Source organism: Planktothrix mougeotii LEGE 06226 (assembly GCF_015207485.1).
In the GTDB taxonomy this organism is placed as follows: domain Bacteria; phylum Cyanobacteriota; class Cyanobacteriia; order Cyanobacteriales; family Microcoleaceae; genus Planktothrix.
Genome location: NZ_JADEWU010000012.1, coordinates 1 through 57,671 on the forward strand (window position 1 = coordinate 1; position 57,671 = coordinate 57,671).

45 protein-coding genes (1 of these 45 running past the window's edge) are annotated in these 57,671 nt (G+C 38.1%); 24 read left to right on the plus strand and 21 right to left on the minus strand.

Annotated elements, in window-relative coordinates:
• Positions 1–23 precede the first annotated feature (23 nt).
• Positions 24–506, minus strand: coding sequence for a CRR6 family NdhI maturation factor (locus IQ236_RS07585; RefSeq protein ID WP_193868705.1), 483 nt, complete (start codon positions 504–506; stop codon positions 24–26).
• Positions 507–670: 164 nt separating this feature from the next.
• Here IQ236_RS07585 and IQ236_RS07590 point away from each other — a divergent pair, with 164 nt between their 5' ends.
• On the plus strand, positions 671–1,111 hold the full coding sequence (locus tag IQ236_RS07590) for a Fur family transcriptional regulator (RefSeq protein ID WP_322744101.1): 441 nt from the start codon (positions 671–673) through the stop codon (positions 1,109–1,111).
• Between the two features lie 92 nt (positions 1,112–1,203).
• Here IQ236_RS07590 and IQ236_RS07595 read toward each other — a convergent pair whose 3' ends face one another.
• Entirely contained in the window at positions 1,204–1,674 is a 471-nt protein-coding gene (locus IQ236_RS07595; protein WP_193868706.1) for a DUF4079 domain-containing protein, read from the minus strand.
• Between the two features lie 176 nt (positions 1,675–1,850).
• Between IQ236_RS07595 and IQ236_RS07600 the strand changes: the two genes are divergently transcribed.
• From IQ236_RS07600 to fdhD, 5 genes are all read left to right on the plus strand, one after another.
• Positions 1,851–3,263, plus strand: coding sequence for an ankyrin repeat domain-containing protein (locus IQ236_RS07600; protein WP_322744102.1), 1,413 nt, complete (start codon positions 1,851–1,853; stop codon positions 3,261–3,263).
• A gap of 48 nt (positions 3,264–3,311) precedes the next feature.
• The gene (locus IQ236_RS07605) at positions 3,312–3,839 is read left to right on the plus strand and encodes a cold shock domain-containing protein (RefSeq protein WP_193868707.1); all 528 of its coding nucleotides are present in this window, start codon (positions 3,312–3,314) and stop codon (positions 3,837–3,839) included.
• Positions 3,840–3,979: 140 nt separating this feature from the next.
• Positions 3,980–4,168, plus strand: a complete 189-nt coding sequence (locus IQ236_RS07610; RefSeq protein WP_193868708.1) for a CsbD family protein — start codon at positions 3,980–3,982, stop codon at positions 4,166–4,168.
• 185 nt (positions 4,169–4,353) lie between these two features.
• On the plus strand, positions 4,354–6,576 hold the full coding sequence (locus IQ236_RS07615; protein ID WP_193868709.1) for an FdhF/YdeP family oxidoreductase: 2,223 nt from the start codon (positions 4,354–4,356) through the stop codon (positions 6,574–6,576).
• A 209-nt stretch (positions 6,577–6,785) separates the two neighbouring features.
• Complete coding sequence (fdhD, locus tag IQ236_RS07620) at positions 6,786–7,619, plus strand: formate dehydrogenase accessory sulfurtransferase FdhD (protein ID WP_193868710.1); 834 nt, start codon at positions 6,786–6,788, stop codon at positions 7,617–7,619.
• On the opposite strand, the gene IQ236_RS07625 is transcribed toward fdhD, so the two are convergent.
• A complete protein-coding gene (locus IQ236_RS07625) occupies positions 7,582–10,866 on the minus strand; it encodes an EAL domain-containing protein (RefSeq protein ID WP_193868711.1) in 3,285 nt (1,094 codons plus the stop codon). The two genes, fdhD and IQ236_RS07625, sit on opposite strands and share 38 nt — an antisense overlap.
• 492 nt (positions 10,867–11,358) lie before the next feature.
• Here IQ236_RS07625 and IQ236_RS07630 point away from each other — a divergent pair, with 492 nt between their 5' ends.
• From IQ236_RS07630 to IQ236_RS07660, 7 genes are all read left to right on the plus strand, one after another.
• Positions 11,359–12,651 carry a glycosyltransferase family protein gene (locus tag IQ236_RS07630; protein WP_193868712.1) on the plus strand — a complete coding sequence of 431 codons (1,293 nt, stop codon included), beginning with the start codon at positions 11,359–11,361 and terminating at the stop codon, positions 12,649–12,651.
• 141 nt (positions 12,652–12,792) lie between these two features.
• A complete protein-coding gene (locus IQ236_RS07635) occupies positions 12,793–14,301 on the plus strand; it encodes a site-2 protease family protein (RefSeq protein WP_193868713.1) in 1,509 nt (502 codons plus the stop codon).
• A 21-nt stretch (positions 14,302–14,322) separates the two neighbouring features.
• Positions 14,323–14,640, plus strand: a complete 318-nt coding sequence (locus IQ236_RS07640; RefSeq protein WP_072718806.1) for a DUF3067 family protein — start codon at positions 14,323–14,325, stop codon at positions 14,638–14,640.
• A gap of 76 nt (positions 14,641–14,716) precedes the next feature.
• The gene (locus IQ236_RS07645) at positions 14,717–15,361 is read left to right on the plus strand and encodes an endonuclease NucS domain-containing protein (protein WP_193868714.1); all 645 of its coding nucleotides are present in this window, start codon (positions 14,717–14,719) and stop codon (positions 15,359–15,361) included.
• A gap of 23 nt (positions 15,362–15,384) precedes the next feature.
• On the plus strand, positions 15,385–15,732 hold the full coding sequence (locus tag IQ236_RS07650) for a hypothetical protein (protein ID WP_193868715.1): 348 nt from the start codon (positions 15,385–15,387) through the stop codon (positions 15,730–15,732).
• 75 nt (positions 15,733–15,807) lie between these two features.
• Positions 15,808–16,023: a SpoVT/AbrB domain-containing protein gene (locus tag IQ236_RS07655; RefSeq protein WP_193868716.1), complete on the plus strand. Its 216-nt coding sequence runs from the start codon at positions 15,808–15,810 to the stop codon at positions 16,021–16,023.
• A 122-nt stretch (positions 16,024–16,145) separates the two neighbouring features.
• Positions 16,146–16,382 (plus strand): hypothetical protein, encoded by a 237-nt coding sequence (locus IQ236_RS07660; protein WP_193868717.1) that lies wholly within the window; start codon positions 16,146–16,148, stop codon positions 16,380–16,382.
• Between the two features lie 6 nt (positions 16,383–16,388).
• Here IQ236_RS07660 and IQ236_RS07665 read toward each other — a convergent pair whose 3' ends face one another.
• Positions 16,389–17,369 carry an aldo/keto reductase gene (locus IQ236_RS07665; protein WP_193868718.1) on the minus strand — a complete coding sequence of 327 codons (981 nt, stop codon included), beginning with the start codon at positions 17,367–17,369 and terminating at the stop codon, positions 16,389–16,391.
• Positions 17,370–17,439: 70 nt separating this feature from the next.
• Here IQ236_RS07665 and IQ236_RS07670 point away from each other — a divergent pair, with 70 nt between their 5' ends.
• Positions 17,440–18,891, plus strand: a complete 1,452-nt coding sequence (locus tag IQ236_RS07670) for an aromatic ring-hydroxylating dioxygenase subunit alpha (protein ID WP_193868719.1) — start codon at positions 17,440–17,442, stop codon at positions 18,889–18,891.
• Between the two features lie 133 nt (positions 18,892–19,024).
• Here IQ236_RS07670 and IQ236_RS07675 read toward each other — a convergent pair whose 3' ends face one another.
• Positions 19,025–20,278 carry a Zn-dependent hydrolase gene (locus tag IQ236_RS07675; protein ID WP_193868720.1) on the minus strand — a complete coding sequence of 418 codons (1,254 nt, stop codon included), beginning with the start codon at positions 20,276–20,278 and terminating at the stop codon, positions 19,025–19,027.
• Positions 20,279–20,463: 185 nt separating this feature from the next.
• Here IQ236_RS07675 and IQ236_RS07680 point away from each other — a divergent pair, with 185 nt between their 5' ends.
• A complete protein-coding gene (locus tag IQ236_RS07680; RefSeq protein WP_193868721.1) occupies positions 20,464–21,288 on the plus strand; it encodes a PEP-CTERM sorting domain-containing protein in 825 nt (274 codons plus the stop codon).
• A 152-nt stretch (positions 21,289–21,440) separates the two neighbouring features.
• Here the strand turns inward: IQ236_RS07680 and IQ236_RS07685 are convergent, their stop codons facing one another.
• Positions 21,441–22,190, minus strand: coding sequence for a class I SAM-dependent methyltransferase (locus IQ236_RS07685; RefSeq protein ID WP_193868722.1), 750 nt, complete (start codon positions 22,188–22,190; stop codon positions 21,441–21,443).
• Between the two features lie 341 nt (positions 22,191–22,531).
• Between IQ236_RS07685 and IQ236_RS07690 the strand changes: the two genes are divergently transcribed.
• Both IQ236_RS07690 and IQ236_RS07695 read left to right on the plus strand, forming a co-directional pair.
• Positions 22,532–25,069, plus strand: coding sequence for a glycogen/starch/alpha-glucan phosphorylase (locus IQ236_RS07690; protein WP_193868723.1), 2,538 nt, complete (start codon positions 22,532–22,534; stop codon positions 25,067–25,069).
• A 230-nt stretch (positions 25,070–25,299) separates the two neighbouring features.
• Positions 25,300–26,376 (plus strand): S-layer homology domain-containing protein, encoded by a 1,077-nt coding sequence (locus IQ236_RS07695; protein WP_193868724.1) that lies wholly within the window; start codon positions 25,300–25,302, stop codon positions 26,374–26,376.
• A gap of 206 nt (positions 26,377–26,582) precedes the next feature.
• Here IQ236_RS07695 and IQ236_RS07700 read toward each other — a convergent pair whose 3' ends face one another.
• The 7 genes from IQ236_RS07700 to fraC form a co-directional block, all read right to left on the minus strand.
• A complete protein-coding gene (locus IQ236_RS07700) occupies positions 26,583–28,235 on the minus strand; it encodes a CocE/NonD family hydrolase (RefSeq protein ID WP_193868725.1) in 1,653 nt (550 codons plus the stop codon).
• A 25-nt stretch (positions 28,236–28,260) separates the two neighbouring features.
• Entirely contained in the window at positions 28,261–29,808 is a 1,548-nt protein-coding gene (locus IQ236_RS07705; protein WP_193868726.1) for a methyl-accepting chemotaxis protein, read from the minus strand.
• 273 nt (positions 29,809–30,081) lie between these two features.
• Entirely contained in the window at positions 30,082–30,279 is a 198-nt protein-coding gene (locus IQ236_RS07710; protein ID WP_228041481.1) for a cysteine hydrolase family protein, read from the minus strand.
• 164 nt (positions 30,280–30,443) lie between these two features.
• The gene (larE, locus tag IQ236_RS07715) at positions 30,444–31,277 is read right to left on the minus strand and encodes an ATP-dependent sacrificial sulfur transferase LarE (protein ID WP_193868727.1); all 834 of its coding nucleotides are present in this window, start codon (positions 31,275–31,277) and stop codon (positions 30,444–30,446) included.
• Positions 31,278–31,307: 30 nt separating this feature from the next.
• On the minus strand, positions 31,308–32,081 hold the full coding sequence (locus IQ236_RS07720; protein ID WP_193868728.1) for an ABC transporter permease: 774 nt from the start codon (positions 32,079–32,081) through the stop codon (positions 31,308–31,310).
• A gap of 40 nt (positions 32,082–32,121) precedes the next feature.
• A complete protein-coding gene (locus IQ236_RS07725) occupies positions 32,122–32,703 on the minus strand; it encodes a DUF5357 family protein (protein WP_193868729.1) in 582 nt (193 codons plus the stop codon).
• A gap of 35 nt (positions 32,704–32,738) precedes the next feature.
• On the minus strand, positions 32,739–33,245 hold the full coding sequence (gene fraC / locus IQ236_RS07730) for a filament integrity protein FraC (RefSeq protein ID WP_193868730.1): 507 nt from the start codon (positions 33,243–33,245) through the stop codon (positions 32,739–32,741).
• Between the two features lie 376 nt (positions 33,246–33,621).
• On the opposite strand from fraC, the gene IQ236_RS07735 reads away from it, so the two are divergent.
• Complete coding sequence (locus IQ236_RS07735; protein WP_193868731.1) at positions 33,622–34,854, plus strand: RNA-guided endonuclease InsQ/TnpB family protein; 1,233 nt, start codon at positions 33,622–33,624, stop codon at positions 34,852–34,854.
• Between the two features lie 117 nt (positions 34,855–34,971).
• On the plus strand, positions 34,972–35,205 hold the full coding sequence (locus tag IQ236_RS07740) for a hypothetical protein (protein WP_193868732.1): 234 nt from the start codon (positions 34,972–34,974) through the stop codon (positions 35,203–35,205).
• Positions 35,206–35,300: 95 nt separating this feature from the next.
• On the opposite strand, the gene IQ236_RS07745 is transcribed toward IQ236_RS07740, so the two are convergent.
• From IQ236_RS07745 to IQ236_RS07755, 3 genes are all read right to left on the minus strand, one after another.
• Entirely contained in the window at positions 35,301–37,103 is a 1,803-nt protein-coding gene (locus IQ236_RS07745; protein ID WP_193868733.1) for an EAL domain-containing response regulator, read from the minus strand.
• A gap of 71 nt (positions 37,104–37,174) precedes the next feature.
• Entirely contained in the window at positions 37,175–43,228 is a 6,054-nt protein-coding gene (locus tag IQ236_RS07750; protein WP_193868734.1) for a hybrid sensor histidine kinase/response regulator, read from the minus strand.
• A 376-nt stretch (positions 43,229–43,604) separates the two neighbouring features.
• Positions 43,605–44,489, minus strand: a complete 885-nt coding sequence (locus tag IQ236_RS07755; protein WP_193868772.1) for a fructosamine kinase family protein — start codon at positions 44,487–44,489, stop codon at positions 43,605–43,607.
• Between the two features lie 130 nt (positions 44,490–44,619).
• Between IQ236_RS07755 and IQ236_RS07760 the strand changes: the two genes are divergently transcribed.
• On the plus strand, positions 44,620–46,176 hold the full coding sequence (locus IQ236_RS07760; protein WP_193868735.1) for a hypothetical protein: 1,557 nt from the start codon (positions 44,620–44,622) through the stop codon (positions 46,174–46,176).
• Between the two features lie 85 nt (positions 46,177–46,261).
• Positions 46,262–46,918 (plus strand): peptide-methionine (S)-S-oxide reductase MsrA, encoded by a 657-nt coding sequence (gene msrA / locus IQ236_RS07765; RefSeq protein ID WP_193868736.1) that lies wholly within the window; start codon positions 46,262–46,264, stop codon positions 46,916–46,918.
• A 51-nt stretch (positions 46,919–46,969) separates the two neighbouring features.
• On the opposite strand, the gene IQ236_RS07770 is transcribed toward msrA, so the two are convergent.
• Both IQ236_RS07770 and queA read right to left on the minus strand, forming a co-directional pair.
• Positions 46,970–48,796, minus strand: a complete 1,827-nt coding sequence (locus IQ236_RS07770) for a caspase family protein (RefSeq protein ID WP_193868737.1) — start codon at positions 48,794–48,796, stop codon at positions 46,970–46,972.
• Between the two features lie 352 nt (positions 48,797–49,148).
• Positions 49,149–50,306, minus strand: coding sequence for a tRNA preQ1(34) S-adenosylmethionine ribosyltransferase-isomerase QueA (queA, locus tag IQ236_RS07775; RefSeq protein WP_193868738.1), 1,158 nt, complete (start codon positions 50,304–50,306; stop codon positions 49,149–49,151).
• 387 nt (positions 50,307–50,693) lie between these two features.
• Between queA and IQ236_RS07780 the strand changes: the two genes are divergently transcribed.
• The gene (locus tag IQ236_RS07780; protein ID WP_193868739.1) at positions 50,694–51,083 is read left to right on the plus strand and encodes a hypothetical protein; all 390 of its coding nucleotides are present in this window, start codon (positions 50,694–50,696) and stop codon (positions 51,081–51,083) included.
• 12 nt (positions 51,084–51,095) lie between these two features.
• Here the strand turns inward: IQ236_RS07780 and IQ236_RS07785 are convergent, their stop codons facing one another.
• Positions 51,096–51,554, minus strand: coding sequence for a YraN family protein (locus tag IQ236_RS07785; RefSeq protein ID WP_193868740.1), 459 nt, complete (start codon positions 51,552–51,554; stop codon positions 51,096–51,098).
• 375 nt (positions 51,555–51,929) lie between these two features.
• On the opposite strand from IQ236_RS07785, the gene IQ236_RS07790 reads away from it, so the two are divergent.
• Positions 51,930–52,982 carry a Fe(3+) ABC transporter substrate-binding protein gene (locus IQ236_RS07790; RefSeq protein ID WP_193868741.1) on the plus strand — a complete coding sequence of 351 codons (1,053 nt, stop codon included), beginning with the start codon at positions 51,930–51,932 and terminating at the stop codon, positions 52,980–52,982.
• 65 nt (positions 52,983–53,047) lie between these two features.
• Here the strand turns inward: IQ236_RS07790 and IQ236_RS07795 are convergent, their stop codons facing one another.
• Both IQ236_RS07795 and IQ236_RS07800 read right to left on the minus strand, forming a co-directional pair.
• Entirely contained in the window at positions 53,048–53,893 is an 846-nt protein-coding gene (locus IQ236_RS07795; protein ID WP_193868742.1) for an SWIM zinc finger family protein, read from the minus strand.
• Between the two features lie 40 nt (positions 53,894–53,933).
• Positions 53,934–57,095 carry a DEAD/DEAH box helicase gene (locus IQ236_RS07800; protein WP_193868743.1) on the minus strand — a complete coding sequence of 1,054 codons (3,162 nt, stop codon included), beginning with the start codon at positions 57,093–57,095 and terminating at the stop codon, positions 53,934–53,936.
• 256 nt (positions 57,096–57,351) lie between these two features.
• On the opposite strand from IQ236_RS07800, the gene IQ236_RS07805 reads away from it, so the two are divergent.
• Positions 57,352–57,671, plus strand: the 5' portion of a protein-coding gene (locus IQ236_RS07805; protein WP_193868744.1) for a glycine-rich domain-containing protein. It continues 172 nt past the right edge of the window; only the first 320 of its 492 coding nucleotides appear in the window; the start codon lies at positions 57,352–57,354; the stop codon falls past the right edge of the window.

The following is a 57,671-nucleotide window of genomic DNA, read 5'->3' on the forward strand; positions in this document are numbered from 1 at the left end:
GGGGAGAGGGGGAGGGTTAAGGGTTAAGGGTTAACGATATATTCAAAGAAGGAATCATCGAGGTCGTAGCCGAGCATTTGGGCCATTGCCATGAGGCGGGATTTGGGGGGGAGGTGGTGTTGGGTGAGCCAGTCGTTGAGGATAAAGATTTTTTGCATTAAAAAGATTTCCAGGGCTTCGGGGTTATATTGGATACCTTCGGTACGATGGAATTGATGGGGAACGAGCATCGCCACATAACGGGCGAGTTCACCGGATTTCCAGTCCAGAAAAAAGGGTAGCCAAGGATAACGAGTATCTAGGCGAATGAACCATAATCGGACTTCAGGAACTTCTGAAATTTCTCTGGGGTCTTCTGGGTCACGAGAATAGTCGATCACGAAGCTGATTTGCTGTTCATAAGGGCTAATCGCGGTATTTTTGAGGAGGGGTTCAATGACGGTTTGAACAGGGGACAAATCTAAATGATTTACTTGCTCAGAATTTAGCGTTATTGTAATTGCCATTCAATGTCAACCTTAGATTGCAGTCGATTTTAGATTAATTTTAGATGGGACGAGGATAACGGAAGTTCGTTAAAATCCCTAAGATACAATGGAAGCATAGTGTGAGCGTTTAATCTGTTATCTCAAAACTATTGAAATTCGATAAATAAACTGAGGCGAGAGTAGTGAAACCGATTCGTTCTTTAGAAGATGCCATAAATTCTTGTCAAGCTAGAGGAATGCGGCTGAGTCGTCAGAGGCGTTTAATTTTAGAGTTGCTTTGGCAAGCTCAAGAACATTTATCAGCACGGGAGATTTATGATCGATTAAATCAACAGGGGAAAGCCATTGGTCATACATCGGTTTATCAAAATTTAGAGGCTTTATCCCGTGAAAATATTATTGAGTGTGTGGAACGCTCTGATGGTCGTTTATATGGACATATTAGTGATTCCCATTCCCATGTCAATTGTTTGGATACGGATCAGATTTTAGATGTCCATATCGAATTACCCCCGGAATTATTAACCTTAGTTGAACAACAAACCGGAGTCAAAATTACGGATTATCAAATTAATTTTTACGGTTATCGGGTTAATTCTGGGAATATCGATGAATTGAATTAGGAAAGGGGACAATTTAGGATATTCTCAAGGCTTAATCCAGCTAAAATTTAACTCGAAAAAACGGTTAACTGTTAACAGTTAACCGTGAACTCTTACAGATTGCTAATAATTTTCTGCACAATTTCCATTCCAGTGACAGCTTGCCAAGCAAAGAGTCCTAGAATTAAGGTATTGAGAGCAATGTGGCTGACTCTAGCCCAATCTGCTCCTTTTTGCATATAAGGGGTTAAAGACGCAGAAATGGCTATCATTCCGGTCATTCCCAGTCCTGCTAAGAGGTGGGGGCCAACGAAGAGTTTACCGTTGTTAATATAAGTGACACCCATCCCGCCAATTGTTCCCAAAACCATCAAAGCCAACAGCAGGGAACCGATTTGGTGATGTTTAAGATTAAATTTTCCTTTAATTAATTCTTTTTTGGTGTCGCCTTGGGCTTCACGGGTGCGACGAATTTGGACACCCAAATACATCGCATAAACGGATAATCCTAATAAAATCCACATCAGGAGGGGATGAAAGAAATTCAGCCAAGGCTTAATCGATGCTGCAAGGGTCAAATCCATAGTGTTCTCTGAGGAAGCAATCAAACTTAATAAAACTTAGCATACACCAGTTAAGCGTCATCAGTCACCCTTGTGGATCACTTGATCTTTTTGAATCTGCCTGCGAAGATTCAGGTAAATTGTTTGAACACAATTGTTAGACGCTGATACCCTATTTAACACACTTAACAGGCAAGATGCCTGTTCCACAACCCAACATGGGCGCAACTAAACAAAACAGCCAATTGATTCATGCCGTTAAAACGGGGAATATGATTAACACCCGTGCTTTACTCTATAGGGGTGTGAATCCTAATGTTAAGGATAAAGAGGGCATTAGCGTCCTCATGTTGGCGACAACGAAGGGATATACGGAAATTGTTCGTGTCTTACTCGATAAAGGGGCTGATGTTAATTATGCCAGTAAACGTTATGGAATAACAGCCTTAATGTTGGCGGCGGCTCATCATCAATTAGATGTGGCTCGTTTATTAATTGAACGGGGGGCGAATATTAATGCTAAAAATGAAGATGGAAGTACGGCGTTAATGGCGGCGGCGTTGAAGGGTGATACAGAAATGGTTGATTTATTATTAGTGGCGGGAGCGGATGTCACCCTTGAAGATCAAGATCGAGATACAGCTTTAAAATTAGCGTTGTCTAAGGGACATTTATCAATTATTGAGGCTTTGCTGAAAGCGGGAAATTCTGATCCAAATGTGGGTTTAGTGCTTTTGCAAGCGACACAACAGCAAGCCATTCAAGGGGTACAAATGTTATTAGCGGCTGGGGTGGATGTGAATGTTTGTAACCGAGATGGAGAAACCCCTTTAATGTTAGCAGTGGATGGGGGAAATATTGAGTTAGTTAGAATATTATTGGCGGCAAATGCTGATATTAATCGCAGCAATAATGATGGGGGAACAGCGTTAATGGCTGCTGCTGCTGCGGGTCATTTAGCGATCGCAGAATTATTATTAGAGTCAGGTGCAGAGGTTCATGCAAGCGATCAGGATGGAGAAACTGCCTTAAATTTAGCAGTAGTTGAAGGTCATATAGAAATCGTGGAATTATTACTTAATCACGGAGCTAGGGTTGATGTCAAAAATCGTTTGGGTGATACTCCCCTGATGGTGTCAATATTACAAGGTTATCCTGAGATATTTAAATTATTAGTTAAAAAAGCAAATACTGAAAATTTGCCTAATATTTTAAATCAAAAAATATTTGGAGAAACCCTATTAACAACTGCAATTCAAGGCGGAAATATTGAATTAATTGAGATTTTATTAGAGTCTGGGGCTGATATTAATAGTTGTGAAGCTCAGGGAAAAACAGCTTTAATGAAAGCAGCAATTCGGGGAGATATTAGTATTGTTAAGGTACTTTTAAATCGAGGCGCAGATGTTAATATCAAGGATGATTCGGATTCGACTGCATTGATGTGGGCAGCTTCACGGGGTTATGAAGAAACGGTTAAATTATTAATTGAGTTTGGGGCTAATATTAATGACAAAAATCAAGGCGGATACACCGCTTTAATGTTAGCTGAATTTCAGGGTTATAAATCTGTTGTTCAACAGTTGAGAAATGCCAATGCTCAAGAATAATTAAGATTTAGGAATGATAATGAATGAAACTTAAATATAAAATTTGTTATGAAAAAAGGGCAACTGACGATCTGGAAAAATGATCAAGGTTTTGGCTTTATTAAACCCGATAAGGGGAGTAAAGATGTTTTTTTGCATATTAGTGTATTGAAGGGTGCAAGTCGTCGCCCAAAAGTCGGAGATATAATTGTCTATGAGCAGAAAACTGAAGCAAATGGAAAAGTAAGAGCGAGTAAAGCTTTTATTCAAGATGATCAATATCTATGGGAATTAAACTCGAATAAACGCATCAAAAAGAGCATATTAATAAATATTTTCAAGTATGTGATTGTCGCTATAATTTTTCTTTTTATTATAGAAGGTATTCCGAGTCAATCTCCTCCTATAATTCAATCTATTATCAAACCCCGATGTAAAATTAAAGGCAATATATCCTATAGTGGAGGCAATAAATTATATCATATTCCGGGGATGAAAGATTATAAATCAGTCGTTATTGATCGAGCAAAAGGAGAAAAGTGGTTTTGTACAGAGTCAGAGGCACTCAAAAAGGGTTGGCGTAAAGCACCTAGATAGTTAAACCGATTGAGTATAACTCCTTATTTTTATGGTTCTGTTCCCTGTTTTCTATCTTGGGATAGAAGGTAAAGGGTTTTAAATTTTTTATAATTCTAAGTATCAAAATTAAACTTTGTTTAAAAATAAGGAAGGCTAAAATGAGTATGAAAGAAAGAATGGACGCAACGGCTAAAAATATAGAAGGAAAAGCACAAGAAGCCATCGGTGAAATTACGGGTGATCCTCAAGATAAAGCCGAAGGAAGAGCCAAGCAAGCTGAAGCTCAATTTCAACATTCTGTTGAGAATATTAAAGAAAAAGTGAATCAAGCTTCACGAGACCTTTAAAATTTATTGTCGGGGAGGTATTTTGAGGTTTCAGTATCAACTAAAGTGATTAATACCTAGAACGCAATTTCCAGGGTAGGGGCGAGGTGACCTCGCCCTTATAAACCTGTTAAAATATTAATATCATAACCTCACCCTTTTTAGGGTAAAATTAATCAGACCCATCGCAATTGAGGAATAAAGGAATGTTGCGAAAACCCAACAAATTATGGAACCCGGAATATTGGGCGAGTTGGAAACCTTTTGGTTTAGGAGAACAATATCCGAATAATTATTGGGAAGTGTTTCGCGCGGCTTGGGTGAATAAAGATCAATTTTCCTATACTTGGGATATCTTAAATAATGGGGTTTGTGATGGCTGTTCCTTGGGAACTACCGGGATGAAAGATTGGACGTTAGACGGGTTACATTTGTGTAATGTTCGTCTGCGGTTATTGCGGTTAAATACGATGGCTGCATTTGACCCTAAAGTATTAGAAAATGTAGCGGAATTAAAACAAAAAAGTAGTGCGGAATTACGAGAATTAGGGCGAGTTCCTTATCCGATGAGACGGGATAAAGGAGATAAAGGGTTTCGACGCATTAGTTGGGATGAAGCATTAGATTTAATCGCGACAAAAATTAAAGCCACTTCTCCACAGAAATTAGGGTTTTATATTACCAGTCGAGGGACGGTGAATGAAACCTATTATGCAACTCAAAAAGCAGTAAGGGCGATAGGAAGTAATAATATTGATAATGCGGCGAGAATTTGCCATTCTCCCAGTACCGGGGCTTTAAAATCAACGTTAGGAGTCGGAGCAACGACTTGTTCCTATAAAGATTGGATAGGAACGGATTTATTAGTCTTTTTCGGGTCAAATGTTGCCAATAATCAACCTGTTACGGTTAAATATTTACACTGGGCAAAAAAAGCCGGAACTCGCATTGTTGTGATTAATACTTATCGAGAACCGGGAATGGAACGATATTGGGTTCCGTCAATTCCTGAAAGTGCTTTATTTGGAACTAAATTTGCTGAGGATTTCTTTTTAGTTAATCTAAATGGGGATTTAGCGTTTATTAATGGGGTGATTAAACATTTAATTGAACAGAATTGGGTTGACAATAATTTTATTAATCATTATACCACAGATTTCGATACTTTAAAAGTTAATTTAGATCAACAATCTTGGGAATTGTTAGAGCAAGTTTCGGGTACAAATCGTGAGGAAATGTATCGGTTTGCTCAAATGGTTCACGAAGCAGAAAAAGCGGTATTTGTGTGGAGTATGGGCATTACTCAACATGAATGTGGGGAAGATAATGTGAAAGCGATTATTAATTTAGCCTTAACTAAGGGATTTGTCGGACGAGAAGGTTGTGGTTTAATGCCCATTCGCGGACATTCTGGGGTGCAAGGGGGGGCGGAAATGGGATGTTATGCAACGGTATTCCCTGGAGGGCGAAAAATTAACCCTGCAAATGCAGCAGAACTTTCAAATTTATGGGGGTTTGATGTTCCTGAAACACCCGGTTTAATGACCGCAGAAATGATTCAAGCGGCTTCAGAAAATAACCTTGATGTTCTATTTTCCGTTGGGGGGAATTTTTTGGAAGTGATGCCCGACCCGGACTTTGTAGAAACCGCTTTAAAAACGGTTTCCTTGCGGGTTCATGCGGATATTATTTGTTCTCATCAAATGTTAATAGAACCGGGAGAAACGGTATTAATATTACCTGCTACAACCCGTTATGAAGTACCCGGCGGAGTGACAGAAACCACAACAGAAAGACGGGTAATTTTTAGCCCTGAAATTCCGGGGCCAAGGATAGGAGAAGCGCGTCCAGAATGGCAAGTTTTTATGGAGTTAGCGCGGCGATTTCGTCCTGAATTAACCCAACAATTAACCTTTGAAACAACAGCCGAAATCCGTCAAGAAATCGCTCAAGTTATCCCTCAATATGCGGGGATTCAACATTTAAAAGAAGCGGGAGATCAATTTCAATATGGGGGAGCACATTTATGTTTTGGTTGGCAGTTTCCCACAGTTGATGGAAAGGCTCATTTTTGTTCCTTATCCCCAACCCTTGAAACCTTACCAGAGGGGCATTTCTTCGTCGCTACAAGACGGGGAAAACAGTTTAATAGTATGGTACAGGAAAGCAAAGATGCTATTACCGGGGCGATGCGAGAAGCCATATTAATCAACCCTATTGATGCAGAACAGTTGGGTTTAAATCAGGGAGATAAAGTCAGGTTAATCAATGAGTATGGAGATTATCAAGGACGGATTTATCTTGCCCCTATGACTCCTAAAAATTTACAAGTTCATTGGCCGGAAGGAAACGTTTTGCTGGATAAAGATAAACGCTCTTCTGAAGGCGTTCCTGATTATAATGCGATTGTTAAACTGGAAAAAATATGATGTTGAAATTCGCACTGAGGTTGTAATATTTTATTGTAGGGGTTTGGTTTTCAAACCCTCTAGGCACCTGGGTTGGATGACCCAACCCCTACAGGACTGTTTCACAACTTCTACAGAGATAGGTAATTTAGAAACCAGGTTTCTAGGGTTAAACCTGGGTCTAAAGTTACAATATAAGGAAAAAGAAGCGGGTTTTTAAGTTAGGAATTATGAATACAGGTAATAGTAAAACGAAAGCAAAAATTTGGGTGGTTTCTGAGGGGAAAGAAAGCTCTCGTCTTGATGAATTGGCAACGGAAGAACCCTTAGAAATTCGCTTATCTCCGACCAACAAAACCCTGGCAGTGACGATGCGAACCCCTGGGGCTGATTTTGAATTAGTCGCTGGATTTTTGTATAGTGAAGGAATAATAAGAAATAAATCTGATATTGTCAAAATGAGTTATTGCGTTGACCCTAATATTGATGGAGAACAACGACAAAATATTATTAATGTCACCCTAAAACCGGAATTAAACCTTGATTTTAAATCCTTAGAACGTCATTTTTTTACAAATAGTTCCTGCGGAGTTTGTGGGAAAGCAAGTATTGAATCTTTAGAGCAAAAAGGTTGTCCGATTTTAACAGAAGATTGGCAGGTTACGGCTAATATTATCTATAATTTACCTGAACAATTAAACAAAGCGCAGAGTGTGTTTCATAAAACCGGGGGGTTACACGCTGCGGCATTATTTAATCCAGAGGGGAATTTATTAAAATTACGCGAAGATGTCGGACGTCATAATGCTTTAGATAAGTTAATTGGGTCAGCTTTTTTAGCCGATGAATTACCTCTAAATCAGAGAATGGTGATGGTGAGTGGACGCACCAGCTTTGAAATTATTCAAAAGTGTTTGATGGCAAAAATTCCCATCATTTGTGCGGTTTCTGCACCCAGTAGTTTAGCGGTGAGTTTAGCCCAGGCGTTTAATCTTACTCTGATTGGATTTTTACGCGGTCAACGATTTAATGTTTATTCAGGTTTGTCTCGCCTCCGCTTTTAATAACCGGAAGAATAAAGGGTTGAGGTTTGCCAATTCCATAGCCTTGAGCATAGTTAATGCCAATTTTTTTGAGTTCTGTTAAAATAGCATCGTTTTCTACAAATTCGGCAATGGTTTTAATCTTCATCACATGACCAATACGATGAATAGCCTCAACAATTTCACGAGCAACGGGGTCAGTTAAAATATCTTTAACAAAACCCCCATCAATTTTTAAATAATCAATGGGCAGGGTTTTTAGATAAGAAAAAGAAGACATTCCACTACCAAAGTCATCCAGAGCAAAAGAACACCCTAATCTTTTAAAAGATTGTATCAGTTGTACTGCTTTTTTGAGGTTAGCAATAGCAAGGGTTTCTGTAATTTCAAAGCAAATAACTTGGGGAGGAACTTTATATTGTGCAAACTGTTCATGGAGAAACTCAATAAATTCATCATCATTCAAACTAGCCCCGGACAAGTTAATTGCATAAAATTCTTGAATCTCTGCTAGATTTTCGGGGAGAGAGATAGAGAGATAATGCTGTTCTAAATGTTGAAAAACAGTGCGAATAACCCAACGGTCAATGCTTTTCATTAAATCATATCGTTCTGCTGCTGGAATAAATGCCATCGGTGAAATTAATTGACCGGAAGTGTCTCGTAACCGCAGTAAAACTTCACCATGTTTATGGGGTTTTGTCGCGGGATTAATGTCCATAATCGGTTGATAATATAAACAGAAGCGATTTTCTTCTAGGGCTTGAGGAATTCGGGCCGCCCAGCGAATTTCACGACGTTGTTGAATCAACTCTTGGTCATCGGCGTGATAGAGGTGAACCCGGTTACGACCTTGATTTTTTGCCGCATAACAAGCCGCATCTGCTGCACTCAAAACCGTTGCTAAATCATGAGTTTTATCAGTGATTGGTACTAATCCAATACTGACTCCAATGGAAAAAACTTTTTCGTCCCAAGCAAAGCGAAAATCTCGAACTACATTACACAAATCTACTGCTTTTTTTTGGGCTTCATCTAAGGAATAGTAATTTAACAATAAACCAAATTCATCTCCTCCTAAACGGGCTAAGGTATCTCGTTCTGTGACTTGATTTTGTAACAAACAACTTAATTGTCGTAGAAGTTCATCCCCGGCTAGATGTCCACAGGTATCATTGACAATTTTAAATTGGTCTAAATCTAAATAACAAATGGCATGATGATGGGGAGATTCGCGGACTAATTTTAACGTTTTTGTCACCTGTTTTTCAAATTCACTGCGATTTATTAATCCGGTTAAGGAATCATGACAAGCTTGCCAAGATAATCGATTCGCAAGTTCTCGTTCTTGGGTGACATCTCGAAACACTAAAACAGCACCAATAATCGCACCATCTCGGCTACGGATAGGAGCCGCAGAATTATCAATTGCCCGTTCTTTCCCATCCTTTGCCCTTAAAATAACATTATCTGAAAAATCAAAAATACACCCTTCTTTTAAAACTTTTTCAACGGGATTTTCACTAAAGAGATGAGTTTTTACATCCAGAATTTTGAACACATCCTTTAAGGGTAAACCTTTGGCTTCTAAAACTGACCAACCTGTTAATTCTTCAGCCACAGGATTGAGGGATTCAATCTGTCCTTGGCTATTAGTGGTAATCACGGCATCACCAATGGATTGTAACGTGACTTGGGCTAATTCTTTGCTTTGTCTTAACTGATGTTCACTGGATTCTAAGGCGGCTAACATTAAAGAATTTCTTAATTCTTGGGCTGTTTCAATTTCAATAGGTTTCCAAGGTAAGGATTTTAATTTAACGGTTTCTTTCCAGAGTTCAAAGGATTGGCGTGGGGTTAATCGACGCAATCCTTGTTGTTCAATTTCAATAGAGTCTTGGGGATTTCCAGCCCAGTTCACCGTTTGAATTACTTCTGGCCTAAACCAAATTAAATGATATTCACTTTGATTGGGAGATAAAGAAATAGCCATAATTCCACTGACTAAATCTTTATAAGATTCGGCTTGGGGATACAATTTTGGCAAACAATCCGTATAAAATATTTCTTGATGGCAATATTGAGATAACCAGTCAATGAGTTTTTGAACTTCTCCTAAAGGAGGGGTTTGACCAACTAACATGACATCTTCTCCAAACCGAATCATAGCCCCTTGAGCTTTAACTAAATTCAGTAAATTGGTTTGGTCTTGTGCTAAACTTTGGATAAAGGAAGTTTCTAAAGCCGGGGCATTGAGTAAATTTTTACTAACTAATTTGAGTTTTTCACGGTAATAGAGGTAATCTTCACTAATTTCTTTATAGGGTAATTCTACCGCCATAACTTGTCCGAGAAATTCACAAGCTTTGCGGATGGTATAAGAGACATAACGAGGAGAATAATGATGACAAGCAATTAAACCCCAAAGGCTTTCTTTTTTAATTAAAGAAATACAAAGGGTTGCTTGAACTCCCATATTTCTAAGATATTCTAAATGACAGGGAGAAACAGAACGCAGCACCGAAAAACTTAAATCTAAGGGTTTTTGGGTTAGGGGATGAATCGGAGGTACAATATCAACGGGTTGATGATTAATATCAACTAATAATCGCAGCCAATTTCGCTGATAAAGATCTCTCGCAAATTCAGGAATATCTAGGTGAGGATAATGAAGCCCTAACAAACTTTCTAAATCTTCCTGTTTATCTTCAGCAATCACAACTCCATTTTTTTCTTGATCAAATTGATAGACCATAACCCGATCAAATCCGCTAATTTTGCGAATTTCCTGAGACAAAAATAAACTTAAATCTTGAAAATTTGTGGCACTTTGAATCTTACAAACAGAGGATCTAACTAGATGATAAAAATTGATAAAGGTAACATTTTCATCCTGATTTAGCTCTAATTCTAAAATCACATTATCCTGATATCGATGGAGAATTCCATCACAGATAATTTTTTTATTTTTAATATGAAAAATCAGATGAATCGGGTTATAATATTGAAAATTGTTGCTAATTAAACAGTCTTGGATTTGAAAAAATTGGAGTTTGTTTAAAAAATGGCTCAAGGGTCGATTTAGAAAAGCAGACACAGAAATCCCAAACAGCCTTAAAGCATTTCTGCTGACTTGTAAAATTTTTAAATCAGGCTCTTGTAACGTTAACAAAAGACCATGAGGTTGTATTCTACCCGGAGTATTAATAAATTCTTCTTCTAGTGCCACAAAATCCTGATTGAGGATACTTGCTTCTTCCTGTTGCATAATATAAGATTAGGTTAATCGCTCTGGCGGTTTACTGAGTTTATAGTATAGTCTGATACAAAAGCATACCCGATTGAATATTAAAAGTCAAAACCCGGACATAAATCATCACATTAAATTCAAGAATGCTGTTTTCTAACTATTAAGATACTATCTCCTTAGTGTTCAACGAACCTCCCCATTGTTTGGGTCGCTCAAACAGAGTTTTAAGGGTTGACTGAATCTCAACCTCTTATCCCTGATAATAGATGCGGATTTTAGCCGACTATTATTAATTTTAAAACTAACTTTAGTATGACACAAATCAAGTTTTTTTTAAAGACTAAATTTAAACCCTGAACAGCCTTAAAACCCACTGCTGATTTATCTAGCACTTGATCCTAGGTGAGGCTTTCCTGAGACTATGTTGTAAAAATTTGTATCCGTCTTTGCCGTTCAGTGTTAGGATGGAATTTATCATTGGCTTGCCGCCTTGGGAGTTGGGTGACTATAATGGATTATAAGCAAGAATTAATTACCACGATTCACGACTTTGGTTGTGATCTTGATTTATTGGAAGCCCGACTCACTCAACTGTGTGAAACTTTCCCCACGGCTGTATTGATTCCGGCTTTATATGAAGAATTAGAACGTCCTGCTTTAACTCGAATTCGAGATTGTCTGACAACCTGCCAGTTTGTCAATACTGTTGTGGTTTGTTTATATGCTAAAAGCCTTGAACAATACACAAAAGCCGTTCACTTTTTTAGTGTCTTACCCCAACCGACTTTAGTGATTTGGGAAAATAGCCCTAGAGTTAATCAATTATTAGAAAAATTGCGGGAAAAAGGCTTAGACCTGATGAGTTTCAAAGGCAAAGGTCGGGCGGTGTGGATTGGTTTAGGGGTGGTATCTTTACAAGCAGAAGCGATCGCCCTTCATGATGCGGATATTATTACTTATGATAAATCCTATCCCCTGAAACTATTATTTCCCCTCCTGGAAAAAGAACTGGGAATTTCATTCAATAAAGCCTATTATGCCCGTTTAGGCGGAGAACCCAGAGGCTTTCATGGTCGCGTTATGCGTCTATTTGTAACGCCATTACTGGTCGCCTTAATGGATTTATATGGTTATAATAATTATTTACGTTATTTAAGTGCCTATCGTTATCCTCTATCCGGTGAATTTGCCCTAACAAATGATATTGCCCTCAATACTCGAATTCCGAGTAATTGGGGTTTAGAAATCGGGTTATTAGCAGAAGTCTATCGCAATCTTGCCCCCCAAAGAATTGCTCAAATTGACCTCGGAAATTTTGATCATAAACATCAAGTCATTGGCAACTCTTCCCAAGAAGGATTACGCAAAATGTGTTCCGATGTTCTGCGGTCAATTTTGCGAACCTTAATCGAAACCGAACGAGTCGTTGTTACCCGCGAACAAATTCACACCCTACGAATTAAATTTACACGAGAAGCTCAAGATTTTACCCGTCAATATTTTGTTGATGCTCGATTTAATAATTTACATTACGATCGTCATCAAGAAGAGGCAACGGTTGATATCTTTCAACAAGTCATCGCTGAAGCTGGGGAAGAATTTTTTCAAAATCCAGCCGCTGCTCAAATTCCCGACTGGACAAGGGCTTTAGCTGCTATGCCCGCCCTGCGCGAACAATTGCGGGAAGCCACCCGTCGAGATATGGCCGAAGCCAAAGCCATTTTAGCCGCCAATCCTGACTTCATCCCCCTAGAGGATTCCAACCCCCAGCCCAAGAGTCCTAACCCCTTAAATTCGATCTAAATCGAGTCAGAGGACTCCTGTTCCGCACGACTTGACCGGAGAATAGCCAGGAGTTAGGACATCCCAACCGCTAAAGAGCCGATTGCTATTATGCTTTTATGTATGTAGATTCTCTCCCAAAGCTTAAAATTAAGGTCAATAATGTTTACTGCATCTGATAACACCACTGTTCTAGTTCTTTTTGTTGTCCTTGGCATCCTAGGTTGGGGGTATTATCGCGCTAGACCTTACGGAAAACTAGGTTTATTATCCTGGTTGCAATCCGTCGCGTTAATGTCCCCTTGGTTGCTATTTTTCACCTTGGCAGCCCTAGGAATCTACCTGAATGTGGTTAGTATCTTATTCTTATTTGTAGCCTCCACAGGGTTATATATAATGATTGGCCGAAAACTTCGAGAAATCGCCAATCAAGATGCAGTGTCTCCCCCTGAACCCAAACCCGATGCTGTGGACAGTTCAACTTCATCGGAAGCGACCCAGCACCCGCCCTCAGATTCTGTCACCCCTGTTTCTGACCCGATTTCTCCTTTGCAACCTGTTCCTTTATCTCCAGACGATCTCAAAATTATTCAAGGGATTTTTGGCGTTGATACGTTTTTTGCCACAGAAACCATTCCCTATCAAGATGGGGCAATTTTTAAAGGAAATCTTCGCAGTGATCCTGAAACGGCTTATCAACAATTATCTACAAAATTACAACAACGAATTGGCGATCGCTTACGGTTATTTTTAGTGGATAATCCTGATGGTAAACCCGTTGTGATTGTTCTTCCCCGCACCAATGAGCCTGCAACTACTTCAATCACTCAAAAAATTTTAGCACTTATTTTAGGGGTAATTACGGTTGGTACTATTTTTGAAGCGGCTGGTTTATTATTAGGATTCGATTTTTCTGAAAATATTAATCGCTATCCTGAACTTTTACCGATTGCCATCGGGATTATCACCATTTTAATGCTCCATGAAATTGCCCATCAAGTCATAGCCAAACGTCATAATATTAAATTTAGCTGGCCGTTTTTTATTCCGACGATTCAAATCGGAACCTTTGGCGCCTTCAACCGTTTTGAATCGGTTTTACCCAATAGAACGGTTTTATTTGATGTCGCTTTTGCAGGGCCAGCCGCCGGAGGGGGATTATCTTTATTAATGTTAATTAGTGGGTTATTTCTATCTCATCCAGGGAGTTTATTTAAAGTTCCAACGGAATTTTTTCAAGGATCAGTTTTGGTCGGAACTTTATCACGGGCAATTTTAGGTTCACAATTGCATCAAACCACCGTAGATATTCATCCTTTGGCGTTAATTGGGTGGTTTGGATTAGTGATTACTGCCTTAAATTTAATGCCTGCGGGACAATTGGATGGGGGACGAATTATGCAGGCGATTTATGGTCGAAAAATTGCCGGACGTTCAACCTTAGCGACCTTTATTGTATTAGCGATCGCATCTTTAGCCAATCCTTTAGCGCTGTATTGGGCTTTAGTAATTTTGATTTTACAACGGAATTTAGAACGCCCCAGTTTAAATGAATTAACCGAGCCCGATGATACTCGCGCAGCCTTGGGATTATTGGTTTTATTTTTAATGATTGCAACCCTATTTCCCCTGACACCAGGGTTAGCTAGAGGGTTAGGAATTGGCAGTTAATCTTAGGGGGGAAATCTAACCATGACAGGTGAAGATCTACGTCAACTTTTATTAGATAAATGGGGCGTGTCCTACGATCTACAATTACGACGGACACGGGGTAAAATCTTCCTACAAATTATGTGGAAATATTTAGAACAAATGTCTTTTCCCCTCAGTGAAGCTGAATATATTGCCCATTTGAATGCGATCGCCGATTATTTGAATAGTTGGGGAACTACTGAACAGGTGAAACATTATATTCTCAATACCCGTGAAAAACCCCGTTTAGGAAAAGCCGTTAGTATTCCCCTAGATTTAGGCGGGAGATCGTCAGAGTGGATGGTGGAGGAGTTCTAAACCAAGGTTGATTGTTAGCTTAATACTTTATGAGGTTATTCTCAAAATTATGTTAAGGTCATTCAAGGGAAAACTTTTGTTTAAGTCTGAAGCCTTACTCGAAGAATTTATCTGGTTACACCTCCAACCATTACTTAATTTAGAACCCGTTAAAAGACAATATTTTATTAATAAACAAAATCGTTCTGATATATTAGGAGTTAACCCTGAAGGTAGACTCGCAATCTTAGAGCTTAAAAAAGGAGAAGGAAAAGCCAGTATAAATCAACTATTAAGATATCAAGATTTTTTCCAAAAAGAATCTCATCAAGATCCTAATTTTAAACGAGTAGATTTTAGTAAAAATTTTCTTTTAATTGCGATCGCTTCACATTTTAATAGTTCAACTATTGATTATGCTCAAAAGATGATTCCTGATTGCTTATTATTAATTCATGAAGTCAAACAATACGACAATGGAGAATATTTTTTGCTTCTAAAAAAACTTGATAATAGAATTTTATCAAAAATTCCAATTGAAATCATAGAAGATTCATTATTTGAGTCTTTACCTTCCTTTATTCAGGGATATTTGTTAGACAAACCCGAAATTAGAGAAAGGATTTTATTAATCCTTCAAAAAATTCTATCCTATAGTCCTGATCTGAGTTTAGAGACTCAATATAATTATTCTACAAAAGAAATATTTTTGCGAAATTCAATAAAAAGGGTGAGTTATTAACTGATAAAACTTGCGTATCTTTTGTGTATGATCCAGAAGAAAAAGATCTGAAAATATATGTTTATTTTCCTACTCTTTTTCCAAGACTATACAAAAATATTAAAATAGTAACTACTATTAGGATATATACTGATGATTATATAAATGTTGAAAAACTTGAAGATTTATATACTGCTTGTTATAGAGATAATCCTTGTTATCCTTTAAGAACAACAGAAATTAATGAGGTTTATAAGAGTTTCCAAGATTACTATATCAATTATCGAAAATATATGAAATCTCGTCAAAAGCTAAGACCAGTTGATGCTTCTGATTTTACCTCAGTAGATAGTATAATCCAGATGGCTTTAGAGGATTGGTCTGTTAGATAATATTTATGTTATACTAAGAAATACTATATTCTTCTAATATTCGCTATCTTGATTTAACCTTTTAGAATAATCCTTATGCCAACCTTAACTCTAACAACAGAACAAATTATTGATTTGATCCAACAATTGCCACTGGAACAAAAACGGATCGTATTGCTAGAACTTGCAAAAAAAGCCGAAACCCAACGCCCACAAGGAAAATTACGAGGGATTTTAAAATCTAAGTACCCTGAACGTCATTTAGTTGATGAGTTCATTCAAGAACGACGAGAGGAAACAGGTTATGAGTAATTATATTTGAGATGCTTCAGCTTCAATCTACCCTAAGTTTAATCATGTTGATTATATCAATTATTAAAAATAAAAGCTACAATCATTATTGATAGTAGATTTATATACTGGAGGCAAAACCATTGTCAACATCAACCTTAACTTTAACTTATGAGCAAGTCCTAGATTTAGTCAAGCAACTTCCTTCTTCTTGTCAAGCGGAATTAGTCGGATTTTTAATTGAGTCTCGTTGGGGTTCCCTCGATCAGTTTACAAAAAATGGAGAAGAACAGGGGCGACTTTTAGCTTGGAAAAGGGGGAAAGATTGGGATAAAATGAATGAGGAAGAACGATTAGATTTTATTAATGATATTGAATGATAAAAATCAAGAAGTCTGGAAAATATTCTGCACCATTTGTTGATTAGAACGCATCACAGCATTATCTAACCCTGCTACTTCTCCTGAGTCTAAAAACCATCCTAACGCCCCTAAATTATCTTTAGCTTGTTCTAAATTTTTAGCACCCGGAATGGGAATTGTACCTTTACAAATACACCAATTTAAAGCAACTTGGGTTAAAGTTTTAGACCTAAATTCAGCAATCTCTTTCAAACACCCTAAAATCGGTTGAATTCCGGGTAATAATTTTTTAAATAATCCCCCGCGAATTCCTTTGGGTAACGGACTATTTTCTGAGAATTTCCCCGTTAATAATCCTAACCCTAACGGACTATAAGCAATTAATTGGATTCCTAATTCATCACAAACCTCTTTTAACCCTAATTCCCTAACAGGATAGGTTGATAATAACGAATATTGTACCTGTAGAGTTGAAATTGGAATTCCTCGGTCTGCTAATTTTTGATACACTTTTTTTAACCGTTTCGGCCCATAATTGGATAATCCCACTCCCTTAACGAATCCCTGTTCATATAAATCCCCTAAACCTTCTAATAAATTCCACTCTTGCCAAGGAGCATAATTAGCCGTAGACCAGTGCATTTGAACTAAATCCACATTTTTTCCTAACCGTTTGGCTGAATTTTCACAGGCTTTAATCATCGATTTACGAGTTAATCGCCAAGGATAGGGAGCTAATTTTGTAGCAATACAAATGCGGTCTTGATTAACACCTTGATACTCTTGGGAAAACTGCCCTAACAACAATTCACTACGTCCGTTTAATTTACCCGTCCCATAGGAATCTCCCGTATCAAATAACGTTACCCCCTGACTCACACACAAGTTAAAAACTTGTTGTAACTGTTCATCCATACTGGGATCATAACCCCATAATAGGCGATTTCCCCAGGCCCAAGTTCCACATCCCATCACAGGAAAATTTAAGGTTTGACGGCTTTCCATTGGTTTTGAGTTTTCAGAATAATGTCTATATTAGTAGTTAAACTATTTCGGTTCAACAGGCAGAAAATTTATGACTTCCCTACAACAAAACCTAAACCCCACATTCATCGAACATCCCCAAACCGAAACTGAACAATTTCAATGGACAAAACAATGGTATCCCGTCGCTGCGGTGGAATTCATTGACCCCACTCGTCCCCATCCTGTGCAATTATTAGGAAAGGATCTGGTTTTATGGCGGGATGGTTCGGGTCAATGGCGCTGTTTTGCGGATGCTTGTCCCCATCGCCTCGTCCCCTTGTCTGAAGGTCGAGTTGAGTCCGATGGCACACTTCTGTGCGCTTATCATGCTTGGCGGTTCGATGGTGAGGGAAATTGTGTTAGCATTCCCCAATCTCAAGATAGCGAAACCGAAGCGAAACATTGTTCTAACCCGAAATCCTGCGCTGTGGTTTATCCCACCCAAGAACGCCAAGGTTTATTATGGGTTTGGGGAGAATCCGGTTCCGAAGCTCAACAGGAAAGCCAGTTAAAATCCCCTCGTCTGATTCCTGAATTAGAAGAAAATTCAGATCAAATTGTTAAGTTACCTTGGAGTTTTCGGGATATTCCCTACGGTTGGGATTTCTTTATGGAGAATATTTCTGACCCCGCTCATGTTCCGGTTTCCCATCATGGAATTATTGGCAGTCGCTACAAAGATGCTAAATATTATGACATGATTTCCCTGCGAAAAATATCGACTCAAGAGGGATTTGCCTTTAAAATTATACCGACTCAACCCCATATTGTAGAAGCGGTTCATGATTTTCAACCCCCCTGTCATCAGAAAATTTACTCGACTAATGTAGATGGGGGAAAAATGATCTTGGCGTTATACGCCACTCCCACTCGTCCAGGGTGGTGTCGGACTTTTGCGCGACAGATTTTAATTAAAAGTAAGCAAGGTAAAACACCGGGCGGGATAGGGTTTTTTGCCCTACCAATGCCCATTTGGTTAAATCATGTTTTAGCTCCCTTATTTATGCACCAAGATTTAGTGTTTTTACACTATCAAGAAAAAATATTAGCCAAACGCAAAAATAAACGCTGGTTAGAGGAAGTTTATACACCCAATCCCCAGGATAAAATGGTAATTACCTTCCGTCAATGGCTCGAAAAACGCGCAGGCGGTGGCATTCCTTGGTCTGAAGAATGTAACCCCCATCTTCCCCTTCCTGAGTTAAATAAACAACAGTTATTTGATGTTTGGTCAACTCACACTCAACATTGTCAAGTCTGTCAAAATGCCCTAAAAAATATTAACCGATTAACGGTATTTTCCTATATTGCTGCTATCCTTTGTTTTGGATTAGCTGTGATGGTTGATGCCCGAACGGTTCATGAATTAACTGCAATTCCTCCGATGGGTTTTTGGCTTTTATTGGGATGTGCGATCGCCTTGGCAACGGCTGGATATTACTTAAAAAAATTCAGTCGTTTATTCTATATTTATGAGTTTGAACACGCTCATAATGATTAATTGAATCAACAATTCTACTGTACAAATTACCGCCCATCATATCGGTCGTAATATTTTATTGTAGGGGTTTGGTTGCCAAACCCTCTAGGGTTTTGGGTTGGGAAACCCAACGCCTACGGTAATTTTTCACAAATTAAATAGGATTGCTATAGGTTTGATCGATTAATAATAAAGTTTGTAACAATACATTTGCCCCTTGGCTACAATGTTCAGGAGAAGTATATTCTGCTTCAGAATGACTAACTCCGGCTTGGGAAGGAACAAAAATCATCCCCATCTTGGTAATTCTGCCAATTTCTAACGCATCATGTCCAGCACGACTAGGAAGTGATAAATAACTTAATTCTAACTGTTGACAAACGGATTCAATGGTGTTTTGAATTTCCTGTGCTGCTAAAGTGGGTTTAACACTCAGTAACGGTATAATTGAAATTTGGGTATGAGTTGAATTAGCGATCGCTATAATTTTATGATCTAATTTTTCTAACATTTCCTGTAAACAATCCGGGGATAAATCCCGCATATCAACGGATAATTCAACTTGTCCGGGTATAATATTAACCGCATTCGGGAATACATGAAGATATCCCACCGTTGCAACAGGTTGAGAAGGCATTTTTAACGCAATTTCTTGCACTGCTAAAATTAATTCTGCTGCTGCGACTAACGCATCCTGTCGCATTTCCATCGGTGTTGTTCCGGCGTGGTTAGCTTGTCCAATAATGGTGATTTTTTGGCGTTCCATTCCCACCACGCCTTGAACAATTCCAATTGAAACCCCATTGCGTTCTAAAATCGCTCCCTGTTCAACGTGCAGTTCTAAAAATGCTGCCATATCTTCCCGTGAACGTCGTGCGGTGGCTAACTGTTCCCAATTTCCCCCTAGCCGTTTTAAACTAGATTGAATCGACTCTCCGGTTTTAGAACAATAACGCTCTGGGTTATCCAGTAACACCGTTCCCGCCATCGCCTGACACCCAATCATCGTACTTTCTTCATCGGTAAACACAATGACTTCTAAAGGATGATGCAGTTTTAGATGATTCTCCTTCAAGGTTTGTGCTACTTCGATGCCAGCTAATACCCCTAAAACTCCATCATAGCGTCCTCCCGTTGGCACAGTATCGAGGTGAGAGCCCGTTGCTAAAGCGGGAGCCATCTGATTTTGACCCGGATAACCACCGATGAGATTTCCCGCCGCATCGGTTCTCACGGTCATTCCCGCTTCTAACATCCATTGTTTGACAACTTCACGAGCCTGCAAATCTTCCGGGGTAAACGCCAAACGGCGAATACTTCCTGACGGTTGTTGACCAATCTTAGCTAATTCATCAATTCGATGGTGTAGGCGCTTATGATTAATTCTCAGTTCTGTGATCACAGCCATAATTGTTAAGAGGGAATGGGGAATGGGTAATTTACTCCCTAATATGATATCTTTACAAAAAAAACTAAAATCTTTAAATAAAACCCTGTTAATTTTCCTCCTCTACAGACTAGATTAAATCTATCGATTATCGGGATTGATCCCGTGATTAACTTTAATTTAAAATTTTACCAAGAGGATTTAACATGAATATTACACCCAAAACAACTCTGAAATTATTCCTAGTTGCCACTCCCGTTATTGCTTTATTAAGTAGTGTTTCTCCAGTTTTTGCGGGTACCTTAGCGAAGGCTGAAACAAACACTTTAATTTTTGATTTTAACCAAGTTCCTACAAACACTTCCACCTTTACAGATGCTCAAACCCTAGCATTAGCTGTTCGAGGAATTACATTAGCCGAAGGGAATGCTAATGCAAATTTTAATGTTTGTTTGGAACCTGACAATTGTTTAACGTTAGCCCAAAATAGTTCTCAAGCGAAAGCTCAGGGAGAAGGTCAAGAATATCTGGGTTTAGCGTACAGTCAAGCAGTCGCTATAGGTTATCAGTTGAAAATTACTGAAAACCAAGAATTTTCCTTTAAATTTTCCTCCTTTTTAAATTTTGAGGTTTTCCCAAGTTCGTCCTCACAAGAATCGGCTCAAGCAGAGAATTATATCGCTTTTTATTTATTTGATGATTTAACGGATAATCTGTTAGATTTTTTTAGTTTCAATAGCTCCCTCAATTCTTCTAATAACCTGAATTTATCAATAGGGAATAGTCAGGGTTTTCAATTGTCACCGTTGACAACAACAAATGTTCAAGATAATCAAGTTTCTGCTAATATTTTGTTATCGGGATTATATTCTCGTGAGTTTAGTCAAAGTCAAAGTCTAACCTTAATTACCTATCAAAACAGTAAAACAATGGTTAAAGCGCCTGAACCTTCAACTTCTTTGAGTTTATTAATCATGGGTACATTAGGAATAGCATTAAGCTTTAAAAAGAAAAGCAGTTTATCTGATTGATCTTGCCAATTTTCCAAAATTACTGAATGATCAGGACATACTAAAATTGTAGAAAAGCGTCAAAAAGTAGCGATCGCCAGTCAAACGGAGTTAAGATCATTGGGGGGAGGTACGCCTCTCCCATTATACAATCCAGAGAAGCTAAAAAATGTCTAATTTTTATCCCATTTACGATAACATCGGGCTGTTATTAAATAGGGATGAAAAACTTCTAAAAAATGAGATTGTAACGTTTGAAAAAAGGAATCAATTATTTCAACATCATCATGATGAAAAGGAAATTCATTATTAAAGCCTTTAAAAAAGTACCAATTAATAATTAAGCGACCCTCATCCGTTAAATGATTATAAAATTTTAATAATTGCGATTGTGGATCAACTAAATGTTCAACTACATCAAAAGTCATAATGGTATCAAATTTTTCGTCTGGAGAAACATCCGTGCAGAACTTAATTTTTTCAGAAAGATTCAATTGTTCGGCTCTGTATTGAACAAATTTGGTATTAACCGGATTAATATCACAATAAACGACATGATCAACATCAGGGCAAAAAGCTGCACTGATGGCATGAGTTCCAATGCCACCTCCAAAATCTAAAACACGACCTTTCGCTTGATCAGCAACTAATCTCAGGGTATTACCAATATAATCCTGACTCGCTAAATGCCATGACCCTAATTCAAATAAATAACTTTCACTAACTTTATCTTTGTAAAAATTCGTTGCATTTTCCCAATCAAAATCTTTGTGTCCTAACTCAGTTAACTGTTTACTACCTGTTTCTAGTTTACTGTCTAATGTTTCGGAATCTAAGTGTAAAAACTCTTGTAAATGTTGTTTTAAATCAAAAGAATTGTGCCAAATTTTTTCCAATACAATCGGTCTGGGAAAATTAACCATAAAAATCAATAATCTTAAAAAAATGTTGAAATTAATAATTGGTTCAGTCAGAGTAACATAAAATAGAACACAATACAAGCCAATACTCGGTTCACCTAAAAAGAATTGCTATAATCCTAAACAAAATCAATCGCAGAGTTAGTCCCTTGACAAGAGTGGAAGAATCTGTATTTAGATTAAGTTAAACTTAAAGATCAGGAAATGGTGCTTGATTGCGGTGCAGAATACAGAATCGTTGACCAACAACAGTCATTAACACAACATAAACAACCTTAACCAGTCTGTATCCTGTTACCCAGATGATCCTTTAACGTCAATTGATGCTTAGATTAGGAGACTGAATGACTCAATCCTTGATTCCGATTAATGAATGTCCCATCCAAATTGAGGACGATCGCACTGGAACGAGTGTGGAAACCCTAAAACGGGCTTTTGCCGATAATTTATTCTATGAACTCGGTAAGTACGAGTCCATCGCCACAAAGGAAGATTTTTATATGGCGTTGGCTTATACCTTGCGGGATCGGTTGTTAAGCCGTTGGTTGAAAACGGTCAAAACCTACGAAGACCATAGCGTCAAAATCGTTTACTATTTGTCTGCCGAATTCCTCATGGGCCGACACTTAGGGAACAGTTTAATTAACTTACACCTCTATGATCGCGTCCGTCAGGCGGTGGAAGAATCGGGACTCAACTTAGATGAACTCCTCGAACAAGAACCCGACCCCGGTTTAGGAAATGGCGGTTTAGGACGGTTAGCGGCTTGTTTCCTCGACTCCCTGGCGACCTTGGAAATTCCCGCCGTTGGCTATGGTATTCGCTATGAATTTGGGATTTTCCACCAAACCATGCAAGATGGTTGGCAAGCGGAAATTCCCGATAAATGGTTACGATTTGGCAACCCTTGGGAAATTCCCCGTCCCGAAGAATCCGTTGAGGTGAAATTTGGCGGTCAGACCGAAATTTATCATGATGAGAAAGGACGGGAACGAATTCGCTGGATTCCGGCTAAAACCGTGATCGGTATTCCCTATGATACTCCGGTTCCTGGGTATGATACCAACACCGTTAACCCTCTGCGGTTGTGGAAAGCAGAAGCCAGTGACGCCTTTAACTTTGAAGCCTTCAACGCCGGGAATTATGATGGGGCGGTAGCTGATAAAATGCGATCGGAAACCATCTCTAAAGTCCTCTATCCCAATGACAACACCCCCCAAGGGAAACAATTGCGCTTAGAACAGCAATATTTCTTTGTGGCTTGTTCGTTGCGGGATATTGTTAAACGTCATCTCCGCCACAATAGCAGTTTGTATAACCTGAATGAAACCGCCGCCATTCAACTCAATGATACCCATCCGGCCATTGCCATTGCTGAGTTAATGCGGGTGTTGTTAGATGAACATGGGATTGATTGGGATTCGGCTTGGCGAGTCACCCAAAAAACCTTTGCCTATACCAACCATACCTTGTTACCCGAAGCCTTAGAAAAATGGTCAGTGGGTTTGTTTGGCTATTTGTTACCCCGTCACTTGGAAATCATCTATGAAATTAACCGTCGTTTCTTAGAAGATGTCCATCGCTGGTATCCCGATGATGACACCTTATTGGGACGGTTATCTTTAATTGAAGAAGGGCCAGAAAAATTTGTGCGGATGGCTCATTTAGCCTGTGTTGGTAGCCATGCGATTAATGGAGTGGCGGCACTGCATACGGATTTGTTGAAAAAAGATACCCTGCGAGATTTTTATAAACTCTGGCCAGAGAAGTTTTTCAATAAAACCAATGGGGTGACACCTCGACGTTGGATTTTATTGAGTAATCCCACGTTATCGCAGTTTTATAGCTCTAAATTGGGGGAGGGTTGGCTCAAAGATTTAGATCAACTGCGTCAATTAGAAAGCCAAATTGATGATCCTGAATTCTGCGAACAGTGGCGTCAAATTAAACTGTACAATAAACAACTGTTAGCGGATTACATCTGGAAATTTAATGGCGTTGAAGTTGATCCCCATTCCATCTTTGATATTCAAGTGAAACGGATTCATGAATATAAACGTCAACACTTGGATGTGCTGCACATTATTACGCTGTACAACCGCATCAAACAGAACCCCAATATTAATATTTATCCCCGAACTTTTATCTTTGGGGGTAAAGCGGCTCCGGGCTATTTCATGGCAAAATTAATCATTAAATTGATTAATGCCGTTGGGGAAGTGGTCAATAAAGATCCCGATGTCCGGGGACGGTTAAAAGTGGTGTTTTTGGCAAACTTTAACGCCTCTTTAGGTCAACGCATCTATCCGGCGGCGGATTTATCCGAACAAATTTCTACAGCCGGAAAAGAAGCTTCTGGAACCGGAAACATGAAGTTTGCCATGAATGGTTCCTTAACCATTGGTACTTTGGATGGGGCAAATATTGAAATCCGCGAAGAAGCCGGGTTTGAAAATTTCTTCCTGTTTGGCTTAACCGCAGAAGAAGTTTATGCCTTAAAATCTAAAGGCTATAAACCCAGCGATTACTATCATCGAAATGCTGAATTAAAAGGCGTGATTGATCGGATTTCATCGGGTTATTTTTCCCATGGCAATGAGGAATTATTTAAACCTTTGGTGGATTCCTTAATGTACCATGATGAATATATGCTTTTCGCGGATTATCAAGCTTATATTGATTGTCAGCGACAAGTCAGTTTGGCATTTCAAGATACGCAAAAATGGACAAGAATGTCAATTCTGAATGCTCTTCGCATGGGTAAATTCTCTAGCGATCGCACCATCCGTGAATATTGTAACCAAATCTGGAACGTGAAATCTATTCCTGTGGAAATGGAAGGATATAACCCAGAAGCGGCTGGATTGCGCGTTATTAGTTAATTCTGAATCGGATTAAAAATAAGGTGAATTTTATCTCATAGATTCCCTTCGGTTTATAGCGATTTTAAAGGTACTCCTTCATCCCTATCAGGAGTACCTTTTTTGAATAACCGATCAACACCTGAAAATCATTCACGTCTGACTGTTCCCTGTTCCCTCATGCTACGCACTATCGTCAAAAATCAATCGTTTATGCTCAAATAAATGTATCTATAACAGGACTAATCCTTATGTCACAATCTTATCCTCCTGATCCCTCCAATCGTCAATCTAATCCTCGCTTTGATGAGGTTATTGCCATTATTGTTGCGTTAGCAACGATGGGTACAATTTTATTTTGGGTTTTAAGCCATCCTAACCGGAAATTAACGACCACCCCCAACCAAACCGCCCCAGAAACCCAAACCTCGACAACAGATCAGACGTTCTCCCAAATCCTAGAACGCTCCCTCCCGGATGGGGTTTCACCTTTGCCTCCCCCAACTCCCCAACCTACCACACCTTCCCCTACACCTCAGCCAACCGTGAATCAACCTTGGTGGGTTGCTTTAGGGTTAATTCCTCAAACCACACCGGATACACCCATCGCCACCTCGCCTCCAGCACAAGTTCCCCCAGTTCCCCCCCAAACCACTACCCTCAACCCAAGGGAAACCCTTTGTCCGACTCCATCTCAAGGGGGAAAAGTGTGTTTAACGACTCCACCTCCTCTGGAAACCCCCTCTTCTACTGTTCCTGACCAATCTTGGGCGAGTCCATTTGTTGCCTATTTTATGAGTAAAAATTGGGCAACCGGGTCTGATCAAAAACCCTTTCAACCTGATGAAAAAATTACACGGGGAGAATTTGCCGCCCAATTACAAAGGGCATTTAATCAACAACCTGAACAATCCCCTATTCAATTTAAGGATGTTCCTAAAAACTTTTGGGCTAAACCGGCTTTGAAAGAGGTTAGTCAATCGGGTTTTTTAGTGGGATATCCAGGAAATATCTTTCGACCTAAACAAGAAATTCCTCGCGTTCAAGTGTTAGTGGCTTTAGCCAGTGGGTTAGAGTTAAAACCGTCTAAAAATCCTCAACAAACCCTTAAACTCTTTAAAGATGTGGATCAAATTCCTGAGTGGGCAGTTGAGGGTGTTGCCGCCGCAACGGAAGCCGGATTAGTTGTTAATTATCCTGATAAAAATACTCTCAATCCCAATCAATCGGCTACCTATGGTGAAGTCGCTTCTATGATTTACCAAGGCTTAGTTTATCAGAAAAAAGTAGAACCGATTTCTTCTGATTATATTGTGAACTCACGCTGAGGGATGACGCTGGGGCAGGGCTCTAGCGCTATGCCCAAGGGAACAGTAAGAATTGAAAGGGTTTCAGAGTTTAAAAATGTCAAACACTCCCTATGCGTAGCGCTATATTTCATTTTCCCAAATTGGGGACTCAATTTGACTCCCCAATTTTCGCAGAATGAGGCGAAAAAACTGAGCAATTCTAATTGAATTGTCTGGAAGCTATATTAAGTGGATACAATTAAGCGGGAGGGAAAATTATCCCCAGAGTAAATCGTTAATGTGATGATTTGATAATCGATTAAACGAGTTTGATTAACAGGTTTAGCTGTTCCTGGGTTAACTGGATAAGCTGGAAAACAAGCCGCACTGACACTTAAACGTAAACAATGCCCTTGCGGAATTTTAATACAAGTAGGTTGCAGTTTTATTTGATATAAATTAATATTGTGTTCTGGGTTAAAAATGGGATTTTGTGTAGAGTTATCGAGGTTAATTTTTTGATAACCTTGACTAAAATTATAAACACTACCATCCAGTTTAACTTCTGATAAAACCGCACATAAATCAAAACTGGGTTTATCTGCACTACAATAAATTTCTACTGTTAAATCTCCTGTTAAATGTAAATCTTGGCTCAACGGTTCAGAGGTATAAGTCACAATATCGCTGCGACAATCTAAATTAGAACGGTCAAAGGAACCTGTTGGATACATAACATGACCTCCAAGCGCTGGAACCGGACGCCAAGGGTCATGAACAAAGACATCTTCTTGAGGATTTTTAGGACAATTAGGCGTTAATATTCCGGCATCTTCTCGTAAATTAGCGAGTCCATTGGTTGATAAATAATAGACTAGGGAGGAAGAGGACGGCCAGTGTTCAAATTCTCGCCAGTTTTGACTCCCCATTTCAAATAAACAAACCCGATTTTGATGAAAAATGGGATTTTCTTTGCCTTTTAAAAAGGTATCAAACCATTGAATTTGTAGCGTATCAATAAAGGTTGATGCCGTTAAGCCATAATTGAGTCCCCCCACTTTTCGACCCCAGGGAAGATGAGCCCAAGGGCCGATAATTAAGTGTTGGGGGTGTTGACTGCGATTTACCATTTCTTGATAGAAATGAAGAGTTCCTCTTAAATAGGTATCAAACCAGCCTCCAATATGCAGCATGGGTAAATCTAAATTCTCTAATTTTGGCGATAGATTTTGCCAATATTCATCGGGTTGATCATGAGCTAACCAATCGTGATAAAATGAATCTGGATCATGAATTTTTAACACCTCTGGATTGCTAGGAATGACATCAAAAAAGGGTAAATTTCGAGAAGCTTGATAAAGGGCATTATAAGCGGTTTCGTTCCCTTTTAATCGGGCTGTTTCTGCTGAAATTTGTATCGCCCATCCTAAGTTAGCATATAAACAGAAAGCTCCCCCTTCATAGGCCCAATCTGCATATAAATCATGACTCATCATCGCCGGACATACGGTTTTTAAGGCTTGGGGACGAGTTGAAGCGGCATAAATTTGGGTCATTCCTTGATAGGAAAAGCCATACATTCCCACCTGACCATTACTATAGGGAAGATTAGCAACCCAATTAATGGTATCTAACCCATCTTCTATTTCAGGGGTAAAAAGTTTAAATTCTCCTTCGGAAGTTCCCCGCCCTCTAACATCTTGAATCACCACAATATACCCTTGTTGAGCATACCATTGGGGATGGGCATAAACAACGGTCGATGCGATTGCTTTTCCGTAGGGTTGCCGCATTAATAAAACGGGTAATTTTTCTTCGGTTTGGGGTCGGTAAATATCTGCATCGAGTCGAATGTTATCACGGGTGATGAGAGAGGCTGTTTCTTGAAGTATATTCATAGGGGGTAAATAGAGAATAGGAAATTTAATGGATATAACTTCTCATTTTACGCTCTTTTTTAGCCGCTTCTGATGTTTCCTGGACAATATCTTTTAAATCAAATGCTGCATCATTGAGCTTTTGAATACCTAACTTAATTTGAGTCATGCCATTACTGCTACTCTGAGCATTATTATTAAGGTTATTCATGGCTTCTACAACTTGTTGAATGGCCATAGCTTGTTGTTTAGCGTTGAGTGAAATTTGCTGAGAACCCTGAACAATAGTATTGATTTCTCCTGACATATTACTAAAAGAATTAGCGGTTTTTTGAGCTAAATCAACGGTGGTTTCTACACTTTTAATTCCGGCATCTGTCACTCGACTGGTTAAACTATTAGTTTGTTTAATTTCAGCTACTAAAGCATTAATTTGATGGGCAGATTTTTGACTTTCATCTGCTAACTTGCGAATTTCAGACGCGACGACTGAAAACCCTTTTCCATATTCTCCGGCTCGTACCGCTTCTACCGCAGCATTGAGGGCTAACATATTCGTTTGATTTGCTAAATCTCCGACGACTTGAGAAATACTTCCGATTTGATTTGTTTGTTCACTCAGACGTAATATTTGTTCAGCAATGGCTCTGACTTTATCTTTCGTTTGGCTCATTTCAACTAAAGTTTGTTCGACTAATAGATTACCATTTTCTGCTAAGTTTAAAACTTGTTTAGCGCCTAGGGTTGAAGTTTCTGCTTGGTCACTCGCCTGTTTAGCTGATAATCCCAATTCATCCATTGTCCGGGTGGTTTGATTAACAGAAACGGCTTGACTCCTAGTAATTTTTTCCTGTTGTTCAACAGCAATATTAATTTCTACGGATGATTTATCAATCGCATTAATTGCTTGCCCTATTTTACGACTGACTAAAGAAGAAATTAACCAAGCAATAATTAAAGCAGTAAAAGCTGAAAAAATTAAACCTATAATTAATAAATTAACTGCATTTTGCAGAATATTTCTAGCTTGATTATTCTCTTGAGCTAATCTTTGAGTTTCGGCATCATTAAATTCATAATTAAGCTTCAAAAAATCCGAAAGTAACTTCTGACCTAAGCCGGTGTTAAAAATAACAATAGCTTCTTTTCTTTTCCCCTGTTTAATTAAAACTTCCATCTGTTGTTGATATTGATTAAACTGTCTTCCAATTTCTTGCATTTGGTCAAATCGTTGCTTTTGATCTGCAAGGTTAATCATTTGATTCAAATTCTTGCTTGCTTCTTGAAACATCTGCCAATTTTTTTGATAGAGTTGTAAAAATTGTTCGTTTTCAACTAGAAGAAAAGCCCGATTATTGGCAACCATATTGCTGCCTGCCAAGGCCATTCTATCAACTTCAATAATCGTTTTTTGAACGTTTTCAACCTGGTTAAATGCTTCAAATACTTTATTGACATTCGTATAAACAACATAGGTAGAACCCGCAAAAACCAATACGGGAACAGCATAACCCAACAGCATTTGACCTCTGAGCTTAAATTGATTCAATCTATATTTTTGGGTACTGGAGTTTTTCTCAATCGTATCTATCATGTCCTCAATCTCCCAAGCCTAACCAATTTATAGGAATTCTTCCACAATAAACCTTTAAATATAATTTACTTTTTTTTGGGGACATTAGTAACCGAAGCTTAACTAATCTTAAAAACTCTTTTACAGTCATCCGCATTTGACTGGGAACGCTCAATCTCCCCGGTCTAATTCTACAGGAGTACCACTCCGAATCAGTTCCACAAAATCTTCATTGGTCACCCTAATACATAAAGCCTATAAACGAGTTTAACCTGTATTTTTAATAATAATTGATCAGCCTTTTCCCCAGTTCAACCCAATAATAGGAACCTGTACCGAACGTAACATCGGAATTAAGGTATTTAAAGGGACAATCGATTGTCTAGCCGGGGTGATATCCACGCCAATATAACCCAACCAACCATCGGGATGACAGAAATCATTCTGCATATCAATAATAATTAACGTGAGTTGGATAGAGTGCGATCGCAAATAGTTCTACCCAGAATAGGGGATGGACACTCTCAAAATCGTCACAACCCCAAACCTCAGTTTGCTAAAGGTCTGGCACAATAAAATTTAATAGCGTTTGACTGTCCTCGCCCCCTACCATTAATGGTGGGGATATTTTTTTGAGGGTAAATAATAGCAATGTTTTAGGTTGAGGACGGAACTAATAATTCCGAAGGTAGAACTTGATTGAGTTTTCCGCTTCGATACCCCTCTAAATCTAAAGTAACATAAACAAACCCAAAGCTTTGAAAAGCTTGAACAAGTTGGGGGAGGTTTGTTTTCAATACAAATTCTTGAATTTGTTCGGGGGGTAATTCGATGCGGGCGGTATCAACTTCTGAACGAACACGCAAATTTTTCCAGCCTAATTTTCTTAAATAAACTTCGGCTTTTCCGACCCGTTGTAATTTAGCAATAGTAATTTCTTCTGTATAGGGAAAGCGAGAACTTAAGCAGGGTTGGGCAGGTTTATCCCAGGTAATTAACCCTAAAGATTTAGAAATTTCTCGGACTTCCAGTTTCGTTAAACCGACTTCCGCTAAAGGGGATCTCACCCCCCGTTCTTTGGCGGCTTGAATTCCGGGGCGATAATCTTTTAAATCATCGGCATTTACCCCATCAACAATATAGGAATATCCCCATTTTTGCGCTAAGGGTTTTAAGGTATCGTGGAGTTCACTTTTACAAAAATAGCAACGATTAATCGGGTTTGAGGTATAATTTGGATTTTGCATTTCTTGGGTTTCAATTTCTTGATGTTGAATCCCAATTTCCCTGGCTTGAAGGCGAGCTTCTTCTAAATCTTCCGGTAATAAGGAGGGAGAAACGGCGGTGACAGCGAGGGCGCGATCTCCTAAGACATCATAAGCAATTTTAGCCACTAAGGTACTATCTACCCCTCCCGAATAGGCAATTAAGGCTTGTTCCATCTCTTGAAATAAAGCTTGAATTTGTTGTAATTTTTCTGTTACTGTCATGATTTATATTTCACTAGGTTTTCAACACAACTAAAATTCTCTTCGCCAAAAAATAACAATGGACAGAGATAACAAAAGCGTCATATAAAGAATAGCATAAACCGTATTACTAATTAATACTGAGGAGGCGGGTAAGTAACCATAAACAGCCTGATTTTTTAAATCGAGTCGGGCTAAATCAGGTAAAATAATATAAAGTCCGCTCATAATTTGTTCTAAGGCAGGGTTTTGACTTAATTTCCCTAATGCCAATAAATCACGGCTTAAACTTCCCATCATATAAACCCCAAAGGTTAATAAACTCGCTAGTAGGGAACTGGTAAATACTCCTAATAAAATCCCGACGGCTGCAATTAAAGATAATTTAAGCCACAAAAAGATAACGGTAATACTCAAACTGGTAAAGGGATAGGAAATTTTATTAAAGCTGAGAATTCCAAAATAGAGCAGGGTCATCGCCAGAACTAAAATAGCAATAAAGGCTGAGATGCCCAAATGTTTCCCGATGATCAATTCTGCCCGACTAACGGGTTTAGAAACTAAGAGATAAACCGTTCGTTTTTCAATTTCTTTATTCAGCAGATTAGCACTGACGAAAACCGTAATTAGTAAGCTGAGAAAACTAATCATGGCAATGCCAAAATCAAGAATAATTTTATTTTCTAACCCGGCGGATACTTCAGGAAGTAAACGCACAGAAGCCATTAACAGTAAAGCAAAAACACCAATAATATAAAGAATGCGATCGCGTACAACTTCTAAAAAAACGTTACTAGAAATGGTTAGAATGCGTTTTAAATTCATTGGTGATCTCCAAAATAGGATATAGAAAAAGAGTAAATTTTTATCCTGGATTAAGCTTCCGAACAGAAGAAAATTGAAACTCCTGATTAATTTTAGCAGAATCCGGTTTAAAAATATCCTGCCTCGGAATAATTTCGGGAACATTTTCTAACCAGTCCTGAAATCGAACTGAAAATTCGATCCAGCAGTAAATATTAATGTGAATCAGTAAAATAATCATAAACCCAAAGCGAACTAAAGGAGGAGGGGACTGAATCTTAAAATTATCTCGAATAAATTCCAGAATAAAAACTAAACAAACTGCGATTAATGGCCATGCTTTTAAGGCAAAATAAGGCTGGGTTGCTTCTGTTTTTTGATAAATCATTAAACACAGTGACGCTGCCATGATCCAAGGACTTAAGGGAATTCTACCAATAATAAAGGGAGGTTGACTGGTTCTAAACCCAATGGCAATTGTCAGGGCTAACCAACTTAAAACAGCTAATTGATTTCTAATCTCTTCATCCGTTGTTCCTAAAATAGAAGCGATCCAAATTGTTAGACTGATCAGGAGGAAAGTTCTCCATTCTAAGGGTTTAGTCGGTTTAAGTACATTTAAAGGCTTCAGAAATTTATTCATATATAACAACCTTGTTCCCTGTAGAGTTAATTTAATTACTCTAAAACTAATAATGTAAAAGCTAATCCCAAAAACAAAGAATAACTTAAAGCATGGGCAATTAATATAATTCTAAAATCTCGATATTTCTCAGTCATTTTAATATTTCCTTCAGAATTTTCTTGAAAAGCCTGAGTAATCTTAGATATATCCCCACTCAAGGCTACTTTTAAAGATTCAAATCCTATCCATTTAATAAACAGGATTAAGGTAAAATTAAAAGTTGTTAATAAAAAAATAGAAGGGGAAGTTTCTTGTATTTTTTCAATCAGTAAATAATAAATTAATTCTTTTCGAGCTTCTGGGGGTAACAGAGTTTCTGCATTTAAAAACACAACCCACTCACAAGCATTTGCCAATAGGTTAAGAACCATCGCATATTGTACACTCATTTTGGGGGATAAATTGAAGCTTTTCTTAAAAATCCAAGCTTCAATCATAATCGAGGCTAAAAGGCGAATAATTCTTAATAAAATAACTCTCAGGGCGATTAGGATTGGCATATCGTTAAGCCAAATTCAATACATAAAGGAGGGAATGGGCAATGAGTAATAGGGTCAATTTTTTTACAGTTTTATAGATATTTTAAAGGATGACAATCGATATAACCAGGGCTACTTGACCTAGAATTAAGGCTAGGACACTTCTAAATCTAGCAAACTCATTCACTCCTGACTGTTCCCTGTTCCCAGTAAATCGCTGTTTCCTAGAACTTAATCTAAGATTTGTGCTAAGAATTTTGTCGAAAAGTTTATAATTTTTAGCTTCTTCCGCACTCGTGCCCCACGTCTGACCCGTGATTTGCAGCGTGGGATGAATTGCGGTCAGGGACTAGAATGTTTAATAATTGGTTATAATAAAAAAAGGAGGTGATACAAAGTGCTGAAGGCAACAAAGGTTAGACTGTACCCAACACCCGAACAAGAATTAGCATTAGCTAAGTCGTTTGGCTGTGCAAGATGGTACTGGAATTTTGCCTTAAATACCTGTATTCAGCACTATCAAGAAACGGGCAAAAGTCTAAAATTAGCAGTTTATAAAGGAATGCTTCCTCAACTCAAAAAAGAATATCCTTGGCTCAAAGAGGATTGCTACTCATCGGTTCTTCAATGTGTAGCTATAAACTTAGATAGAGCCTACAAAAACTTTTTTGAGGGACGAGCTAAATTTCCTAATTTCAAATCCAAACATCACAAGCAATCAATTCAGTATCCCCAAAGTGTTACTGTTAATGGTGAATACCTAAAAGTTCCCAAAATTGGTGAGATCAAAGCGATATTTCATCGAGAAGTTACGGGAAAGATTAAAACAGTAACAATCTCCAAAACTTCGACTGATAAATATTTTGCTTCAATTTTATGTGAAGTGGAAGGAACTGACGTTAAACAGTCGGGAGATAATATTATTGGGATTGATCTAGGGTTAAAAGATTTCGCAATTACTCATAATGGAGAAAATGCAACTAAATACGCTAACCCCAAACATTTATATCGTCATCAGAAAAATCTAGCCCGGAAACAGAAAAAACTCTCCCGAAAAACTAAAGGTAGTAAATCGAGAGAGAAGTTTAGAAAAATTGTAGCTAAGGTTCACGAAAAGATAACCAACTCCCGCCAAGATTTCTTGCATAAATTATCAAGAAAGTTGGTAAACGAAAGCGTAGAGACGCGCCATGGCGCGTCTGTACTTGTCGTTGAAAATCTCAACGTCAAGGGAATGGTTAAGAACCGGAAGTTATCAAAAGCAATATCTGATGTGGGTTGGGGAAAATTTGTCAACTTTATTGATTACAAGTTGAAACAAAGAAACGGTGAACTTGTAGAAATTGATCGCTTTTTCCCTAGCTCCAAAACCTGTTCGAGTTGTGGTCATGTCCTAGATGGATTATCTCTGGATATCAGAAAATGGGATTGCCCTAATTGCCAAACTCACCATGACCGTGACGAAAACGCGGCACTCAACATCAGGAATGAAGGTATCAGAATATTAACTGAAGGCGGAGGGAACCTCGTCTTTGCCGATGGAGGCTGTGTAAGACCACCTGCTTGTAAAAGTAAGGGGCATTGGTCTGTGAATTCGGAAGCCTACACCGACCCGACTAGGGCGGTGTAGGTAGTTCACAAATTTGTTATTTTTGTTTTAATTACCACTGCCAAACCCGTAGAATCTACTTCTGACCTCAACTGTGCTCTATGTCCTGTGTTTAATGTTTAACGCCCCCCTCATACCATGAACTATCCAATTCCGACAAGCCCTCAAGAAATGATCGCCTTGCGACAGCAACCGGTTACTGATGAGTTAGTAGCAACCGCGATCGCAGGTGTCGTTAAAATTGCTCGTTCTCGTCAACAATCTTTAGAGGATCTCAAAGCTGAGGTTTTAGCGGATGATAGTTTGCTCAACTGGGAACAACGGCTGTGGTTAAGCGAAGTCGTCACTCAAGCTTGGCAATGTTTACCTTAACAAAAAGAGAAGTGTAGGGTTTGGGGAGAAGGGGAGAGGGTGAGGAAATATTAACACTCCCGACTCTTCCTCCTACAACCTCACTCCCCCTTGTGTTACCACTGGGGATGAGATAAAAGCAGGGATTCTGTCGATTCTGCATCTAGGGGTTGAGCGAATAAGTAACCTTGGCCCAATTCGCAACCCAAAAGCCGAAGTAACGATAATTGTTCCTCAGTTTCAATCCCTTCAGCCACAACACTCATACCTAAATGATGGGCAAGATTTAGAATCGCTTGAACAACTTCTAAGTTTTTTTCTAGGGAATCCAGATTGCTAATAAAAGAGCGATCTATTTTCAGAATATCTAAAGGAAATTGATGTAAATAACTTAAGGAAGAATATCCGGTTCCAAAGTCGTCTAAACTTAATTGAATTTTACGCAATTTCAGTTGTTCAAATAGCTCCGATGCTAATTTGGGATTATCCATAATTGCACTTTCAGTGATTTCCAATTTTAAATTTTTACTATCTAAATTGACGCGAGCGAGAATTTGATCAATGTATTCGATTAAACCGGGTTGAGAAAATTGTTTAACCGATAAATTAACACTGATGCTGATATCAAAAACTTCTTGACGTTTTATGGCTTGTTCTTGCCAAGTCTTTAATTGACGACAAGATTGTTCTAAAACCCATAATCCCAAAGGAATAATTAAACCTGTTGTTTCTGCAATCGGAATAAAATGATCAGGTCGAACTAATCCCCGTTGAGGATGTTTCCAACGAACTAAAGCTTCTAAACTACTAATTTGACCGGTGGATAAGCAGATAATGGGTTGATAAAAAACCATAAATTCCTGGCGTTCAATGGCTCGTCTCAGGTCATTTTCTAACTGTAAACGAGTTAAGGCACGGGTGTGCATTTCCCGATTAAACACTTCATAACGGGCTTTTCCTAATGCTTTAGCTTGATACATGGCTGTATCTGCATCTCGGAGTAAATGTTCCGGCTGTTGATAATCGACTGTTCCTAAAACAATGCCAATACTGGTATTAATAAAAACTTCGTGTTGATACAGTAAAAAAGGCTGACTTAAAGCGTGTTGAATAGCTTGGGCTAAGAAGGTGGCTTCATCAACAGATTGAATTTGTTCTAACAAAACCGTAAATTCATCGCCTTCAAATCGAGCTAAGGTATAATTGGGATGAATACAAGCCAATAATCGCCTTGCTACAGCTTTTAACAATTGATCTCCAGCTAAATGACCTAAAGAATCATTCACCATTTTGAAGTCATCACAATCAAGAAATAAAACCGCAAATTGAGAATCAGGATGGGTGTGAGTATAAGCTAAAACAGCCATTAACCGTTCCATAAAAAATACTCGATTGGGTAACCCCGTGAGGGCATCATGGGATGCCATGTGTAGCAATCGTAAATTCGCTCGTTCTAGTTCCCTGGTGCGTTCTTTGACCCGTTGTTCTAGTTCTGTATTTAACTGTTGAATTTGGTATTTTGCGGCTTGTAAATTGAGTTGATTTTTAATTCTTGCTAAGACTTCTCGAATTTCAAAAGGTTTTGTAATATAGTCTACACCACCGACTTCAAAAGCTTGGATTTTATCAAAAACTTCGTTTAAAGCACTTAAAAAAATCACCGGAATATCACGGGTACGTTCTGAGGCTTTTAATTGCTTACAAACATCATACCCACTCATGTGAGGCATACGAATATCTAATAAAATTAAATCGGGTGGGTCAGCAATTGCCCCCATTAAAGCTGCGGAACCATTAATTACGCAGCGCACATCATACCCCTGTTCTGTTAACATTGCTGACAACAGATATAAATTATCAGGGGTATCATCCACAATCAAAATATTAGCCAGTGGGTTATCGGGTTGAGCGTCATTCATCAGGGATTATTTATCAGTTATCAGTGATCAGTAGAGACGTGCCATGGCACGTCTCTACCAGTGATCAGTTATCAGTGATTAGTTAATGCTTGTGCGGTCAATTCTACAATCTCTTCAAATGCAAATTGATTGATTTTAGTTCGCAGAGCATTGATAATTAAGGTTTGATTCGGGGGGAGTTGGTCAATTAACTTCAAGATTTGCTTGGCATTGACAGCTTTCGCAGCTTGATGAAGTTGAGTTAACCATTCTAACGATAGGGAAGCTAAAGTTGTTGGCTTCAGTTCCGTTAGGGTAGTTTCTGAAAAAGCCGGGGCTGATACCACATCTTGTTCATACACATAACGTACTCCCAGATGTTGAGCAAGCTTTTCTAAAATGATTTGATCTCGAAAGGGTTTTCGCACAAAATCATCACAGCCTGCGGATAAAGCAACGGCTCGTTCCTCTTCTAAGGTACTGGCGGTTAAGGCAATAATGACGGTAGCCTGACCTTTTGTTGTCAATTTAATCTGTTTTGTAGCTTCATAACCATCCATCACAGGCATTCGCATATCCATCCAAATTAAGTGAGGTTCCCAAGCCTCCCAAATTTCAATTGCTTCTTGACCTTGAATGGCTTCTTGCAGTTCAAATCCCAAGGGATTTAGAAGTCGAATTAACAATTGACGATTACTCCATTTATCATCCACAACCAAAATTCGATAACGATTTTGATTGGGTTCTAGGGCAATAATTTTGCGACTAGGAGAGGATGTTAGAATATCATTGGCATTGACAATGTTCACTGGAATATCAAACTGAAAAAGTGTACCTTCTCCTAATTTACTACTAACTGTAAGTTCTCCTCCCATTAATTGAATAAACTGATGACTAATGGATAATCCTAAACCGGTTCCTTCTTGAGATTGTTGACCGCTTTGAGTTTGTACAAAGGCTTTGAATAAATGTTGTAATTCTGACTTTGCAATCCCACAGCCTGTATCCTCAACCTCCCACCGCAGAAAACAGCAAGACTGATTTTCTGTGTTTACTTTTTGTACCCGCCCGACTCTAACGGAAACACCCCCCTCTTGAGTAAATTTTAAAGCATTATTGAGTAAATTAATCAAGACTTGCCTTAATTTGAGAGCATCGGTTTGAATATATTGAGGAATATCCGCAGAACGCTCAAAAATCAGTTGTAGCTTTTTATCATCCGCTTTGAGTTGAAACATTTCTTCTAAATCGTCTAATAAACGATAAAGATCAATATTACTTAAATTGATTGTTAGACGATTTGCTTCTATTTTAGATAAATCTAATATATTGTTAATTAAGCTTAATAAATGTTCACCGCTTCGGCTCACAATTCCTAAATTTTCTCGATCTGTGGGGGATAAATTGGGACTGCGATTCATTAATTGAGTAAACCCTAAAATACTATTCAGAGGAGTTCTCAGTTCATGACTCATATTCGCCAAAAATAAGCTTTTGGCTTGGTTCGCTGATTGGGCGGCTTCCTCGGCTTTTTTTCGTTCTCTAATTTCCTGTTCTAATTCTTGGGTTCGTTCCTGAACTTTGTGTTCTAAATGATTGTATAAACTGGCATTTTCTAAAGAAATAGCGATTTGGGCTGATAACCCATTTAACAGGTGCAATCTTTCGGAAGTAAACGCCCCCATAATTAAGTTATTTTCTAAATAGAGTATTCCTTTCAGTTTCCCTTGGTAAAGGAGGGGAGTAATAAGAATTGATTTAGGTTGATTCAGAATAATATAGGGATCATACCTAAAATTTTCAGCTTCAACCGCATGATCTAAAACTAAACTTTCTTGTTTATGAATTACATAATTAATTAAGGTTTTAGGCACATATTCTGTATTTAATGAATTAGAATCGGATTCAATGGGAATAGATTGAAAAATACTAACTTGATTATTTTTTAAACTGCCCGTTGCTTCAATAACCCATTTGATTTTAGAAGTTTGTTCATAACTTTTTCCCGATAAAAAATTATCAGGTAAAATTAGATAGCCTAGTTCGGCTCCAGCATTTTCTAAAACAATTTTCATTAACTTATCTAATAATTTCTCTAAAACAATTTCCTCAGAAAGCGCTTGGGATGCTTTCAAGATGCTGGTTAAATCTAAATTTAAAGAACTGGTTTGTCCTGTGGTTTGAGATAAGCTACTACTCGATTCAGCAATAATGCGAGCGCGTTGTACAATTAAATTAGGATATTTTGTCTCTAAATCCTTAACTTTAGCGACGGCTTGCCAACGAACATAAGCATAATGGGCTTTTGTTAAATATAATTGAGCAATTTCTTCCATTCCTTGCTGCCGATAAAATTCACTAGCTCGTTCATAAATTAACCCTTCTTCCTGTAAAACTCCTTGAGATGTTGCTCCTTGAAGAGCTTTTTCATATTCTTGAATTGCTGTCCATTTTTTTCCTAAAACACGAGCTTTTTCTGCTGAAATAAAATCATATTTATGCTGATAATTTAGAGGGGCATCATTAGCCCATTGTTTTAATTGATGTTGATACTGTTTAACCTCTAATAAAATTTGAGTTTTTTCCAGGGAATTCACCGTTGGATAAAGCCCTAATAAAGCTAAAGCAGCATAAAAGGGGAACTGTCCACTGGGGAAACCACCCGTAACCGCAGGTAAATAACGTTTAGCCTGTTGAGAGGCTTCTACGGCTGCCGAATAGTGTTTAAATAAATAATAAAGAATTGTTTTAGCTAGATAGAAACAATAAAGAGCCGTTAAATTATTTTTTTCCTGAAGAGCAATTAATTCTATTTCGTCAAATAAATCCCCGGTTAATATTATTGGATTTGAACTTAAATTTAATAAATTTTGAACCAGTTGTCCCCAAATTTTTACAAAATCAAGGGGAAAATCTTGTTTAAATCGTTGAATTAACTGAATATAAGGGCTTTGTTTTTGTTGAACTGATTCTAAGGGTTCTCCGACTAAAAAAAGATTAGCACAATAGTTGAGAGAGGAATAACAAGCATATTCAGTATTACCCGTTTCTAAAGCCCTTTGAATATTTTGTTCGAGAGCTTCTACCATATTGCGGGCTGGTTCTTTCCAATGACGAATAAAAACATTAAATAAATCATGAACTTTACAATTAACATCGGAAACTTCAAATTGTTTTAAAAGCCGTAAAGCAAATTGACCCAATTGATAACCGGAGTCAAGATTCGATAAAAACCCACACAATAACATTCCATAAAAACTATAAGCAAAAGCAGCCCGGTCAGAATGACCCGATTCTTGGCAAAGATGCACCATTGTAAAGGCAAGTTGTGGTAATAATTGCGGTTTGGAAACAATACAAGGCGCAAATAAAGTAATTAAAATTTCTAAAGCCATTTTATGCTTTTCATCGGTCATCAACGGCAATTGTTCTAACGTGGCAATGGGGTATAACTCTGGAGGGCTATTTAACCATTCAATTCCTAAACAGTTTAAGGTTTGTAATCCGGTTTCAATGGCTTTATCCATGTGATGTTGAGCAATATTCATTAAAATCTGAATTTTGAGAGTTTTCGCAGTGTCTAAGGTTGTTTTGGCTTGGTCTAAAAGTTTGTCTAAATACTGTTGTGCTGTCTCAAAATCCGTATTCAGATAAGTAACTTGAGCTAAAAATTGGTAAAGATTAAACGTTAAATCATAATCGGTTTCCCAACTATTTTCAGGTAAAAGATTTAACCCGATATTAAAATAGCTGATAGCGAGAGGATAAGCCGCAGAAGCTTGAGCTTTTTGGCCAGCTTTCCAGTTCAATTCAGCAAGCTGAATTCTTTCTTCAGAATCAAGAATTAAATTTAAACCTTGATTATTGTGATTAACAATATTAAAAAGATGCTCTTCTAAATGTTCAGCCGGAATAGTTAACCGTAATAATCGCCCGATTTTTAAATGGGTTTCTTGTCGTTGAAATTCATCGAAAAGAGAATAAGCAGCTTGTTGAATGCGGTCATGTTGAAACTGAAGTTGAACCTCTTGAGCAAATTGATCTTGTAAATTGCAGGCTACATCTAATGTTAAATCCGATTCTATATCTAACGTTTCTTGTAAATTAATGACTTCATTTAAAAATAATTTATAATGAAAATTAAGCGGAAAAACTAAATCTTCCTGTAGCGCATTCCATAAACTTGCTAACGTTTGATAGGGAGAACTTTGAGCAATGCGTGATAATGTCCATAAATCAAAGGAATGACCGATACAAGATGCCAGTTTTAATAAAGTTTGGGTTGAGGGTGATAAATGGCAAATTTTATCGACCATCAGTTCAACTACATTATCAGTTTTAGTTTGTTTTTGAATGCTTTCGAGTTCAAATGTCCATTGATGATGAACTGGATCAAATTTTAACAAGTTTTCTTGATAAATTTTCTTAAAGAATTCTCGCACAAAAAAAGCATTTCCATAGGTTTTATCATAAACTAATTTACCCAAATTTTGGATTTTATCTAAAGCACAGTTTAAAGTTTCTGAAATTAAGAGATTAATATCAAATTCACTTAAATTTGTGAGATGAATTCTGTCAATTTCTCCCCGTTCAGCTTGAATTTTTCTTAAGGTAAGATTGAAAGGATGAGTTTCATCAATTTCATTTTCTCGATAGGCTGCAATAATGAATAAATATTGAATATGGGCTTCACAAACAAGCAATTGTAAAAAGTTTAATGAAGCTCGGTCAGACCATTGTAAATCATCTAAAAATAAGACTAACGGATGTTGAGGTTTACAAATGGTTTCTACAAATTTCCTAAATAGAATTTTTAATCTATTTTCGGCTTCCTGGAAACCAACTTGGGCAACAGGAGGTTGTTGACCGATGACTAATTCTAAATTCGGAATTAAATCAATTAAAACCCTACCATTGCTGCCCACCGCCGTTAAAATTGTTTCTCGCCATTGAGATAAACTTAGTTCAGATTCACTCAATAACTGATGACAAAATTCGTTAAAGGCTTGGGAAAAGGCAAAGTAAGGAAGATGACATTGATATTGATCAAACTTTCCTGAAATAAAATATCCCCGTTGAGTCGTGATGGGTTTATAAATTTCTCGAACTAAAGCCGATTTTCCGGTTCCTGCCGAACCTGTGATCAGAATAATTTCTGCTTTTAAATCTAAAGAAAAGTTTTGATTTTTACCAATAACTCGCTGAAATGTTGTTAATAAGGTTTCAACTTCTCGTTCTCGACCATATAATTTTTGAGGTAAGGTTAATTGCTGAGAAAAGTCTTGTTGTCCCAGGGGAAAAAGGGTAATTTCTCCTTGGGTTTGCAGTTGAGATAAACAGTGTTCTAAATCAGCTTTTAATCCCCACGAAGATTGATAACGTTCCTCTGCATTTTTTTTCATTAACTTCAAAATAATATTGGATAATGCGGTGGGAATTGTGGGTTTAATTGACTGAGGAGAAGGCGGTTCTTTTGCAATATGACAATGGACTAATTCTAAAGCATCGTTTCCCTCAAAGGGTAACTGTCCGGTTAATAATTTATAAAAGGTAATACCCAGAGAATAATAATCTGTTCGATAATCAATTAAACGGTTCATCCGTCCAGTTTGTTCGGGGGAAATATAAAAGAGTGTTCCCTCTAAAATTTCTGGGTTTTGAAAGGTTAGATTTTCTTGAGAAAGAACCGTTGAAATCCCAAAATCAATAATTTTAACCTTTCTTTGGGCACGACTGAAAACAATATTACTGGGATTAATATCTTTATGAATAATATGATGAGCATGAATTTGTCCTAAAATTTCCGTAATTGAAATTGCTAATGTCAGAAAATCTTGTAACTCTAATTTTCCAGCGAATCCTAATAAGGTTAGAGAATCTCCACCAAAATCTTCTAAGATAATCGTTAGGTTATTATTAATGGTTTCAAAGCTATAAACCTTAATAACACCGGGTAAATTTAATTGATAGGTAACTTCATATTCTCGTTTAAACCAAGCCACTCGTTTAGGAGATGGATAGGCATCCTTTAACATTTTGAGAATTACAGGTTGATGATCAGTAACACGATAACCTCGATAAATTAAGGAATTGTTACTTTCATAAATCTTTTCTAAAATTTGGTAAGAATTAGATGGGTTTAACATGGTTTAAAAGGATAATATAAATTCCCGATTTTCGATAAAGCTGCATCAGTTCAGAAACAAAGATTTAACAAATGATGATTTAACTTTTAAGTATTTTAACTCTCATCAAAAAATCTGATCGGTCATAGGGACAAATAAGCCACCCTGATTTTATTGAAGTTGTAAATTATTTTAATAACAACTAGAAACTTACTCCAAAAACGAGTAAATAGTTTTACACCTTACCTAAAAATGCTATCTTTAACAAGGTTTACTTGGAAAGATGAATTAATGATTAATTTTATTCATCTCTTATCATCTCAGGTATTCCTTCTGGTTAATGGAGCCAACTGAACAATACAACGAATTGAACCTATAGAGTTAGTATACCCACAGTTTAGCGTAAAATATCCCGAATCATTTGATTAGCTTGGGTTCCATAACCTCCTCCAAATAGATTAAAATGATTTAAGATATGGTAGAGATTGTAAAGCTTTTTGCGATGTTCATAACCCGGATTTAAGGGAAAAACTTGATGATAAGCCTGGTAAAAAATAGCTGGAAAACCACCGAATAATTCAGTCATTGCTAGATCAACTTCTCGATCTCCAAAATAGGTTGCTGGATCAAAAATAACAGGTTCTCCCTCATCGGTCACAGCAGCATTTCCTCCCCACAAATCTCCATGCACTAAAGAAGGTTTAGGATCATGATTGGCTAAAAGCTGGGGAATTGCTTCTAGTAACTTTTCGGCTTGTTCAAAATAACCTCCCTGTCGTTTAGCAAGCTTCAATTGATAGCCAATGCGATGTTTTTGCCAAAATTCTACCCAATTCTTTTCCCAGGTATTAATTTGAGGGGTTGAACCAATGGTATTATTAATATCCCAGCCAAAATTCTGAGAACCGGGATAATTTTGTGGAGGTGTCCATTGATGCAATAACGCTAATTTTTGCCCCATTTCTTCCCAAGCTGAAGCATTGGTTTTTCCGCCTAAGTTCAGCCATTCTAAAACTAAATAAGCCGAATTTCCCACTGTTCCCCAACAAATCGGTTGCGGAACTCGAATGGTCTGGGTTTTCCCCATTTGTTGAACCCCTAACGCTTCGGCTTCAAACATCGCAACTTCTGAAGCTTGATTAAGTTTAATAAAATAATATCGAGAACCATTACTAATCTGATATCCTTGATTAATACATCCGCCACCTACAGAACGGCGATCGCTGATTTGAAACCGTTCTCCTGTTGTTTTGCTAATTTCCTCTGCAATTTGATCCCACATCATATTTAAAATCATTTTTTATGCTTCTAACTTATTATATCAAACTTTTAAAAAATCCGTAAATATACGGTGGATTTTAAAATCATTACCTGTTAACTTAAACTTAAAATCGTTTTTTCTATTCCTCACTATGACTGAAACAGAAACCAGTAAACCTAATTTACTAGAACTCGCTAAACAGGGAAATCCAAAAGCGATCGCTATTTTACTCAATCGTCATTTAGAATCGAAAGGAATTACAGTAAAAGCTACATTAAATAAAAACTGTCTCAAATTAATGTTTGAAGCCGAAAAAATTATTCCTCAAAAAGTTTTAGTAGAATGGCTGTGTGCTTCTCTTTTGACTCACATTATTTCAGATTCTATTACACAGGTTATTATTTATCATAAAAGAATCAATCATGATTTTCCAGATTGGCAAGAAGAAATCGATCTAAATTCCATTCATAAGTTATCAGAAAACAACCCTAATTCCTCAAAATCTCAGAATTCAACCGAACCTATAACCTCAAAATTTATGGGTTTTGGGCTATTATTTAATTCTATTTCAGACGCTACTGAACAAGTTAAACATACGGTAACGGAAACCGTTAGCAATACCACAACTCAAGCCGGACAATCTGTAATTGAAACTGCGGTTAATATTAAGGATAGCGTTGAAAATATTAGCAATACCGTTATGCAGGGGGGGAAAGTGGCTGTTAAAAATATTTTTAATGTTAAGAATATTTTTAATCTTAAAGAAGAAGTAAAAAATCCAACCTCGAAAACCACCCCTACATCGGGTGTTGTGAATTTTATGAGTAATAATCCTTTGCTTAAATCCTTAATCAAAACGATAAATGTAGATAAAATATTAGAAATCATTGAAAAAGTAGATTTAGAAAAAGTAGAAACAGAAGTTAAACAGCTAAAAACTCAATATCCTCATGAATCTTCTAGCCAAATTAGCCATCGAATTATGGTGGAAAAAGTTCTGGCTTTAGGGAGTTCTGAAATCGCGTCAAAGCTTGTCTCTGAAAGATTAGCGACTCTAATAGGAGCCGATTTTTCTAACAACACAACCTTAGAATTTGAAATGATTTATCAAATTGCTTCTGCTTATGATCTCGATCTTTATGACCCAATTAGAAAAGATGAAGCTTTAGCGATTTTTAGTTTAGCTTTAGGAAGTAATCAAGCTTTAAAATTAGGATTAGGTTTATTAGAAGATGTACCTTTAGCCGGGACTATCATTAGTGTCAGTACCAATGCTGCAATACTTTATGCCTTGGGATATGCAGCTTGTCGCTTTTATGAATCCAATTTATATCAAGATAAAAAAGGTGAAACTTTAGAAACAGTCCAGCTTGAAAGTGAACAATATTTAGAAACGGCGATCGCTCAAGAAGGGATTATGGATCAAATTTTAATTCATATTATTTTAACTCGAAATCCTGATCAAACCTTTGAAAAAATTCTCCCTCAAATCCAAAATGCTCCTTTGAGCCTGAATTCTTTAGAAGTCATTTCTAAAAGCCTTAATTCTCCACCGGATTTAAACAGTTTACTTGAACAAATTAATCCAGATTTTGCCGTTGCACTTTTAGCTAAATATCAGAAAATTGCTAATTTAGAAGGCGTTATCACCCCGGAGGAAGAACGAATTATTAACACAATTCATCAAAAAATCAATCATCAATCTTGAAAAATCCGGTTTCTCGGTCAGCGACCCCCGATAAAAACGCTATTATTAAGGAGTGTAAAGCTATCCTTCACAACTTCATTTAACCATGTACATCTTTGGACTCGGTAAAAAGCTGAAAATGCCCTCCCCCTCCGATGCCTTACCCGGACGGACAGAAGCGATGCCTGTACCCGATCAACATTATGTCAATGGTAATCCCCTCAAACCTCCCTTTCCCCCCGGCTTAGAAATGGCAATGTTTGGGATGGGTTGTTTTTGGGGTGCAGAACGTCGATTTTGGCAGCAGGAGGGAGTGTTTAGTACCTCCGTAGGTTACGCCGCCGGAATTACCCCAAACCCCACCTATGAAGAAGTTTGTAGCGGGTTAACCGGACATAACGAAGTCGTGCGAGTCGTCTACGACCCCAAAATTATTAGTTATGAACAATTACTGAAAGTCTTTTGGGAAAGCCATGACCCCACCCAAGGAATGCGTCAGGGTAACGATGTGGGAACCCAATACCGTTCAGGAATTTATACTTATTCCGACCAACAACGCCAACTCGCTGAAACTGTACGGGATGCCTATCAACCGTCCCTAAAACAAGCAGGTTATGGAACAATCACAACCGAAATTCTGGAGGCACCCGAATTTTATTATGCTGAAAGTTACCATCAACAATATTTAGCCAAGAATCCTAATGGTTATTGTGGTTTAGGCGGAACAAAGGTCAAACTTCCGGGTTCAAGTGTAAGTTGTTAAAAAATGTCAGTTGACGGCTAACTATTAACCGTTAACCGTCAACTCTGTAGATTATTTCTTCTGCTTAACTTTCGTTTCCCATTCAGCGATCGCTTTTTGAGCATCGGCATGGACTGGTGATTTTTTAGGAACTAACTGAGCCGCTTCAATCGCATTACTATATTGTTTTTTCTGAGCACGAGATTGAGCAATTTCCCAAATTTCATTTCCCCATTGATCAATCAATTTTTGAGCTTCTGAATATCCCGGCTGATCGGCTGGAATTTGTTCAACTTTGCCGATGGCATCACTATAAGATGAGGCTTGACCGGGCTTAATTGAACCTTTAGCTTGACTCAAAATTTCTTGATTTTTTTTCACTATAGCCAATTGAGCTTCCCACTCTTTGAGCTTTTCTTGCCCCTGTTTATAAATAGCAGGATTAGCATTGGGAATTAATTTCACCGCATCAACAGCACCGGATAAATTTTGACTTTGAGCGCGTCCTTCTGCAATATCGAGAATGGTTTGGCTCCATTGTTCAATATTAGCTTGTGCTTCCTTAAACTGGGGATCACCGAGGGGAATTTGTGCAGCTAATGCGATCGCTTTGCTAAAACCAGAAGCAGAAGTATCTTTCAAAAGCAGTTTTGATTCCTGCAACAATTCTTGAGGAGTGGGAGGCGTTTCTGGTGCAGTTGGGGTTTCTGTTACAACAGGTGTTGATGTCGGTTTTGAATTGTTAACAACCGTTGAAACACCAGGGGAAGACTTCGCCGTTTTTTCACCTAAAAAGATCGGTTTATTCGTGAGAAAAACACCCAGTAACAATACCAGTGCGGTTGCTCCACTCCAAAGAATTAACCGTTGTAAAAATGAACTATCTGTCATAGTATCCTCTGTTGAGTTTGCAGGAGGTTGGGGTAAGGTCTGCTGTACAGAAGTTGAAGCCTTAGAGGACAAATCCTCTGCTGAAGTTTCAGGGGGTTCAGCAGGTTCATTCGTCTGAGAACCCAGATCTCCAGTCCCTCGTTCAGAGGATGTAGACAGTTTCAGAGGATCTTCGGATAAAGGAACAGTACCATTTTGGTAGGGTTCTACAGTCGCCATATTTATTTCCCTCATACCATTAGAAAGGCTAACACTCGCTACCTGACGGCTTTCAGGCAGAATGAACTGTTGGAGTTTAGTGGCTGGATAAACAGCAAAGACAGGTTTTTGTCTCGGTCTTAAATGTTGTTCGGTCAGTTCGGGTAAACGTTCCCCTAAGAAATGGATTAACGGGTCTAATGTCGAACATTCTCCCGTTTTTAATCCTTCTAATAACGCGGCGGTAAAAAACCCTTGTCGTAAAGCCGAAGTTTCCCGTGATAACTGTTCCCGACGACAAGATAAAATGGTAGGAATTTCCAATTGGCGGGCGAGTTCCACCGTTTGATTTCCTACACTTTCCCCCGCGTGTACCCCTTGACTTCGGTTAATATCCAACAATACTAAAATTTTATCCGTTGGAGCCGCCTTCAGAGCGTCATACAACTTTTCAATGGGAATCCCCGTTTTTTCTAACTGGGCCGGGTTACCATCAATGGGGAGCAAGTAATCTTTTCCCTCTTGACTAAACCCATAGCCACTCCAGAACAACCACAGAACATCCTCATGGCCCAATTGCTCGTTACAGACGGACTCCACCCAATCTAAAATATTTTCTTGGTTCGGGTAGGTGGACATCCCCGATACCTGGGGTGAGTTATCACTCAGCAATAAACTCTTATCTTGAGGAAATCCAGCACCATTTACCAAAAATTCATAGACAGCTTCTGCATCCTTTTGGGCATAATTTAAGGGTTGCAGATATTGATATTGATTAATGCCAACAGCAATACAAACGTGATGTTTCATCACCTATGCCCCATTATTTTTTAATAAACCTGCAAAAACGATAACATATTCTTGGAATTGTCAAAATGCCTTGATGGTTGGCGATCGCACTTTTAAATCATTAATTTTTATAACGAAGGCAGCCTAGGAGTAGGATCTGTAAGGGCGACTCGCACCCACCCACCGTCAGGAGTCATGACATGAAATCCTGCAATTGGGGCTATAGATGATCCCCAAAAGCCCCGTAGAGACGTGCCATGGCGCGTCTCTACACGATACGGATGCGTACCCAACATTTGACGATTTCATTTGAGTTTTGAGTCTCCAGCCCACAACGATTGACGATAAAATGTTAATGGATAACTAGATAACATTAATCTACTTTTAATGTTGCTTCTGGTAAAATAAACATCGCATCCCCAAAGGAATAAAATCGATATTGTCGTCCAAAATCATTGGCGGGTTCTTCTAATACTGCTTGATATAAATTCAGTAACCGTTCTCGCCCAATTAAGGCTGAAACCAACATTAATAAACTTGATTTAGGTAAGTGAAAATTCGTAATTAATCCATCAATGACGCGCCATTGATATCCGGGATAAATAAAAATATTGGTTTTTCCACAATAACTTTTAAGAGCAGATTCTTTTAAGTTTTCTGGTAATGCTTCAAATTGGGAAGAATGGGCGATCGCTGCTCCTTCTAACGCTCGTACCACCGTTGTTCCCACTGCAATAATTCTACCCCCTGAAGCTTTTGTTTTCTCAATTTTTTCAATAGTTTCTGTCGGAACTTCAATCCATTCTCCGTGCATTTGATGGTCAGTAATTTGATCCACTTCCACAGGTCGAAAAGTTCCGACTCCAACGTGCAAGGTTAAAAACGTTTTGTCAATGCCTTTTTGTTCTAAACATTGAAATAATTCTTCTGTAAAATGTAACCCGGCTGTAGGTGCAGCGACAGCCCCGGAATGTTTGGCATAAATGGTTTGATATTGTTCTGGTAATGCTTCTGTGTCCGTAACATAGGGGGGAAAGGGGATATTTCCAAACTGTTCTAAAAGCGGAATTAAAGACTGTCCTTCGGGAATTTCAAATTTTAATAACCGTCCTCCCGTTTCCTCATCCGTTTCTAAAACAATTGCTTTTAAGGGTTGAGAATTAGAATCCGTTTTTGCATCAGAATTAAACTCAAATTCAATCACTGAACCCAGTTTAAATCGTTTACCCGGTTTAACTAATGCTAACCAACAATGATGGGATTTTTCTTCCAGTAATAACACTTCTACCGCCGCCCCACTAATTTTGCGTCCATAAAGACGAGCGGGAAGAACACGGGTATTATTCAGAACTAATAAATCTCCCGGTCGCAGAAAGTCAGGTAAATCTTTAAATAGACAATGACGATGAGAACTGGGAGAATCTACCACTAACAAACGGGAATGATCTCTAGGTACAACAGGATTTTGTGCAATACGTTCTTCTGGGAGTTGATAATTATAGCTTTCTAACCAATAATCTAACTGATCCATTCTCTTGAATTGTCCTTCAACAATGAATTACTAGACTCGGCCATCCGATGATCGGCTGACTAATCTTTAAAGATCCCCCTATCGATCTTAATAGGCTACCCTGTGATCCCTTGGAATTGCTGGATTTAGATTTGGGTAGAATCCCCCATCCCAAATCGGGTGCTTTTCCCCTATCTTATCATCGTTAATCTTGGCATTATATAAATATAGGGTTATGCTGCCTACCGACGGAAAGGTCGCATTGTTTTTGGCTTTGTTTTGACCTCAGATTGGGATCAACGGCCCTTACAGCAGAATCAAAAACACCGCCCCTATTACTCTTTGTTGCAGGGTTCCGGGCTGGAGTTAAGCAACAAACAGGCGGGACAATCATGCAGGAGATGACCGATGGAATACCTTTACTACCTTGCCAATACAAGCCTTACGCTGAGAGTGATAGACTTTTTAAGTTCAAATCACTCCCTCCCCGTTCAGTTTATTACAGTGATTCACCAAATAGATGGCTGGATTATCAAAATTAAAATGCGTCAATATCTGACACCACAAGAACACGGGGACTTTAGAGCTTTTATGCACGAATTGGGTGTTCCCTACGAACCTGATATGCGGATTTTAATGGCCCTTTGGGGCTTAGAAACGGGTCAATCCCCTCTCAGTGTCATGCGCCGCTACCAAGTTGCTGTGGTGTCTCATGGTATTCCTAACCGTGAAGATGTGGAATCTTTTAAAACCCAATTTGTTAGAGGGTTAGGGTATTGTCCTGAAGCATTAGCTTGAGGTTAACAAGATTTAGTTAAAGGCAGATTCAATATAATCTTGTAATAGGAGTCGGTAGCCGTTGAGGAAAAAAGGTTGACCGACTTTTAGGCTATCAGGAAAAGGGGGGATATCTTCACAGATAGGGGTTTGGGTCGGAGAGCGATCGCAACGCACTAAAGCCACATCAAACCGACAAGGATATTCGCTTAAATCCGGGCGAGCGCTTAAAAATAATTCCGCCGCTTGAATCAATTTTGCTTGTTTACGGGGAGTAATGGCTAAAAGTCCCCCCTGATCCCAATTTCGTTGACTACGGGTTTTAACTTCAACAAAACTCAACATGGGAACAGTCCCCTGTCCCCGATACAACGCAATTAAATCAATTTCTCCAAATCGACAATACCATTGATGATGCAAAATTTGCCAACCTTGGCTTTCTAACCAAGAGCCAACCAATTCTTCCCCTAAAGAACCAATCGTTTTAGACATAGATGTCAGTTGTTGTGGTTGTTCGTAAACATTCTATAAGCGGGAACACCGAACACCGAACTGTAGGTTATACACTGGGGATATTTTTGCTTTGTCATATTTGATGATTATTAGCAATAGGTTTCTATACCTGAAACTAGAATATTAGGAACTTCCATCATTTATTTTAACGAGCTTTACCCAAAGAGTTCAGTAACTGCTGCTCTTCCGCAAGTCGTGACTTGCCATTCCATTCATGGTTTCTCCCTTCTTGGATAAAAAACGCTTAATATTACCATAGTTGTTTTCAAAAAACAATTATTGAGAATAACTAGCATTAACGCTATACTATCTTCTTGAAAAACTATTGCATTAAAGCAGACCTTTTCCAGATCCATGAAAAATATCACTAGACGTGGGTTCCTCACCGTTGGAACAGCCTTGGCCGTCGTTGCGGTTGGAGGACTTACCCCGATGCAGCGCAGTCAAGCTAACCCCCAAGTTCTGAATGTTTACTCGGCTCGTCATTACGATAGTGACAATCAGCTTTATCAAAGCTTTACAAACAAAACGGGGATTAAAGTCAATATTGTTGAAGGAAAAGCGGAGGAATTAGTCGAACGAATCAAAAGTGAAGGAGCCAATAGTCCGGCAGATATTTTAATTACTGTTGATGCTGGAAACCTTTGGAGAGCGCAACAACAGGGGATTTTTCAACCTATTTCTTCTGGGACTTTAAATCAAGCCATTCCAGCTAATTTAAGAGAGCCTAATGGTAATTGGTTTGGATTTTCTAAACGGGCGAGAGTCATTGTTTATAATAAAGCTAAAGTCAATCCGGCTCAATTGTCTACCTATGAAGATTTAGCAAATCCTAAATGGAAAGGAAAAGTAGTCGTTCGTTCTTCTAATAATATCTATAATCAATCCTTAGTGGCTTCAATGGTTGGGCAAAGTGGAACTGCCAATTCAGAAAAATGGGTGAAAGGATTGGTGGCTAATTTTGCCAGACCCCCGGAAGGAAATGATGTTTCTCAAATTAAAGCAGTCGCTTCAGGTGTGGGGCAGTTAACTTTAGCAAATACCTATTATTTAGCCCGTTTGGCTGGATCTCAGAAACCGGAAGATAAAGCAATTGCGAGTAAAGTTGGGTTATTTTTTCCCAACCAACGAGCCCAGGGAACTCACACGAATATTAGTGGTGCAGGGGTGATAAAAACGGCTAAAAATAAAGCGGGAGCGATTAAATTTTTAGAGTATTTAGCAAGTCCAGAAGCTCAAAAGATTTTTGCTCAAAGTGCTTTTGAATATCCAGCCGTTGCGGGTGTTCCTGTCTCTCCAGTTTTAGCGAGTTATGGCACATTTAAGAGTGATCCGATGAATGTTGCAGCCTACGGCAAATTTAACGCCCAGGCGATTCAAATTATGGATCGAGCAGGCTGGAAATAGTTAGAAAATGGGAGTTTGACGGGCTAAGAAAAGGCTTACCTATTTTTTAGCTTCGTCGAACTTACTTAGATTTCTTCCCGATTAAGTGCAATTAAAACCGCTTGTTGGCTAACATTTTTATAGACTGTTTCTAAATATTGCATTACAATATCGGTGGCGGATGAAGTAGAACGATTATTAGAATTTACAGCAAGGGGGGCTAATGGAATTGTACCTAAAACATCCAGTACAGTTTCACTGCCAGGAGGCGGTGTAATCACGACTAAAGCGGGGTCTAGTTGTTCAGAGTAATTCCAGAATTGATTGAGTTTAGGAGCATGGGGGTTCGATTTTATCGCTGTTGTTTCTCTGGTAGAAACGTTAATATCTTCTTCACTTTGACCCCGCAGTTGACGTAACGTTGTAATAATTTGTTCTTGAGTTCTTCCCCGAAGTTGAAATAAAACAAACGGATCTTCACTAAAGCGATCGCCCAACATATAATAAACTGCACCAATATGTTTACAGGGGTTGGCTTTGTCAGGACAACTACATTCAGAATGAACATTATCTAAGGAAAAGGGAAACAATCTTAACCCATTAGCTGCAAATACATCTTCAATATCCTGGGGCATTTCTCCGGCTAATAATTTAGCACTAAAAATCGCTCGTTGTGATAAAGTTTCAATAATATAATTCCATTCTTCATCACTAAACACATCTAACCACAAGGAAACCGTATAAGGTTCGGGTTGAGTTCCCTGAACCTGGGCTAAAACCTTTTGATCTTTAAAGTCAATGTTTAAAACATTTCCTTGTCTGGCATAATTTCTGGCTCGTTCTAAGCGTTTTTTAAACCGATATTTATCTAATAAATCTAACCATTGTTGTGACCACCATTCTTTGTTGGCTTCCATTGTATAGTCTACCATGAAATTACTCCTTTTATTAACAATTTTTTGAACTTTAAAACTATTCCTCTTCCTCCTCAATAATTGAGTTTCGATCTAATATTAATAAATTTCTGAGTTGATCGGTATCTAAAGCCGTTAACCAATCTTCCCCCGCACTCACAACTTGTTCTGCTAAGGCTTTTTTACTTTCAATTAAATCATGAATTTTTTCTTCTAATGTTCCAGTACAAACAAATTTATGCACTTGTACATTCCGAGTTTGACCAATTCTAAAAACTCGATCCGTAGCTTGATTTTCAACGGCGGGGTTCCACCATCGGTCAAAATGAAAAACATGATTCGCACGGGTTAAATTTAAACCCACTCCTCCGGCTTTTAAGGATAATATCATAATGGGTGGAGCTTGCGGATCATTTTGAAACTGATCAATCATTTCTTCCCGTTTATTTTTTGAGGTACTCCCATACAAAAATAATATTTCTCGGTGAAAATGATGTTCTAAATAGGGTTGTAACAATTTTCCCCATTCTGCAAATTGAGTAAAAATTAAAGCGCGATCGCCTTCTGCTAAAACCTCTTCTAGCATTTCTGTCAACCGTTGTAATTTTCCTGAATATTGGGTTTTAATTAAATCTTGTTTGTCTGATTTTTTACTATTTTTAACTTTAGCTTCAATTAAAACCGGATGATTACAAACCTGTTTCAGCCTCACTAATAATGCTAGAATCATTCCTCGGCGTTGAATTCCTTCCGCGTCATCAATTTTTTCTAAAGATTCATCAACAATTTTTTGATATAGGGTTGCTTGTTCAGTGGTTAAGGGACAAAACACAGTATTTTCTTGTTTATCGGGTAAATCTTGTATAATATCCTTATCTGTTTTTAACCGACGTAAAATAAAAGGTTGAACTAGCGATCGCAATATTTTTAACGAGTCCGTATCTCCATATTTTTCAATGGGAATTGCAAACCGTCGTTGAAAAAATGTTCGTTGTCCTAAATACCCTGGATTTAAAAAATCCATAATTGACCACAATTCTGATAAGCGGTTTTCTACGGGAGTTCCGGTTAAAGCAATTTTAAAGGATGCGTTGATGTTTCTAACCGTTTTAGATTGTTTTGCATCGGGATTTTTAATATTTTGGGCTTCATCTAATACCAGTCCTTGCCAAGTTACCCCCTGCAATTCCTTTTCATCTCTAAAGGTTAGCGGATAGCTGGTAATCACTAAATTTTTATCTTGAATTATTTTAGCAAAATTTTTACCTTTTGCACGTTTATCGCCATGATGAACCAGCACTTTTAGAGTTGGACTAAATCGTTTAACTTCCCGTTCCCAATTCCCTAAAACCGATGTAGGACAAACTAATAAAACCGGATTTTCTAAACTATTGTTTTCTTTAAGATGAAGTAAGAAAGCAATAAATTCTATCGTTTTTCCTAATCCCATATCATCCGCTAAACACGCACCTAACCCCCATTGTTCAAGGAAGGATAACCAACCTGCACCCCTGGCTTGATAGGGTCGTAATTCTCCTTTAAAATTCTGTGGGTTCGGAATCGGTTCTAAACTTCGATTATTGGTTAAAGTATTTAATAATTCCTGTAATTTTCCTCCCGCTTCAAAGTTAACAACAGGTAATTTCTCAATCATTTGAGTATCTCCCGTTGATAACCGTAACGCATCTTCTAAGGAGAGAGTCATTTCATCTTTACGCTGACTAAAAAATGTTTTTGCTGCTTTAATATCCGAGGGTCGTAACTCAACCCATTCTCCATTAATTTCTACTAACGGACTTTCTTTATAAACTAAGCGATCAAATTCCGCCTTAGTCATTGTTTGACCGCCAATGGATAATTGCCATTTAAAGTTTAATAAACTTTTTAATCCTAACCGTTCATTGATTTTTAATTTAGGCGTTTCTGCTTTAATACTTAATCCCAATCGACTCGCCCAACCCTCTCGATTTGCTAAACTAGGCGGTAAAATTACCCCTAACCCGCTATCCGTAAAACGCCAAGCATAACTTTTTAGAAATTCATAAGCTTGTAAAGGATTTAAACTACAACTTTCAGGACGAGCTTGTTGTAAACTTGATTCAATGACGGGATATAATTTAGAAGCCAAACCCAAGCCTTTTAACAACGTTTCCTGGGGATGTTTAATTGTTCTCCCTCGATAGGGAAAGGACTCAACTGGATGACTCCAAATAATATGAGTATTGATAATAAATTCAGGATCATCAATAGCTTGTAGACAATATTCTAATTGCCAATTAGGATTATCTTCTGTAGGAGGATGTAACTGAAACGCCGTTGAAAATAGATTTTGTTCAGATAAAGAATATTGTAGCGGAGAAGTCCAATTTTTTAAGGCGGTTTCTAAAGATTCTATTTCTGTTAATTCTCCCTGAACTCTATTTTCTTCTTTCCCTAATCCTTGTAACCAAGCTTGCAAGGTTGGAGGAAGTAAAACCGCATTAGCACTGGCTTTTGTTTCAACTTCTTCAGCAACAGTTCTCACCTGTGCATCGATCATTGTTCCTAGAAAATCAATGATAATATCTTGAGGAGATAAAGGTAAATCAATGGCTATAATATCACCTTCTATTAACTCTTGAACCATTCGACAAACCGTTGGCATTTGTTTAGCAAACCGTAATAATCGAGCTTGGTCAATCGCACTATCAAGAAGGGGTTGCCATTGTGCAATAATCGTTTGATCAGATTGTTGAATTAATTGGGGTAAAAATTTAGATCTAGCCAATAAATCCAAACTCCAACGGGTAATATGTGACCAAAATCGTAAATCTTCCCCTAAGTTAGATTCTGATGTTGTTACGGTACTTAAAGGTAGAGATTGTAAAAATTGAAAGGCTTGTTTAGGATGAAGAGAAATTCCGGTAATTTGCCAAGGATAGAGATGAGATTGAGGACTATTTGTTGCAGTAGAATAAATTGGAGTGAGAGTTCCAACTGTTTCCGAAATATCCGTTGGTAGTGCTAGAATTTTCGGGGAGAGCAGATGGGGAGAAATATCGGATAACTTAATATTTTTTAACAGGGGTTGAGTCAAGAGTTCAGTATTGTTTAAAGCAAAGGGATAAGGAAGAATCGGTGCTGAAGCCAGGGACTCCGACGTAACTCGTCGCCAGGTTTCTCCCCAAAGGAAGAAAGACCGACTCGGCGTAATGCACCAACTTCCATGTAGAATTGCCATCTCATCAACCTGCAACTGTTCTGTATTAATTATATTGTGTCTTGATTCATTAAAACGAAATTTAAAAATTAGAGATTTAATTAAGAGTTGATTGAATTAAAATTAAATTGTCACTAAATCACCTTTGAATCAGATATATTTTACGGTCTTTTAATCCTATTGATTTTTAACTTAATCCTGGTAAATTAATCATCAAGGCAATGAACAATATTCAATTTTGCCCGATGTATTAACGAATAGATTGGAGGAATGAAAGATGAACTATCTGCAAAAAAATATTACCGAAAGAGAAGTTTACTTTTGGGGAAAATTAAGAGAAGTTGACCTGAATCCTCTTCTGGAATGGGTCATTTATAAATATCAATGGAATCGAGAAAAAACCTTGGGAGCGATCGCTTTTTATCAGATGTTTTTATTTCTTCTTTACTTATATCCGAATAAAACGATAGTTCCTCCTCTCCCTGAAGTCGATTTAATTTGGCATGAACATATCCTCAATACCCCTCAATACATTCAGGATAGTCAAATGTTATTTGGTCGGTATATTCATCATGTACCAACTTATAGTTTAACCCC

Coding starts and splice junctions, on each gene's coding strand:
- IQ236_RS07585 (WP_193868705.1), bottom strand. CDS start 506: ATGGCAATTACAATAACGCTAAATTCTGAGCAAGTAAATCATTTAGAT.
- IQ236_RS07595 (WP_193868706.1), bottom strand. CDS start 1,674: ATGGATTTGACCCTTGCAGCATCGATTAAGCCTTGGCTGAATTTCTTT.
- IQ236_RS07600 (WP_322744102.1), top strand. CDS start 1,851: ATGCCTGTTCCACAACCCAACATGGGCGCAACTAAACAAAACAGCCAA.
- IQ236_RS07605 (WP_193868707.1), top strand. CDS start 3,312: ATGAAAAAAGGGCAACTGACGATCTGGAAAAATGATCAAGGTTTTGGC.
- IQ236_RS07610 (WP_193868708.1), top strand. CDS start 3,980: ATGAGTATGAAAGAAAGAATGGACGCAACGGCTAAAAATATAGAAGGA.
- IQ236_RS07615 (WP_193868709.1), top strand. CDS start 4,354: ATGTTGCGAAAACCCAACAAATTATGGAACCCGGAATATTGGGCGAGT.
- fdhD (WP_193868710.1), top strand. CDS start 6,786: ATGAATACAGGTAATAGTAAAACGAAAGCAAAAATTTGGGTGGTTTCT.
- IQ236_RS07625 (WP_193868711.1), bottom strand. CDS start 10,866: ATGCAACAGGAAGAAGCAAGTATCCTCAATCAGGATTTTGTGGCACTA.
- IQ236_RS07630 (WP_193868712.1), top strand. CDS start 11,359: ATGGATTATAAGCAAGAATTAATTACCACGATTCACGACTTTGGTTGT.
- IQ236_RS07635 (WP_193868713.1), top strand. CDS start 12,793: ATGTTTACTGCATCTGATAACACCACTGTTCTAGTTCTTTTTGTTGTC.
- IQ236_RS07640 (WP_072718806.1), top strand. CDS start 14,323: ATGACAGGTGAAGATCTACGTCAACTTTTATTAGATAAATGGGGCGTG.
- IQ236_RS07655 (WP_193868716.1), top strand. CDS start 15,808: ATGCCAACCTTAACTCTAACAACAGAACAAATTATTGATTTGATCCAA.
- IQ236_RS07665 (WP_193868718.1), bottom strand. CDS start 17,369: ATGGAAAGCCGTCAAACCTTAAATTTTCCTGTGATGGGATGTGGAACT.
- IQ236_RS07670 (WP_193868719.1), top strand. CDS start 17,440: ATGACTTCCCTACAACAAAACCTAAACCCCACATTCATCGAACATCCC.
- IQ236_RS07675 (WP_193868720.1), bottom strand. CDS start 20,278: ATGGCTGTGATCACAGAACTGAGAATTAATCATAAGCGCCTACACCAT.
- IQ236_RS07680 (WP_193868721.1), top strand. CDS start 20,464: ATGAATATTACACCCAAAACAACTCTGAAATTATTCCTAGTTGCCACT.
- IQ236_RS07685 (WP_193868722.1), bottom strand. CDS start 22,190: ATGGTTAATTTTCCCAGACCGATTGTATTGGAAAAAATTTGGCACAAT.
- IQ236_RS07690 (WP_193868723.1), top strand. CDS start 22,532: ATGACTCAATCCTTGATTCCGATTAATGAATGTCCCATCCAAATTGAG.
- IQ236_RS07695 (WP_193868724.1), top strand. CDS start 25,300: ATGTCACAATCTTATCCTCCTGATCCCTCCAATCGTCAATCTAATCCT.
- IQ236_RS07700 (WP_193868725.1), bottom strand. CDS start 28,235: ATGAATATACTTCAAGAAACAGCCTCTCTCATCACCCGTGATAACATT.
- IQ236_RS07705 (WP_193868726.1), bottom strand. CDS start 29,808: ATGATAGATACGATTGAGAAAAACTCCAGTACCCAAAAATATAGATTG.
- larE (WP_193868727.1), bottom strand. CDS start 31,277: ATGACAGTAACAGAAAAATTACAACAAATTCAAGCTTTATTTCAAGAG.
- IQ236_RS07720 (WP_193868728.1), bottom strand. CDS start 32,081: ATGAATTTAAAACGCATTCTAACCATTTCTAGTAACGTTTTTTTAGAA.
- IQ236_RS07725 (WP_193868729.1), bottom strand. CDS start 32,703: ATGAATAAATTTCTGAAGCCTTTAAATGTACTTAAACCGACTAAACCC.
- fraC (WP_193868730.1), bottom strand. CDS start 33,245: ATGCCAATCCTAATCGCCCTGAGAGTTATTTTATTAAGAATTATTCGC.
- IQ236_RS07740 (WP_193868732.1), top strand. CDS start 34,972: ATGAACTATCCAATTCCGACAAGCCCTCAAGAAATGATCGCCTTGCGA.
- IQ236_RS07745 (WP_193868733.1), bottom strand. CDS start 37,103: ATGAATGACGCTCAACCCGATAACCCACTGGCTAATATTTTGATTGTG.
- IQ236_RS07750 (WP_193868734.1), bottom strand. CDS start 43,228: ATGTTAAACCCATCTAATTCTTACCAAATTTTAGAAAAGATTTATGAA.
- IQ236_RS07755 (WP_193868772.1), bottom strand. CDS start 44,489: ATGTGGGATCAAATTGCAGAGGAAATTAGCAAAACAACAGGAGAACGG.
- IQ236_RS07760 (WP_193868735.1), top strand. CDS start 44,620: ATGACTGAAACAGAAACCAGTAAACCTAATTTACTAGAACTCGCTAAA.
- msrA (WP_193868736.1), top strand. CDS start 46,262: ATGTACATCTTTGGACTCGGTAAAAAGCTGAAAATGCCCTCCCCCTCC.
- IQ236_RS07770 (WP_193868737.1), bottom strand. CDS start 48,796: ATGAAACATCACGTTTGTATTGCTGTTGGCATTAATCAATATCAATAT.
- queA (WP_193868738.1), bottom strand. CDS start 50,306: ATGGATCAGTTAGATTATTGGTTAGAAAGCTATAATTATCAACTCCCA.
- IQ236_RS07780 (WP_193868739.1), top strand. CDS start 50,694: ATGGAATACCTTTACTACCTTGCCAATACAAGCCTTACGCTGAGAGTG.
- IQ236_RS07785 (WP_193868740.1), bottom strand. CDS start 51,554: ATGTCTAAAACGATTGGTTCTTTAGGGGAAGAATTGGTTGGCTCTTGG.
- IQ236_RS07790 (WP_193868741.1), top strand. CDS start 51,930: ATGAAAAATATCACTAGACGTGGGTTCCTCACCGTTGGAACAGCCTTG.
- IQ236_RS07795 (WP_193868742.1), bottom strand. CDS start 53,893: ATGGTAGACTATACAATGGAAGCCAACAAAGAATGGTGGTCACAACAA.
- IQ236_RS07800 (WP_193868743.1), bottom strand. CDS start 57,095: ATGGCAATTCTACATGGAAGTTGGTGCATTACGCCGAGTCGGTCTTTC.